This window comes from Lacinutrix undariae, from assembly GCF_052934785.1.
Genome location: NZ_CM128809.1, coordinates 880,514 through 938,184, shown reverse-complemented (window position 1 = coordinate 938,184; position 57,671 = coordinate 880,514). Strand labels below are relative to the sequence as shown.

Genomic DNA, 57,671 nt, shown 5'->3' with positions numbered 1-57,671 from the left:
ACGCTCAATACGTGCTGAGGTTTTTAAGACAATAAATATAATTAGCACGTTCATGATTACGGCAACAATAATGTTTTCTATTCTATATTCTGCACGTAATGATAATAAGGTTGTTAAACTTCCTGGTCCAGCAATTAATGGAAAAGCTAACGGAAATACCGAGGCGGTCATTGCTGTAGTTTCGTCTTCTTTATATAAGGTGATTCCTAAAATCATTTCTAAAGCAATAAAAAACAAGATAAATGAACCAGCTACTGCAAAAGAGTTCACGTCAACACCTATTACTGATAATATAGATTTTCCTAAGAAAAGAAATAAAATCATAATAATACCTGCTATGATAGATGCTTTTTCACTTTGAATATGACCTGCTTTTTGACGTAGGTCTATAATGATTGGAATACTTCCAATGATGTCTATTACAGCGAATAATACCATAAACGCGGTGAATATTTCTTTAAAGTTTAGTTGGATATCGAAAGCCATTTTTTATAGTATCTAAATTTTTTTGCAAAAATCGACAATTATATATAAACCTACGAAAAAATGCTAAAGTTTTTGATCAGATATAAAATATGAGAGAATAAAACATATCTTTGCAAAATGTTTCAATTAGGAAAAACCATAGTTTCAGAGGATATTATAGATAAAGATTTTTTGTGTAATCTTTCGGCTTGTAAGGGCGCGTGTTGCATTGATGGCGACGCGGGAGCTCCGTTAGACGAAGATGAAGCTAAAATATTAAAAGACATATATCCTAAAGTTAAACCATTTTTAAGACCAGAAGGTATTGCAGCTATTGAAGCGCAAGGTGCTTTTGTAACTACTGAAGATGGCGAATTAGAAACACCATTAATTAATGGTGCAGATTGTGCTTACGTGATTTTTGATGAAAAAAACACAGCGCTTTGTGCTATTGAGGAAGCTCATAACCAAGGTGAAGTAGATTGGAAAAAACCAGTATCTTGTCACTTATACCCAGTAAGAGTTAGTGATTACACAGAGTTTTCGGCAGTAAATTATCATAAATGGCAAATTTGTGACGACGCTTGTACGCTTGGAAAAGAATTACAAGTACCCGTTTATAAATTTGTGAAGCAAGCTTTAATTAGAAAGTTTGGTGAAGATTGGTATATGGAACTTGAAAAAGTTGCCGAAAAAAGAGATCGATAATTATAGCCCCCTTTTTTTATTTTAATATTTACAACAAACTATAATTTTGCGTTTGCAAGAATTGTTTTGTTGTAAAAAATGCACTTGTATAATTATAAGGACACAGGAAACTCTGACATACATATTTTAGAAATCCTTTTCTTGCAATTAATTTACAATAATTTATATTTTTTATCTATTTTCAGCGTTGTTTTACATGAAGGCTGAGGTGAGTTTATGTGTTTTTTGTTTTTGATGCTTTTTAGATCAAAAAAAATAAAATACTTCTTTTTAAAAATTAGTTTTAATAAAATTAATTAATTATAGTGCAAAAAAAATATTGATTTTTAGCGATATTTTTCATTTTTATTTTAATAAAATTTGATTCGGATTAACACTAGTCAGTATCGCTTGTGAGTGCCTATTTTGTTGAGTTTTTCTTGCTTTTTGATATTATTCATAAAACAGATAATTAACTGTTTTTAAGTCTCTTAAAATATTTTTTAACAAAGCTTTGTGTTTTTTGTTAAAATCAAATTGTTAAAAACTTTGTTGACAATATTTGTAATAAAAACTTTCTTTTTAAAGTACAAATGTCAATCTTTGCTATCGGCAAAAATCATGATAGATTTCCGGTGTTTTTTTCAATAGTAAACACTGCGTTTTTTAAAGAATGATGCCGCTTTTTATTCCAGATAAAAGGAAAATATATTACGTTTTACAGAATTATTAAAAATTTGAAGCCTACAACTACTTCAAATTATTAACTAGATATTTATTCAAGAAGATTATGGAGATTACAGAAATTATAAAAAGAGACTACGAAACAAGCCCTTTTGTTTTAAGTAAAATATCTCACGCCATCGAAAAAGCAATGCTTTCTGTAGGTAATGGGACCAAAGAAGATGCCAATAAAATTTCTGTAAATGTTTTACAAACGTTATTAGACAGAAAAGCAAAAGACTATAAGTACGTACCAAATGTAGAACAGGTTCAAGATCTTGTTGAAGAGAAATTAATGGAAAGCGCATTTCACGATGTTGCAAAAGCCTATATTTTATACAGAAACGAACAAGCTAGAAATAGAAAAACAAATATTTTTGAAAAACGTATCAATCTTAAGCCTTACGAATATCCAGCGCTTAATGATTATGTTGATGCGATAAGACATTCATATTGGATCCATTCAGAATTTAACTTTACAAGTGATATTCAAGATTTCAAAACAAGATTAACTGTTGTTGAGCAAAATGCTATCAAAAATACTATGCTTGCTATTTCTCAAATTGAAGTAGCCGTAAAAAGTTTTTGGGGTGAAATTTATAACAAAATGCCAAAACCAGAAATTGGTTCGGTAGGCGCAACTTTTGCTGAAAGTGAAGTACGTCATCAAGATGCATATTCTCACCTGTTAGAAATATTAGGACTTAACAACGAGTTTAAAAATATAAAGAAAAAACCAGTAATTATGCGTCGCGTAGATTATCTGGAAACGGCTTTAAAAAATTCTAAAAGCGAAAACAATAAAGAATACGCAGAGTCTATTTTATTATTCTCTCTATTTATAGAACACGTGTCTTTATTTTCTCAATTTTTAATTATAATGGCTTTCAACAAACATAAAAATATGCTTAAAGGTGTATCTAATGTTGTTGAGGCAACTTCAAAAGAAGAACAAATTCACGGTGATTTTGGAATTGATATTATAAAAATTATCAAAGAAGAAAACCCAACTTGGTTTGATGCAGCACATGCCACTTCAGTACAAAATATGTGTAAAGAAGCTTTTGCAACAGAATCTGAAATTATAGATTGGATTTTTGAAGCCGGAGAATTAGATTTCTTACCAAAAGATGTGATAAATGAGTTTATTAAAAACCGTTTTAATAATTCATTAGAAAGCATTGGGATTGAAAAAGTTTTTGAAGTAAACCAAACACTACTCGTACAAACGGAATGGTTTGATGACGAAATTATAGGAACAAAACATGGAGATTTCTTCGTGAAAAGATCTATAAACTATAGCAAAAGAACAAAAAGTATAACTAGCGACGACCTATTTTAATATGAGCCACCACACAAAAGACACCACAGAAGCAAACGTTAATAAAGAAGTAGAAACTTCAAACTATAACGAATTAATTAACGCTAGAAACGAAGCTAGAAAAGAGACTGCAAAGCAAGAACCAGAAATAAAATGGTTAACAGAAAACAGTCGTAAGTTTTTATCTTCAGGATATTTAACCGGAGATACAACACCGGAAGAACGTATTAGAGAAATTGCAGAACGCGCCGAAGATATTTTAAAAATGGACGGTTTTGCAGATAAGTTTTATGGGTACATGGCCGAAGGGTATTACTCTTTAGCATCTCCAGTATGGTCTAACTTTGGTAAAAAACGTGGCTTACCTATTAGTTGTTTTGGGTCTCATATTGATGACGACATGGGTGATATTTTATACACGCAGTCTGAGGTAGGAATGATGTCTAAATTAGGAGGTGGTACTTCTGGTTACTTCGGGAAATTACGTCACAGAGGAGCTCCTGTTAAAAATAACGGAGAATCTTCGGGTGCAGTACATATTATGCAACTGTTTGAAAAAATGGTAGATGTTGTAAGTCAAGGTTCAGTAAGAAGAGGTCGTTTTTCTCCTTACTTACCAATAGATCATACCGATATTAATGAGTTTTTAGAAATTGGTACCGAAGGAAACCCAATTCAAGAACTTACTCATGGTGTAACTGTTGGTGACCAATGGATGCAAGAAATGATTGATGGTGATGCAGATAAAAGAGCAATTTGGGCTAAAGTATTACAACGTAGAGGGGAAATAGGATATCCTTATATTTTCTTTAGAGACAATGCAAACAATAACGCTCCAGACGTTTATAAAGATAAGAATCATGAAATTTATGCAAGTAACTTGTGTACAGAAATCATGTTGCCAACTAACGATAAATGGTCGTTTGTATGTGTATTATCATCTATAAACTTATTACACTACGATAAATGGAAAGATACAGATGCTGTTGAAACCATGGTGTACTTTTTAGATGCTGTTTTAGAAGAGTTTATTACAAAATTAGAAGTATACAGAGATTCAGAGAATAGAGATGATCGCCAAACCTTCCTTTTCATGGAAAAAGCATACAACTTTGCTAAAGACAATAGAGCTTTAGGATTAGGAGCTTTAGGATGGCACTCGTTATTACAATCAAAAATGTTAGCCTTTGATAGTGCAGAAGCTTTTAGTTTGAATAGTGAAATATTTAAAACTATTAACGATAAATCTCAAGCGGCTTCAGTAGAATTAGCTAAGTTATTTGGTGAACCAGAAGTGTTAAAAGGTTACGGAAGACGTAATACTACTTTAAATGCTGTGGCACCAACAACATCATCGGCATTTATTTTAGGACAAGTTTCTCAAGGTATTGAGCCAATTTGGTCTAACAGTTATGTAAAAGATATTGCAAAGATTAAAACAACTATTAAAAATCCGTTTTTAGAAGCTCTTTTAATCGAAAAAGGAATGAATACAATTGATATTTGGAAAAGTATCCGTGATTATGACGGATCGGTACAACATTTAGAAGGACTTACAGAGCACGAAAAAGAGGTGTTTAAAACCTATTCTGAAATTGACCAAATGAGTATCATTTACCAAGCAGCAAACAGACAAAACCATATTGACCAAGGACAATCTTTAAACATTATGGTGCATCCAGATATGCCAGTTAAAGAGATTAACAAACTATATGTTACCGCTTGGAAATTAGGTGTAAAATCTCTGTACTACCAACACAGTATGAATGCCGCACAAAAATTTAAACAAAAGAAAGAATGTGCTAGTTGCGAAGGCTAATTAGTAATTACATATAAGTTATTTAAAAACCACCTCGAAAGAGGTGGTTTTTTATTGTCTTAATTTTTAAATAAAAAAAGTTTCAATAGGAACATTTAAAGCATAAGAAATTTTATATAAAGTAATTATAGTAATATTTCTTTTTCCCGACTCAATATTGTTGTAACTACTTTTGTCAAAGTGACATCTGTATGCAATTTCGTTTTGACGCAACCCCTTTTCTAACCTCACAGATTTAATCTTTTCACCCAAGGTTTTAAGTAACAGTTTTTCTTTATGTTTATCGTCAAGCACATTGCGATAATCATAAAATTTAAACCAAAAAAGTTATAATATATTTCAACTTTATAATTTTTTACTTATATTTAACAAGTAGCCCTAAATACATTGTTTTTAATTTATTAACCAATTATATATTTTATGAAACAAAAATTTAAAAATTACTTAAAATTAGGGATTCTACTTTTTGGAATTTCGGCAATTGTAACAAGTTGTGTAAAAGATGATGATTTTGAAACTACCGAAATTAGTCAAGAACAACAAGAACGTGGTATTAACGTTAGAACTATTTATAATGCTGAAATTTTTAATAATCCCAAAATAGCAACACAATTAAATAACGGAGCATTAAACTTACAGCCCAACACTATTGATAATACTTCATCTGCAAGAGTAGTGTACAACTCCAATTATCAATTTTATGTAGATACAGATAAAGCTAGTTATATAGAAAATGGTAATTACAATTCTTACACATTTGCTGTTACTAGAGATGAAGATAATGGCTTGGTTGAAAATTTATTATTAAGTTTACAGGAAGATGGGAGCTATAAAGTGGTTTTAATAAGTTATGACTTAACAGATTTAGAACGAGAAAAGATACAAAATAATGAAATAGTTGATTTAGCAAATAAAGTTACTTATCAATTAATTGAAGATGACACAATTTCTACAAATATTTTATCAAGGTCTGTAGATGATGATTGTTTTGGTTTTGATGTTAGGTATGAAATGTGTTGTGAAAATTTTCATTCATCATTAGATATTCTAAATGGAGAACAATGTATTTGTGAAACACCACCAACAGGATTCGCATATGAAATATCTATTACTGTTGGTTGTGAAAGTCAAGGTTCAGGGTTTATTAGTGATTTTAATCCAGTAGACACATCTCCTGTTCCAACAGGAAACGGTGATTATGGTTTAGTTGGTAATCCGGGAGGTGGGATACGTGATGATAATTCAGAAAGTACTATTTCTACTAATCCTGCACCAGATAACCCAAATAACCCTCAAGCACCATCTACAACTATTGGCGGGGCTTTAACAGTTGTTACATTTCCAGATATTGAAGTTGAAACACCTTGTGAAACTTTAGGGAAATTAAGTAATACCGATCCTTTAAGTCTTAACATTAAACCAATAATTACGACTCTTAAATTTAGAGCTAAAAATGCAGAAAATGAGTGGAGTATTAGTATAGAGAAAAATATAAATTACGGAGAAGAAGTTATTAAACCAGAAGAGCAAGGCTTTCGTTTAGGTTCGTCAAAAAATGAATCTAATATTTCTTTGGGTACAAGAAATATTGGAGTTTTACATTCACATCCTAAAGAAACATATAATATGTTTAGTTGGAGTGATTTAAGAGGTTTAAGAAATTTATATGAAAATATAACAGAAGATTTTAGAAATGATGTATTTTTAATGATGGTTGGGCATAATGAAGAGGTATACGCGTTAAAAATTAACGATTTTTACGCGCTTAATCAGGCTATTGAAAACGATTTAAATACAACTAGAGGGAATACGTTAAAAAAGAAGAGGAGAAGGTTGGAAAAAAAGCTGCAGGATGCTTATAAGGAAGATAGTAATATCGAAAAAACATTTTTAGAAAAATTTGAAAGTTATGGTGTTGATGTTTATGTACCAGCAACTGCCAATTTTAATAGATGGAGAAAATTAAAAGTTGCAGAAGATGATAGTGGAAATGACATTGTTAATAGAGAAGATTGTAATTAAAAAAATAAAAAATTATGAAAAATTTACAAATACTAGTAGTGCTACTCTTTGCTTATGCAAATTGTAACGCCCAAAGCCCAATATTACCATTAAAGAGTTGGAATGGAGAAGAGCAAATAGGAGCCTATTATAAAGATATTGATAACGATTTAGATGCATTTGAAGGCTCATGGTTGTACACAACAGATTCAACATCTTTAAAAATGACGTTAATAAAAAAAACAATGTCTTATGATGGTCGTATATATCAAGATTTAATAATTGGCGAATATCAATATTTTAAAAATGGAGTTGAGCTTATAAATACTTTAGCTAATTTAAACGACCCAAATATTACAGATTTTGATCATGAGATTGAGGGGAGTTCTTTTATGACGAGTTGCTATTACTTACCTGTAGATGACTGCGTAGAAGGCGAGGTAAGATTGAATGCTTCTATTGTAGATGCGATTACTCCTCACTTTGCAGATTTTATGTTGCATAAACGCATTATAAATGGCGAGGAAGCTATAAAAGCAAATATTAACTTCCAGTATGTAAGCCCTGGTGTTCCAGAAGAAACAACACCAGATCCTACCTTACCATGGCAGTTAGATGATATTGTATTTATAAAACAAGAGTAAAATTTATACAAAACCTTAAAACCCCAATACAAGCTTTTGTATTGGGGTTTTTTATTTCCAAGGTATTGTAATACATGTTTATGAAAAAAAGTGTAAATTGTACAATACGAGAGTAGTAGAGGTTTATCTATTCGAGCGGAGTGGAGAACTCCATACACCTTTCGACTCCGCTCAAGGAGACGGTTAATGTAGTTGTCTGTTCGAGCGTAGTCGAGAACTATTTTCTATAACGAGTAACTATTATGAAACATATTATATACCTATTTATTATCTTTTTTAGTGTATCATATAACACTAATGCTCAAAGCCCAATTTATGCTTTAGATGATTGGAGTGATGGACAAGCTAATGCTTATTATAAAGACTTAAATAACGATTTAGATCCCTTTATAGGAACTTGGGTGTACACACCCGAAACACAGTCACTTAATGGTGAAACATTTATAAAAATAGTTTTATATAAAAAAACGATGTATTTTGATGGCGAGTATTACGTAGATTTATTAGTTGGCGAGTACCAATATGTTAAAGATGGTGTAGAGCAAATAAATACATTAGCCAATATAGACCAAGATTTAGGGGAAAACCATCATATTTATGGATATTTTATATCTAACGATTGTCGTTATTATTCTGTTGATGATTGTGTAGATGGAGAGGTAAGTGTAAATTTAGCCCTAGAGGATCTTACAGGCGATTCTATGTACGCCTTAAAATTGTATAAGCGCATTAACAGTTTTACAGGACAAGAATACTTAAATGCGATGTTATGGAGTGATGGAGGTATGATTACATTAGCGCCGGGAGAGGAGTTAACAGTACCAACCTTGCCTTACCAACTAGATAATATTAAGTTTATGAAGCAGGAATAAAATTTATACAAAACCTTAAAACCCCAATACAAGCTTTTGTATTGGGGTTTTTTATTTCCAAGACATTGTAATGTAAAAGTTTAGAAAAAAGTGTAAATTGTACAATACGAGAGTAGTAGAGTTTTGTCTGTTCGAGCGTAGTGGAGAACTATTTTCTATAAAACAGTATTTAAATCTTGTCTTCCAATTATAGTCATAATCTCAACGACGTTATTTGTTATTCTATAGTAAATAGTATCAGATCCACAAGAACAACGTCTGTAGCCATTTTTTATACCGTTAACGGCTTCAAATGAAAATGGGTTTTTAGCAATGCTATCAAAGTATTCAAATAGCGTGTTAAAATATTTGTCAGCTTGTTGCATTCCAAATTTTTCAATTCCATATCTGTGAATTCTTATTAAATCGTCTTTAGATATATTACTTATTTTATAATTAGCCATTACATGTCAGACTTTGATTGGGCTAATATCTGTGCTTTACTAAGTTTTGTGAAGCCGCTATCTTCTGCTTGTTCTAGCTTGTGAGTTATCCAATCTATTTGCCTTTGTTGTTTTCTGGCTTGTCTAATTAAATCGTTTACAAGTTCACTTTTACTAGAGTATTCTTTGTTGTCTACTTGGTCTTTTAGCCATTCGTCATTTGGTTGTGTGAATGAAATACTTTGTCTAGCCATTTGGTTTCTTTTGGTGCAAATTTACACCAAAAGTAGTTCTGCTGCAAATTTTAATCTAATTTGAGTTTCTTTAATTTTTTTATTTCCAAGGCATTGTAAGTATATAAAACAAAAAACCATCTCTATTGAGATGGTTTTTTTATAGTATAATAAGAGTGTTCTTTTATTCTTCCTCTTTACTAGCTTGTGTATCGTTTTCTACATGAATTGTAGCCGGTTTTACAGAGCTATCATGAGCGTTATGATATTCTTCAAGCAAGTTCATCGTTGCCGTTAGTAAATCTTTGGTTTCTAATAACACGCTAAAGTATAATGTGGTGTTTTTAGGACTAGATTCTTCGGTACGTGTGCGTTCAACTTGTTTTTGAATTTTACTTGTTACCGTATCAAAAATAGCTTTTTTGTTGTTTAATATCTTTCCGATGTCTTCAAAAGATTCGGTTTCAAAAGCATTTTGAGTTTCAGAAAATAAAGTTTCAACTAAAGTATCTACTTCTTTTAATTCTTTAATCTGACTGAATTTTAATTTCTTATGGTTATTGTTAATGTGTTTATGACTCACTTTTGAGATGTACTCTAAAGATTGTGTCATGTCTTGTAAATAACTTAAAATATTAATATAAAATCCACTAGCAGCAACACTAGGATCTTCTAGGTTTTTAATAAAGTAGAAGATGTTATCTCTAAGATCATCAACCTCAAGTGATAGTTTATTAATATTCTTTTTGTTTTTACTAAGTAGTTTTAAATTCTGTGTTGCAAGTCCGTTTATTGTACCGTTATATACTTTGTGACCACGTTTTATAACATTTGCAATATTTCCGGCACTTTCTAAAATAACACCTTGTATTGAGCTGCTTTCGGCTTTATTTAAAGTGTCTTCTTCTTTTGTTTGCTGTGTTTTTTTACGGTGACTCATATAATTCTTAGAAATAAGAATAATAGCAATAGTTAATAAAGCTGTAAGCGCGTAACCTTTTCCGTAAAATAAAATTAACGCCATAATTGCCGCAGCTACAAAAGCAGTTAATGCGGTTAAAAACCAGCCACCAATTACATTTAATACTCCAGCTACACGGTACACAGCACTTTCACTTCCCCAAGCTCTATCGGCAAGCGAGGTCCCCATGGCTACCATAAACGTAACGTATGTTGTAGATAGTGGTAATTTCATTGAAGTTGCAATTGAAATTAATACACTGGCTACCATAAGGTTTACTGCAGCTCTTACTAAATCGAATGCTGGTAAATCTTCTTGTTTAGTACCATAAGCTAAAACAGGTTTTACAAATTTTTTGTCTGCTTGTATTCTATATGATTCTGGTAAAATTTTATTAATCATGTTTGATAATCCTATAGTTCCTCTCACAATACTACGTGATAAGAAATTAGGTTCAAAACGTTCTTTTCCTTCGTCTTGGCGCGATAAATCTACCGATGTTTTTACTACAGCTTTTGCTTTACTAGAAAACCAAAGCGTTAAAATCATTATCAATCCTGCAATTAATAATAAGTAAGGTTGTGTTTTTACTTTAGCAGCTAAAATTTCCATGCTAAAACTATGTGCATCTACACCACTTATAGACCAAGCTTCATACGAGTTGTATGCGGCAATTGGCACACCAATAAAGTTTACTAAATCGTTTCCTGCAAAAGCCATCGCTAAAGCGAAGGTTCCAATAATAATGATGATTTTATAGATGTTCGTTTTAAATACCGAAATCACTAACATTGATAGTAACGACCAGAATACTAAACTAACAGCTAAAAACCCTATAGTATTACTTTGAATTAATGTCATGAAATCTTCACTAATAAAAGACGCACTTTTTAATCCTTTTATTAATATGAAATAAGAAATTGACGTGACAGCAAATCCACTAAAAAGAGCACCAGTCCATTTTGGTTTTTCTTGAAATTTAAAGGTTAGCAGCATACGCGATACATATTGTATGAGCGCACCAATTGAAAAGGCAATTACCACCGAGAGGAGTATACCTATAATAATTTCAATCGCTTTTCCGTTATTAATATATTGTCCTAAATCTAAAAATGTTTGAGAGTCGTCTGCTCCAATTTTAAGTAAAGCAACACATACAGAAGCTCCTAAAAGCTCAAAAACAATAGATACCGTAGTTGAGGTTGGCATCCCAAGTGTGTTAAAAAAATCGAGTAGGAGTATATCGGTGATCATTACCGCCATAAAAATGACCATAATTTCATCAAACATAAACATGCCAGGATTAAAAATCCCTTTACGTGCTACCTCCATCATACCGCTAGAAGAGAAGGCACCAAGTGCAACTCCTAAACTGGCAATAATCATTATGGTTTTAAATGATACGGCTTTTGAGCCAATGGCAGAATTTAAAAAGTTAACAGCATCATTACTTACCCCAACTACAAGGTCTGCAATCGCTAAAAACCCTAAGGCTACCAACATGTATATATAAATATTTTCCATCAATATAGAATCAAAATTCAATTAGCAAATTTCCCCTTTTATATCCAACGACATGTTAACATAACGTTATGTTCTTTTTATAAATTTAGCTTTCATTGCTCAATATCACTTTAGTTTTGGTGAGTTAGTTGTATTGAAGAGTGTTAAATTTTTAAAAATTAATATATTTAAAGTCATTGTAATCAGCACATTAAATGTTCAATGTTAATTTAATGTTACGCGAATGTTACCTAAGTGTGTATGAATTGTAAAAAAAGTCCTATATTTGTTATGTAATCATTAATACCCTAAAATAAAACAATATGAAAAAGATAATATTAGTTGCAGCATTGTTTTTTGTAAGCTTAAGCTTTGCACAAGATAAACCGAAAGTACAAATAGAAAAACAAGGAGACTTAACACAAGCAACTTATTTTCATGATAATGGTGTTGTTGAACAACAAGGAACGTTTAATGAAGAAGGTGAATTACATGGCACATGGACGAGTTTTGATAATGCTGGTAACAAAGTAGCGGTAGGAAACTATAACGAAGGTGCAAAAGAAGGAAAATGGTTTTTCTGGACAGAAGATACGCTTAAAGAAGTTGATTATAGAGACTCTAAGGTAGCAAGTGTTAACCAATGGAAACAATCTACAGATTTAGCAATAAATAATTAAGTAGAAAATATATATTATAAAAAAAGCTCTTTTGGAATGAACCAAAAGAGCTTTTTTTTGTGCAATACTTTTAAATTGTATTAGAATTTAAAGTTATACCCTAAAGAAATTTCTGTTCCAGGATCTCTTAATGAATATATTTGATCGCTTGCTTTATAAGACTCGTAGCTACTTTCTCTTTCGCTACCTAAAATATTATTGACTTTCAATTCAACCGATGATCTTCTGTCTTCTCCAAAAGATTTATTCATTGTAAAGTTTAAAGCATGAAAAGATTGTGTGTAAACATCTGGTACAATACCAGTACCTACAACCTCTAATGTTTTTCCTTGTACGTTATAAAATAAACCAGTTTGTAAACCAGCATCACTATTGTTGTAATCTAAACCAACATTAATAAGAAAAGGTGATTGACCTTGTAAATCTCTTTCTCTTTCAATAGTTTCTCCATCTCTTGCAGATAATGATCTTGCATTAAACTCGTCATCAGACATTGTTAATTGAGATTTTATGATGGATACGTTTGCGTTAAACTTTAAGTTATCTAAGCTTTCAGAAATGAAACCTAATTTTTGTCTAAATTCAAATTCAGCTCCATAAACTTTAGCATTACCTAAGTTAGCAGGTGTAACTTGTGTTGGTGCTTGTAAGAAGAAAGTTAACTCAATAGGATCTTTAAAATCTTTGTAAAAACCACTTACAGCAAACATCTGTCCTTTTTTACCGTAACGTTCGTATCTTAAATCGAAGTTGTTAATGTAAGTAGGTACTAAATCTAAATTACCAATAAATAAACGGTTGGTAATAGGATCGTAAATTTGCGAGTTAGATTGTTCTTTAAAAGAAGGTCTTGCAGTAGTACGAGAATAAGAACCTCTAATGTTTGCATTATCAGTTACTGAGTAGATAAGATTTGCAGATGGAAATAAATCAAATACATCTTGCACTTCAAAATCTTGGTACACTACATCACCATCTTGTCCTGAATAGTAAGATTTAAAGTATTCAGTTCTTAAACCAAGTACTGTTTTAAAATTTTCAGAAACATTAAATTCATTTGAAATATATGAAGCGTAAACCATGTTCTCACCTTCGTAAGCATTATCAGGGATAAAAGTATCTCCAAAAGTAATGATTGTTCCGTTTTGAGATTCTGGTGTCCAGATATTTTCTGAAGCTAATAAGTTATTTACGTTTCCGTCTGAAATATAAGAACCATCACCTTCAATTTGGAAAGAGAAAGAATCAATATTAAAATCACGGAATTTGTATAAGTAACTTCCTCCAAATTTTACTTGAGCAGTTCTGTTGAATAATTCGTATTTCTTTTTGAAATCAAATTTTGCAGCCCAGTTTTCTTCTTGTAATGTTCTCCAAAGACGAATTGGGAATGTTGATGCACTTGGGCTAATAAAGAATCCACCATCATCAGATTGTTGTAAAGGTGTTACTCTATGATCTTTATCATGTACTTTTGAAAACGTAGGAGATAATTTCCACTCAAAGTTCCAAGCGTTTTCATCACTACTTAATCTGTGGTTTCCTGTTACTAAAAAGTTAGTTACAGCACGTTCAGTATAGGTTAAAGCATTTTTGTATAAAGGCTCTTGCGCTCCACCTGTTCCATCTTGAGAAATTTCTTGGTTGTAAACACCAGCAGAAGATTCTCCGTTTTGAATATGAAGTACATTAAATTTATACTTTGATTTTTCAGTTTTAAATACAACTCCAGCTAAGGCATTTAAGATTACGTTATTGATACCTTGAGCACCTTGAGAATATAATGTACTTTTTAATGTGTTTACTGATGCATCAGCATCTCTTAACCAACCACCATCTATTCTTTTTTCGTAAAATGTAGTTTCGTTTTTGTAAGAAAATGACGTTTGGAATCCTATTTTATTATCACCAACATTGTATTGGTTTCCTAAAGTAAATCCTAAATCATAGTTCATACCGCTACTTTGACGTTTTGCAGCCAATTCTTTAGCAAAACGATCTGTTAAAGAGGTAAGTAATGCTTTGTTTTCAAAAGTTCCAGGAATATTTTGGTAACGATTTATTGGTAAGTTTCTAGAACCATCATCAAATCCAAAAAAGTCACTATCACTTCCACCGTAACTTAAATAGTTGCTTTTAAAGTGCATATCTGGGTTGTAACCAAGACCTATTGAAATTGAAGCTTCTTTTTTAGCAGGAAAATCTTTTGTAACAATATCTACAACTCCTCCTGTAAAATCAGCAGGATATTCTGCAGCAGCAGATTTAATAACAATTACGTTATCTAAGATACTTGTTGGAAATAAATCCATTTGAATTGTATTTCTGTCAGGATCTAAACCAGGAATATCTACTCCATTTAAAGTAGATTTTGTGTAACGATCTCCAAGACCTCTTACGTAAACGTATTTACCTCCTTGTATAGAAACTCCAGGAACATTTTTTACAGCACTTGCTAGGTTACTAGCTCCGCTACTTTTTATAGATTGTGCAGAAAGCCCATCTAAAAGGGTTACCGATTTTTTTTGCATGTTTAATACAGCACTTTCGGTATTTTTTTTAGCACTTGTTGTAATTATAATTGTTTCTAAAGAGTTAGTGCTTAAAGTTACATCTATGTTTACAACTTTATTAGCTTTAACGATAACCTCGCTAATTTCTTTAGTTTCATAACCAACAAAAGAAAAGACTAGTGTGTAGGTACCAGCTTCTAGGTTTAATTCATATTTACCATCAAAATCTGATGTTGTTCCTGTGGTTGTGCCTTTAACTAAGATATTTGCAAAAGCCATTGGCTCTACAAATTCTCCATCAATAACATTTCCTACAATCTTACCTGTTTGAGCGTAAGAAAAGGAAAGTGTAAAAAAGCAAATTAAAAGTAATGAATATATTTTTTTTTCCATCGTAAAGATTTTTATGTATAAACAACTGCTCACATATAGTGAGCAGTTGTTTATTTAAGGAATTAATTAAATTACCTTTATTTTTTAGTAAGCTCCAGCTTCGTTGGCATATGTCCAGTCAAAAGAAGAAGTTGTTGCTCCTACAGTTTGAGAACCTGCAGTAACAGCAGTAGCAGTTGATCCAAAACCTGTTACAGTAACTGTAGTAGCTTTGTTAACAAAGATAGTTTCAACATCAGTAACAGCAGTTGGTAATACAATTTCCCATGTTCCAAAAGTTAAAAGACCATCGTTATAGTTTGTAGCAACACCATCATTATCAAGTTCTACATCAGAAGAATCTTTAAATCCGTAAGCGTATACATTGTTTGTTGTTCCCATTGCGTTACTTCTGTAATCAGCGTACTCACCGTTTTCAGTATTTAAGTTTCCTACAATTGTAGCGTTTTCAATAGTAAAAGATCCAGTAGCAGATCCTTCTGGTCCATCAACTTCAAAAGCGTGGTCAGATACATCTCCTAAGATTACCATTGCGTTGCTAATTGTTCCAGAGTAAGCTTGATCAATATCTAAAGCGTCATCTCCTTGACCCCATACTAAGATGTTTGAAGCATTTACTGTTCCTCCAAAAAATTCAACTCCATCATCAACATTTGCAACTACTTCTACGTTGTCAATTGTTGTTCCGTTACCAACTCCACCAAGAGTTAATCCGTTAATTTCATTTCCTTCACCAATTAAAGCACCACCATGACGGATAGATACGTATTGTATGATTCCAGAGTTATCTGCAGCAACATTTCCACCGTAAAGACCAAAAGTATCATCAGCAGGAATTCCTTCAATTTGAGCTTCAGGTACATTTCCTGAAAAAGAACAAGGTGCATTTCCTAATACAATTAATCCTCCCCAAAGACCTCTGTTGTTTTCTCCTAAGTTAGTTCCAGTAGTTTCACCACAAGAAATATTATCACTAGATGATGTAAAGATAATTGGTTGATCTGCAGTTCCAACAGCGTTAATTTGAGAACCTCTTGCAATGATTAAAGCAGAAGCTAAAGATCCTGTTCCAGCTGTTCCTTTTATAATAGTTCCTGGCTCAATAGTTAATACTGCTCCATTGTCTACAACAACTTTTTGGTTTAATACATATATGTTATCACTTGTCCATGTTGTGTTAACTGTAATTGCTCCACTAACAGATACTGTAGGGCAAACCTCTTCGCCATCACCACCACCTTGATAGATAATTGTAGTTTCTTCAATTATAATAGGAGTGTCGTCATCTTTAAAACATCCAGTTAATGATACAGATGCCAATGCTAATACGGCTAAAGTTATTTTCTTCATTTTGATAATTTTTTAATTGTGTTCAGTTATGTTATTTTGTTGTGGCAAAGAAACCGCAATACTGTAAAGTCTACGTTAAGCACAGATTAAACGTTAGTAATAAAAAAGTTATCTTAATGTTATTGGTTTGGCGTTTATTCGTATTTAAGAATACATTAATTTAACATTGAAAAAGGTATCTTGCACTTTTAATACTATTACTATGAACTGGGAACAATTACTATCATTAAAACGTTTTGGAGATCCGCATAAGCGATTAAGAAAAGAACAAGATGAAACACGTTTAGGATTTGATGTGGATTATGACCGTATTATTTTTTCTTCGGAATTTAGAAGTCTTCAAGATAAAACTCAAGTCATTCCCTTATCTAAAACCGATTTTGCGCACACCCGATTAACGCATAGTTTGGAGGTGAGTGTAGTAGGACGTTCTTTAGGTAGAAGTGTAGGACAAAGATTACTTAAAAAACATCCGCACTTAAAAAGTGTTCATGGGTATCAAATTAATGACTTCGGAACTATTGTCGCCGCAGCAGCATTAGCACATGATATTGGAAATCCCCCTTTTGGCCATTCAGGAGAAAAAGCTATTGGAGAATTTTTTAAGTCTGGTGCTGGAAAACAGTTTAAAGCAGATTTAACAGCTAAAGAATATCAAGATTTATGTGATTTTGAAGGAAATGCCAATGGGTTTAAAATATTAACCGAAAGCAGATCGGGTAGAGAAGGCGGATTAAGATTAAGTTATGCTACTTTGGGCGCTTTTACAAAATACCCAAAAGAATCATTACCTAAAAAACCAACCAAACATATTGCCGATAAAAAATATGGCTTCTTTCAGAATGATAAAGCTGCTTTTATTGATATTGCTAATGATTTAGGGTTAATAAAACGAGGTGCAGAAGGTGATATTAGTTTTTATAGACATCCTTTAGCTTACCTTGTGGAAGCCGCAGATGATATTTGTTACACAATTATTGATTTCGAAGATGGTATTAATTTAGGACTTATTCAAGAAGAATATGCTTTAGAGTATTTAATAACTCTAGTGAGAGATACCATAAATACAGATAAATATCACTCATTATTAACGACTCACGACCGTGTAAATTATTTACGAGCTTTAACAATTAATACGTTAATAAATGAAGCTGTTGATTTATTTATGGAACATGAAGAGGAAATTCTTAATGGAGAATTTTCAAAAGCATTGTTAGATAAAAGTAAATATGCCGCACAAATAAGTGATATTATTGATATTAGTATTAAAAATGTTTACCAATCTAAAGAAGTAATAGATAAAGAAATCGCAGGTTATGAGGTAATCAACGTGTTACTAGAAACTTATACCGAAGCTATTTATAAAAATTCAAAAAACCAATTAACGCATTATCAGCAATTAATATTAAAGGTGTTTCCTGAAACGGTAGCTTTAGATAATGATGATCTTTATGAGAATTTAATGGCCATTTGTAATTATATATCTAAACTGTCAGATAGTAATGCTATTTCAGCTTATAAAAGATTACAAGGTTTTCATTTATAATAAATTAATTCAAACTATTTTTAAACAACTCAGTTAATGAGTTGGCATCTATTTTGGCAAGTTGTTGTAATTCTTCAACACGTCCATGTTCAATAAATTGATCAGGTAATCCTAAAACGGTAACAGGTGTCGTGTAATTATATTTAGACTTAAATTCTAAAACAGCACTACCAAAACCACCAACTGTTGTACCGTCTTCAATAGTGAAAATTTTATGGTGTGTTTTAAAAATATGGTGAAGTAATACTTCGTCTAAAGGTTTTATAAAACGCATATCATAATGCGCTATTTTGTTGTTGTCTTCTATATTAAAAAGAGCATCAGTAACATTATTAGCTATGGTGCCAACGCTTAAAATAGCAATATCATCTCCAGATTTTAATTGACTTCCTGTACCTATTTTAATAGTCTCAAAAGGTTGTTTCCAATCAAAAATTCGTCCGCGTCCTCTAGGATATCTAATAGCGATAGGTTGTTTTAGGTTTTGAGCTGTAAACATAATGTTACGTAATTCAATCTCATTTCTAGGAGCAAAAACAATAAGATTAGGGATACATCTTAAAAATGATAAGTCGTATACGCCATGATGAGTTGCGCCATCTTCACCAACTAATCCTGCACGATCTAAACAAAATACAACTGGTAAATTTTGTAAAGCGACATCATGTATAATTTGATCATACGCACGTTGTAAAAATGTAGAATAAATATTGCAAAATACGGTAAGACCTTGTGTAGCCAATCCTGCCGAAAGTGTTACCGCATGTTGTTCGGCAATACCAACATCAAAAGCACGCTCCGGAAACTTTTGCATCATATATTTTAAAGAACTTCCTGTTGGCATTGCAGGTGTAATTCCTACAATATCTTTATTTTGAGTAGCGAGTTCTACAAGCGTTTTTCCAAAAACATCCTGAAACTTTGGCGGCTCATTTTCAATGATAACTTTAGGAAGTAATTCGCCAGTTTTAGCATTAAACTTTCCTGGTGCGTGATATTTTACTTGATCGTTCTCAGCTTGTAGTAACCCTTTTCCTTTAGTCGTTATAATATGGAGAAACTTAGGACCGCTAATTGTTTTTAAGCGTTTTAGCTCTTCAACGACTGCAAAAATATCATGACCATCAATTGGTCCTGAATAATTAAAATTTAAAGCTTCAAAAATATTATCTTGTTGAGGTGTGCCTTTTTTAACATGAGTTAAATACTGTTTTAAAGCACCAACACTTGGGTCAATTCCTATGGCATTATCATTTAAAATTACCAATATGTTGGCATTGGTAACTCCAGCGTGGTTTAAACCTTCAAAAGCCATTCCGCTTGCAATTGATGCGTCACCAATAACTGCGATATGATGTTTGTGTTCTCCTTTTAATTTTGAAGCAATTGCCATTCCTAAAGCCGCAGAAATTGAGGTAGATGAATGTCCAACCCCAAAAGCATCATAAATACTCTCACTACGTTTTGGGAAACCACTAATACCGTTTAATTGTCTGTTGGTATGAAAATTTTCGCGCCTTCCGGTAAGTAATTTATGCCCATAAGCTTGATGCCCTACATCCCAAATTAATAAATCTTCGGGCGTGTTAAAAACATAATGCAAAGCAATAGTAAGTTCAACAACACCTAAACTTGCGCCTAAATGACCTTCTTTTGTGGCCACAATATTAATAATGCGTTCACGTAACTCTTTGGCGAGTTGTGGTAAATCGTTCACCTTTAATTGGCGTAAATCTTCAGGAAGATGAATGTGGTTTAATAGTTTGCTCATGAACTACAAATGTAATATTATTTACACTGAAATTTTAATATTGAAATCGTATTTTTGATGTTATGGAAAACCCGTTCGACGCTACTTATTTTATGAAAAAAGCTTTGCAGGAAGCAGAAATTGCTTTTGATAAAGGCGAAATACCTGTAGGTGCTGTAATTGTTATTGAAGATAGGATTATTGCCAGAGCGCATAACCTCACCGAACTTCTTAATGATGTAACGGCTCATGCCGAAATGCAAGCAATAACTGCCGCTGCTAATTTTTTAGGTGGAAAGTATTTAATAAACTGTACACTTTATGTGACTTTAGAGCCTTGCCAAATGTGTGCTGGTGCTTTGTATTGGAGTCAGATTTCTAAAATTGTTTATGGTGCAAGAGATGAACATAGGGGGTGTATTGCTATGAATACAAAGTTACATCCTAAAACGAAATTAGAAGGTGGTGTTATGGCTGAAGAAGCTGCGGCATTAATGACGCGCTTTTTTGCTGAGCGTAGAAATTTAAAATAAGGCAACAAAAAACGCCTAACTTTCGTTAGACGTTTGAAACTGTAATAAAGTATATCTCCTTAGATTACTTGCACGTTAGCAGCAACTAATCCTTTTCTTCCTTCTTCTTCTGTGTACTCTACACTATCGCCTTCGCGTAATTCAACTCCATTAAGATTTGATACGTGTACGAAAATGTCATTCCCTGTTTCGTCGTTGGTAATGAATCCAAATCCTTTTGAATCATTAAAAAATTTAACTGTTCCAGTCATTATAAAAAATATATTAATTAAGTTGCAAAGGTATAACTTATAACAATGCCATGTGTTAAGAAATTGTTTTTTTATTAAAAAATTGATAATCAGGCATCTTTTTCGTGATTTTTCATTTTATCAAGGTTTTCTTGAGTAATCATATAATCTTTAATGTCTTTGTCTTTCCAGCGGTAATAAGAAAATACAGGAAACACAACAATAAAGAGTCCTACAACACCAAATCCTATGAGTTTTTGGCTGTAATTTACATCTAAAATTAAGCCTGAAGCAATACTTCCAAGGCATAAAATTGTAGCAATTATTATAAAATATTTCATGAGTTTTAATTTGAGATGTTTATTAGTTTTCGTCTGTAAACAGTTAATAATTTTGATTTTGAGATAAAACCAACATAAGATCCATGTTCTATAACCGGTAAATTCCACGCATTACTATCCTGAAATTTCTTCATAATAACGGTCATTTTATCTGTTTCAATATTTATAGTTTCTGGCGGATCTTGCATAATTTCTTTAGCTAAAACGTCGTCATAAAGTGTTTGATCAAACATTATAGGACGAATATCATCTAAGAGGATAATTCCTAATAACACGCCAGAACCTTTATCTACCACAGGGAAAATATTTCGATTAGATTTTATTACTGCTTTATGAACAATCTCACCAAGTGTCATATTGGGAGTAATGGTAATAAAGTTGGTTTCTACAACGGTGTTGATATCCATTAAAGTTAATACAGCGTGATCTTTATCGTGTGTGATGAGATCTCCTTTTCGGCCTAATTCCATCGTGTAAACAGAATGTGGGTAAAAGTATTTTGTAATACCAAAAGCAATAGTTGATGTTAACATTAGCGGGATGAATAAATCATAACCACCAGTAAGTTCTGCAATTAAAAATATGGCTGTTAATGGTGCTTGTAATACACCAGCCATTACACCAGCCATTCCAACAAGTGTGAAATTACTTTCAGATACTGTGGTACTAAAAAGTCCGCAATGGTTAATCACTTTAGCAATACAGTTTCCCATGATGCTTCCCATAAATAGAGTAGGGGCAAAAATACCACCAACACCACCAGCTCCAAAAGTTACCGCACTAGCTATAATTTTGAAGAAAACTAAGCCTGCAAGAAGTGCGATTACCATCCAAATATTATCTAAATCTAAATGTAAAAAATTGGTTGTTAATGCTTTTTCAGGGTTACCTGCAATAAGGTTATTCATTACATCAAATCCCTCACCATAAAGTGGCGGAATAAAATACACGAGAATACCAATGGCTGTACCACCAACTAAAAAGCGTTTTACAGGGGATTTTATTTTATCGAAAAAGGTTTGTATGCGTTCGTATATTTCAGTAAAATAAATAGAAGTTAATGCAGCAAAAACACCTAAAACGGCATAAAAAGGAACATCTGAAACTACAAATTTATCTTCAATATCAAAAGGTAAAAGTACGTCACTTCCAAAGAAAAAATAAGAAGTTAAAATCGCAGATAAAGATGCTAGTAGTAATGGTAACATTGAGGCGATAGTAAGATCTAAACTAAACACTTCAATAGCAAAAATAATAGCTGCAATTGGGGCTTTAAATATAGAAGATAACGCTCCTGCTGCTGCACAACCAATTAATAAGTTTTTGGTTCTTTGATTCATATGAAACATCTTAGCGATGTTTGAACTTATTGCTGCTCCTGTGGCTACAGTTGGTCCTTCCAATCCTATCGAACCTCCAAAACCTACAGTGATTGGTGCTAATAAAACAGATCCAAACATTTGATAACGCTTCATAATACCTTTGCGTTTAGCAATAGCATATAAGGTTGAAGGAATCCCATGGCTTACCTTATTACGAATAATATAAGTTGAAATAAGATACACCAAAGCAAATCCTATAATTGGAAACAAAAAGTAGAAAGCCTGATGGTAGTATTGTACCAATTTACCTTCTAATAAATGTTGAATAAAGTGTGTTAGGTTCTTTAAAACTACCGCACCAACACCTGAAGTAAATCCAACAAGAATACTTAATATATATACAAACTGCTTATGAGAGATATATTTGGCTCTCCATATTAATAAGCGTTTAAAAAGTGTTTTTTTAGGCATTTGTATTTGTTAATGCTGTTTGTGAATTTTGAGGCATTTTTAGGTTTCGAAATTAAAGCTACAAAAAAATCCTGCACAAAGCAGGATTTTTAATTTATGATTTTAAGTTAAGTTTTAAGCTTAGCTCAGTGAGTTGTTCATCGTCAATAGGAGCAGGAGCATCAATCATTACATCGCGGCCTGAATTATTTTTAGGGAAAGCAATAAAATCTCTAATTGTTTCTTGTCCTCCTAAAATAGCAACTAATCTATCTAAACCAAAAGCAAGTCCTCCGTGTGGTGGTGCTCCATATTCAAAAGCATCCATAAGAAAACCAAATTGTGCTTTAGCATCTTCTTCAGAAAAACCTAAATGCTTCAACATGGTTGCTTGCATTTGTTTATCGTGAATTCTTATAGAACCTCCACCAATTTCATTACCATTTAATACTAAATCGTAAGCATTGGCTTTTACTGCACCTGGATCTGTGTCGAGTAATTCCATTTGTCCTGGTTTAGGAGAGGTGAACGGATGATGCATCGCGTGGTAGTGACCAGTTTCTTCATCTAATTCTAATAATGGAAAATCAATAACCCATAATGGTGCAAATACTTTAGGGTCTCTTAAGCCTAAGCGAGTTGCTAATTCCATACGTAAAGCAGATAATTGCGCACGTACTTTATTAGTATCTCCCGAAAGAATACAAATTAGATCTCCTGCTTTAGCACCGGTTACTTCTGCCCATTTTGCTAAATCGTCTTGATCGTAAAATTTATCTACTGAAGATTTAAATGTACCATCGTCATTACAACGTGAGTATACCATACCTAAAGCACCAACTTGTGGACGTTTTACCCAGCTAATTAATTTGTCTATTTCTTTTCTTGTATAACTATTTCCTCCCGGAACAGCGATACCAACAACTAATTCGGCATCATTAAATACTTTGAAATCTTTATGTTGTGCAACTGCATTAAGTTCTCCAAATTCCATTCCAAATCTAATATCTGGTTTGTCGTTACCGTATAAACGCATAGCGTCGTCGTATAACATACGTGGGAATTTTTCAATCTCAACACCGTTTACTTCTTTTAATAAGTGACGTGTTAAACCTTCAAAAACGTTTAAGATATCTTCTTGCTCTACAAAAGCCATTTCACAGTCAATTTGTGTGAATTCTGGCTGACGGTCTGCACGTAAATCTTCATCTCTAAAACACTTTACAATTTGAAAGTATTTATCCATTCCACCAACCATAAGCAATTGCTTAAAAGTTTGAGGTGATTGTGGTAAAGCGTAAAACTCACCTTCATTCATACGAGAAGGTACTACAAAATCACGTGCTCCTTCTGGAGTCGATTTGATTAAGTATGGTGTTTCAACTTCAATAAAACCATCGGTAGATAAAAAGTTTCTTACTTCTTGAGCTACTTTAGCTCTAAAAATTAAGCTGTTTTTTACAGGATTACGACGAATATCTAAATAACGATATTTCATACGGATATCCTCACCACCATCGGTAGTATCTTCAATAGTAAAAGGAGGTGTTTTTGAAGCATTAAGAACGGTTAGTTCTTTTACTAAAATTTCAATATCACCAGTTTCAATATTTGGATTTTTTGAAGCACGTTCAATAACTGTTCCTGTAATTTGAATAACAAACTCACGACCCAGTTTTTGGGCTTGCTCCATTAGGTCTTTTGATGTGCGTTCTTCATCAAAAATAAGTTGAGTAATTCCGTAACGATCACGTAAATCTACCCAAACCATAAATCCTTTATCACGAACTTTCTGAACCCAACCAGAAAGTGTTACTTCGTTATTAATATGTGATGCTCTTAGTTCACCACAGTTATTACTTCTGTACATACTATAAATTTTGAGGTGCAAATTTAAGGAAGTTATACCATATTCTTGCTTTAAAACGATTGTTTTATTAGTACTGTTTTTGAGGTTATAATGATGCCTGATTGTTATAAAATGAAAAAGTCCCAACGTAATGTTGAGACTTTTTCGGCTATTAATCGGACTCTAAAATTAGAGTTCTAATTAATCTTTAATAGTACTGTTTGGTGCAGTAACTACGGGTTGTTCATTTCTGTAATGTAACCACATTTTTAATTTCATGGTTAAAAAGAATAAAATTGGTACTACAATTAATGTTAAGAAGGTAGCTATAAATAATCCGTAAATAACGGTCCATGCTAATGGTCCCCAAAACACTACATTATCTCCACCCATGTATATATGAGGGTTTAATTCTGAAAATAATGTAAAAAAGTTAATGTTTAAACCAATAGCTAATGGTACTAAACCTAATATAGTAGTGATTGCTGTAAGTAATACTGGACGTAAACGTGCTTTTCCGGCGGTAACAATACTTTCATATAAATCTTCGCTAGTTAAGTAATCATCTTTACCAAGATCTAAATCATTCTTTTTTCGGTCTATTAATAATTGTGCGTAATCTAAAAGTACTACACCATTATTTACTACAATTCCCGCAAGGGATATAATTCCAACCATGGTCATCATAATTACAAAGGCACTTCCTGTAAGTACAATTCCACCAAATACTCCAATGAAACTTAAGAAAATAGCCAACATAATGATTGTTGGTTTTGAAATAGAATTAAATTGAAAGATTAAGATGAAGAAAATTAAACCTAAACCAGTAAAGAACGCACCCATTAAGAATAACATTTGCTTGTTTTGTTCTTCAATCTGACCTGTGTAATCTACTTTAATATTTTCTGGTAGACCTTCATAATTTTTCATTTCATTTTGCACTTGAGCAACAATTGCTCCTGCATCTGTATATCCTGGAGATAATGCAGAGTACACTGTTACTACACGGCGTGTATCTTTGTGTTTAATAGCGCTAAAACCTGAATTGTTTTCATGTTTTGCTATCGCAGAAACTGGAACACTTTTTAACTGCCCTAATTGGTTTCTAAACGTAATGTTTTGATTAAATAAGGCGCTTGTGTTATATCTGTTTTCTTCATTAAAACGAATGTAAATATCGTAATCATCACCGTCTTCTTTATAAATACCAGCTTTAGATCCAAATATTGAACTACGTAATTGTTGTCCAACTTGTGAGGCGCTAATACCTAATTCTCCAGCTTTTTTACGATCAACCACCACACGCATGCTTGGTTTATCTTTATTTACATCAATTTTAAGCTCGTCAATACCTTGTATATCTTTAGCATTGATAAACTCACGCATGTTTTCGGCAGTAGCAATAAGCTCATCATAATCATCACCTTCAATTTCTATATTAATTGGAGGTCCTACAGGAGGTCCGTTAACATCTTTTTCAACTGAGATTAAAACTCCAGGAAAAACTCCAACAAGATCTTCTTGTACTTTTTGACGTAGCAATTCACTGTCTTCCCCTTTACGATATTTATACTCGCGCATTGAAGCTGTAATTTTTGCTTTATGAGGCATTTCGGCGGAAGAACCACTATCTGTTTGTGGATTTCCGGCACCTTCACCAACTTGAGCTACGGCACTTTCAACTAAAAAGTTGTAATCACCATCTTTATATTGATCATTATCTAATACTTTAAATACGCGTTCTTCAATACGTTTGGTTATGGTATTGGTTTTTTCAATTGCGGTACCTTGAGGGTATTCGATATAAACAATAATTTGATTTGGTTTATTGTCTGGGAAAAATTCAACTTTTGTTCTTTTGGTGCTTAACGAAATTCCAAAAGCAACAAAAGCAGCAATTAATAGTAAGAAGGTTCCTATAGTTAATATATAAGGTCTTTTTCCTGAAAGAGAACTACGTAATTGACGTTCGTACCAGTTTTCTAATTTCACTAAGGTTTTAGTTTGGAAACTATTAGCCCATTTACGTAAAAATAAACGGTAAGCCCAAAGTAAAATGACTGTAAAAATCATGATGGTTCCAAGACCTCGGTAAGTACCACCTACAAATAGGATAAGCAACCCAAGAACTAACATAATTACAGAGATTTTTATAATCTGTTTTATTGGCATGTCTTTATCTTCAATAGTCATGTATTTTGATACTAATACTGAATTGAAAAAGATGGCTACAAATAATGAAGATCCTAAAACTACAGATAGTGTAATAGGTAAGATTTTCATGAATTCACCCATAATTCCTGGCCATAAACCTAACGGAATAAATGCAGCAACAGTTGTAGCTGTTGATATAATAATAGGAAAAGCAATTTCTCCAATTCCTACTTTAGCAGCCTCAATACGGCTCATGCCTTCGTCTTGCATTAAACGGTATACGTTTTCAACGACTACAATACCATTATCTACAAGCATTCCAAGCCCCATAATAAGACCAAAAAGTACCATAGTATTTAAACTCTGTCCTAATAATTGTAATATCATTAGTGACATAAACATAGACATTGGTATGGCAAACCCTACAAATAAGGCGTTTTTAAATCCTAAGAAGAACATTAAAACGGTAACCACTAAAATAACACCAAAAATAATGTTGTTTACTAAATCATCAACTTGACCAATGGTTTTTGATGATTGATCGTTAGTTACAGTGATATTTAGGTCTTTAGGGAATACGTTTTCAATAGCATCTTTTACAATAACTTGAATTTGTTCGGCGGCAGCCACCATATTTTTTCCTGCACGTTTTTTAACATCCAACATTACAACAGGATATCCAAACTCACGCGCATAAGTGGTTTTGTCTTCTTCCTTAAATTTTACAACTGCAATATCTTTAAGGTAAATTGGGTGTTCATTTTCTGCTTTTACTACAAAGTCTTCTAATTCTGAAGGTGTATTTATTTCTCCAAGAATACGAATAGTACGACGTTGCCCACTTGCAATTAAATTACCTGCCGACATGGTAACGTTTCCGTTATTTATAGTATTAATAATGTCACTGAAAGTTACATTAGCAGCCATCATTTTATAAATATCTACTGCAACTTCAACTTCTTTTTCTTGAGCTCCACGAATATCAACTTTCTTGATTTCTTGTAAGTCTTCAATTTCATCTTGAAGGTATTCACCATATTCCTTTAATTTTTCAATCGGGTAATCTCCCGAAATATTAATATTAAGGATAGGCATTTCTTCAGACATACTCAATTCAAAAACGTCTGGTTCTACTTTAGCACCATTAAAACTTGGCCAATCTTCTCCAGAAGTTTTAGTATCTATTTCGTCTTTTACTTTTTGTTTGGCTTGATCAACAGAAATTCCGTCGTCAAACTCAATGACTAACATTCCGTAATCTTCTTGAGATGTTGAGGTGATTTCTACAACATTACTAACGGTTTTTAACTCGTCTTCAAGAGGATCGGTAATTAGTTTTTCAATGTCTTCGGCAGTATTTCCAGGGAAAATAGCACTAACGTATATTTTTGTTTCGTTTACTTCAGGGAAATTTTCTCTTGGCATGTCAAAAAATGCCTTAATACCCAAGTAAAAGAACAAGAGAATAAGAACGTACATAGTGGTTTTGTTGTTAATTGCCCACGATGATGCTCCAAACTCATTTTCGACTTGCTTTTTATTTTTTTTAGTCATCAGTTTCTTGTTACTCGTTAATTACTTCAACAGTTTGTTTGTCTTTCACGCTACGTGCACCTTCTTTTACAACTTCAGCTCCATCTTTAATACCGTCTAAAACTTCAATAACGTCACCTTGTGTTTTTCCGGTTTTAATAATTACCTTGTTAGCTACACCTTGATTTTTATCGTTTTTGTCTGTAATCACATAAACGTACTGTTCACCTTCTGCATTTTCTGAAACTATACTTTGCGGAATTAATAACGCTTTCTCATTAGTGTAATCATTAATTTTAAGTTTAGCTGTTAAGTTAGGTTTAATGTCTTTTGCTTTGTTAGGAATACCAACTTCTACTTTAAATGTACGGTTTGCAGGATTGATAAAATCTCCAGCTTGACGAATAGTTGTTTGTACTGTTTTTCCTAATACCGGAATTAATACTTCTACATTTTTACCTTTTACAATATTAGAAATATAGCTTTCTGGTACATCAGTTTCAATGTACATATCGTTTAGGTTTATAATACGCATTAATTGTGTCTGTCCGGCAGCAACTACATTTCCTTTTTCTGTAATAACATCATCAATTGTTCCTGTAAAAGGTGCTCTAACTATTGTTTTTGCAACTTGTTGTTGTAATTGACTTACGGCTTTACTTTGTGCTTGGTAAGTAGATTTTGCTTGTAAAAACTGAATTTCGCTACCAATATTTTGGTTCCATAAACGTTGTTGACGTTCATAAGTTGTTTTTGCTAATTCTGTTTGAATTTGTAATTGTGCTAACTGTTGTCCTAATCCTCCATCGTCAATACGTGCTAAAATTTGACCTTTAGTTACTTTTTGACCTTCGGTTACATTTACAGCTGTAAGAATCCCACTATACTCAGGGGTAATTACTAATAAGTTTTTGGTAGTTACGTTTCCTTGAATTTCTAAAACGTGATTAAAAACTTCTTCTTTAGCTGTAATAGTTGTGATTAATGGTACATGTTTTACGGTATCAATCTCCGCAATTTTTTGATCTAATAATTTTATTTTTCCGTGAATTGCATCTTGTTCTCCTACAAGTTCAGCACGTTTTGTTCTTATGGTATTAAGATCGTTGCTTTCTAAGATTTTTTCTACGGAATTTCTTTTCTTTTCGCCTCCACAAGAGACTAGTAATATAGTGACGATAAAAAGTGAAAATATATGTTTCATGGTTGAGAGATTGTTTTTGATTGAGTTTAGTTAAGTTCTACGGTGTTTAAAGCTGTTTCTAAAGCTGCTTTAGTGTTTATAACATCTAGCATAGCTTGTAAAAATTCTTGTTGCGCAGTATATAGTTGGGTTTGTGCTTGACGAAGCTCAAAACTAGAGGCAATACCTTCAAAAAATTTGGTTTGGTTTTTTTGCTCTATACGTTCGGCTAGGTTTAAGTTTTGTTTTTTGTTGTTGTAATCTTCAATAGCAAATTGGTAATCACTTTTTGCAGATGTAATTTGAAACTTTAATTGTTGTTCAGTTTCATTTAAATCTTCTTGAGATTTTTCTAAGTTTATTTTTGCGCGTTGTGTGGCTGCACTTCGCATTCCTGAACTAAATATTGGAATACTCATACTTACTCCAAATGCTGAAGAACCGTACCATTTTTGACTGTTTTCAGTAAAAGTAAATGTGTCGCTGTTTCCTGTGTAAGCGCCATTTATAAAAGCGTTTAAGGTTGGTAAAGCTTTGCTTCTTTCAAGTTTTACAAGTAATTCTTTTGATGTTTTATTGTTTTCAGCAATAAGGTAATCTATCGTGTTTTCAACTGCTTCATCGCTTTCTAATAATTCTAAGCTAATATTTTTTGCGGTTAAAGTTTCTAGATTATCTGTAAGTGTTGTTGGTGTGTTTAAATCTATACCTATAGTAATGTTTAGCATTTGATAGGCTAATTTTTTTAATCTGTTGGTATTGTTTAACTGACTTTTTACACCCGATAATGTAATTTGAAGTTGCTCTACGCTTTCTTCTTCTTCTAATCCGTTTTCAAAAATTTTAGTAGTTTCATCTAAGTTTTTCTGAAGCACTTCAATATTTTTATTTAGAATGGCGATGCTTTCTTCTGCTAAAAGTACATTTCCGTAGGCATTAATAACAGAAGTTCTAATGCTTAAATCGGTTTTAGTTTTAGCATTTTTTGAAATTTCTAAAAATACTTTTGCAGATTGTAATCCTACAAGATAAGAGCCGTCAAATAGTTTTTGAGTTAAAGTTGCAGTCGCGCTTAAAGATTGTGGTTGTCCTAACACAAACTCTTCATTGGTGCCATCGCCATCTAAATCGACAGGTGTAATTTGTTGTTTTAGCCAGTTATTATAATCTACGCTAGCATTAATTTGAGGTAAACCACTTGCGGTTGTTTCCCATTTTTGTTGCTCGGCAGCTTCAATATCTTTACCTGCATTTATTACGGTGCGATTGTGCTCCAAAGCATAATCTATAGCTTCTTGTAAACTGTAGCTTTGTGTATCTTGCTGTGCAAATCCAGTGAGGGATAATAAGACACTAAAAACAAATATAAATTTGTGTTTCATTTTATGATTGATTTGATGTTATAAATTTATTTAAAATTATCATTCCATTGTTGGTAACAATGGCTCTTAAGTGGTATTCTAGATAGCTCTCTATTAAATATTCCATATTAAATTGTTCTTGTGGAAAAATGGTTTCTTCTTTAATTCCAATCATTCCGCTAAAATACATTCTCGAAATAAATTCCACATCAATATTTGGCCTGAATAAACCGGTGTCAATTCCGTTTTGAAGACTATGTTTTACAGATTTGTGCATTTTGTCAAACTGTTTTAAATGCAATCTGTTGTGAATTTGTGGGTAATATTTTTTAAGCTGATACCTAGGTGAAGTTTTTTCATTCTTTAGGTGCGTCATTACAAACATTTTTATGTCGTATAACTCTTCAATTGGATTTTTTGAAGCACCACAAATACAATCAATACCTGTGCATATAGACTCAAAAAGTTCAAAAGTAACCGCTTCTACAAGTTTTGTTTTGTTAGCAAAATGTACATAAATTGTTTTTTTAGATATTCCTATTTTATGAGCAATATCATCCATCGTAACGCTTTTAAAGCCTAACGATAAAAATAATTCTGCTGCTGTGTTAATAATTTGTGTTCTCATAATTGAGTGCAAAAATACATTAGGAAACTTTAAAAACCTAAAAAGTTTCCTAAGTTTTATTGATTTTTTAATATTCGTTAAAGATGTTGCATTAGTTATTTCATTTGCATTATTTTTGCGGCATGCAAAACGTACCATTTTACCAAGACGCATTTACGTCGTATTTAAAAAAGTTTACAGTTGATAGAGAACCAGCTTCTTTATATAGTCCTATCAATTATATTTTAACCTTAGGCGGAAAGCGTTTACGCCCGGTGTTAACTTTAATGACTGCCGAAATTTTTAACAGTGATCATAAAGTAGCTTTAAATGCAGCTTTAAGTATTGAAGTGTTTCATAATTTTTCATTAGTGCATGATGATATTATGGATGATGCGCCTTTACGTAGAGGAAAAGAAACGGTACACGAAAAATGGGATCTTAATACTGGTATTTTATCTGGAGATGCGATGCTAATTATGGCATATCAACTTTTTGAAAATTACGAACCACATACGTTTTTAGCACTTGCAAAATTATTTAGCAAAACAGCTTTAGAAGTTTGTGAAGGACAACAATATGATGTTGATTTTGAAGAAAGAGATGACGTAACCGTTGCTGAGTATTTAAAAATGATTGAATACAAAACGGCTGTTTTAGTTGGAGCAGCAATGCAAATGGGAGCAATTGTAGCTGGTGCATCTAGCGAAGATCAAAAAGGAATTTACGAATTTGGTAGAAATTTAGGAATAGCATTTCAACTTCAAGATGATTATCTAGATGCGTTTGGAGATCCTAAAACTTTTGGAAAACAAGTAGGGGGAGACATTATTGAAAATAAAAAAACCTTCCTATATATTAAAGCGGTAGAATTCTCTTCGGAAGAAGATAAACAAGAGTTACAACATTTATTTAGTGTAAACCCAACAGATACTTCAGATAAAATAGAAACTACAAAACAGATTTTTAAATCTAGTGGTGCTGCCGAAGCAACCAAGAAAGAAATTGAACGTTTTACCAATATTGCTTTTCAAGTTTTAGATGGTTTAGCAATTTCTGAAAACCATAAAGCAGGATTAATGCAGTTTGGTACGCAATTAATGAATAGAGAAGTGTAATGCAATTACCAGAAAATTTTGAGGGACTTATAAGTGAAGCAACAACTAATAATTTGTACGCAAAACTTATAAAACAATTAAATAAAGATTTCCTGTATGCGAATATAGATTTAGATTTTGAAGAAAATATATCTCCTTCAAATTTAAAACTGAGTTTACATGAAACAGTATATAAGTTAATTCAAGATAAATTTGCCGAATATCTTAACCTATTATATATAGTTGATGTTTCCGAAGAAAAAATAAAACAACTTGATGGTAGCGATACGTTAATCCTATCCCAACAAGTTGCTTTTTTAATTTTAAAACGTGAATGGCAAAAAGTGTGGTTTAAACAACAATATTCTTAAAAATAAATTCTCGCAAAAGGCATCCAAGCTGTAGCATAAATACTGTCACTTTCATTATACAATACATCGTATCTAATTCCTATTGTAAAATTATCAGTACGATAACCCGCACCTAAAAATAGCGCTGGATACCAATAATTTTCATTCTCAATGGCAGAATTGTCCCACTTTCTACTCACGTTAAGTTCTTCAAATTCTGCTGATAATTGAATGTCATTAATAGGATTAAAGAATCCTATTAAACTACCTCCAATAATAGTAGATTTATAAACGTTTTTTCTTGAGTTATAAGTACCATTTAAGCCTACTCCTAAAGAAAAATAGTCGTTAAAATCATAAATAGCACTCGGGGCAATAGTAATACTGAAAAAATCGTTAGTAAAACCTGCGCCGGCGCTTCCACCAAATCTTACATTTTTCCAAAATTCATTAGGGGGTGAACTGCTATTTTGAGCAGATAATCCGGCTGTAATTGTAAGAAGAAAAGCTATTAAAAACTTAACTTTTGAAGATGTGTAATACATATAATTTTGAGTTTTTATACGGTTTTTGAAAATTTTAGTTAATAATCTCTTATAAATATACTAAAAGCTTACCTATTTTTACTAAAAGTTGTATTTTTGATTGAAATTTTGATTGAACGATTCAGTTTTAAATTATATATGGATAAATATTCCTTTTTAAACGCAGCACACACAGCATACTTTGCTGAACTTTACGACCAGTATTTACAAAACCCAGACTCTATTGAACCTAGTTGGAGAGCCTTTTTTCAAGGTTACGACTTTGGTACTGAAACTTACAATGATACCGTTGAGGTGTCAGAAAAGATTTCAGCCGAAGTTCCAGAACATGTTCAAAAAGAATTTCAAGTTGTAAATCTTATCGATGGTTACAGAACACGCGGACACTTGTTTACAAAAACAAACCCAGTTCGCGAACGTAGAAAATATGAACCTACACTAGAACTTCAACATTTTGGTTTGTCACAAGCCGATTTAGATACCGTTTTTAGTGCCGGTGAAATCATAAAGATTGGAGCACAATCTTTACGAGAAATCATTAAACATCTTGAAAGCATTTACTGCGACTCCATTGGAGTAGAGTATATGTATATAAGGAATCCAGAATTAAGAAAATGGATTCAAGGGCGATTACATGTAAATGATAATCACTCTAACTTCTCTTCAGATCAGAAAAAAGGTATCCTAAAGAAACTTAACGAAGCAGTGTCTTTTGAAAGTTTTTTACATACAAAGTATGTAGGACAAAAACGTTTTTCTCTTGAAGGAGGTGAATCTTTAATACCAGGATTAGATGCACTTATTGAAAGCGCAGCAGACCAAGGTGTTAAAGAATTTGTTATGGGGATGGCTCACCGTGGGCGTTTAAGTACGCTTACCAACATCTTTGGCAAATCGGCAAAAGATATCTTTAGTGAATTTGACGGAAAAGATTACGAAGAGAAAGTTTTTGATGGTGATGTAAAATACCATTTAGGATGGACTAGTGATCGTGTTACTAATTCTGGAAAGAAAATAAACCTTAATATTGCTCCAAATCCATCTCACTTAGAGACCGTTGGTGCAGTTGTTGAAGGAATTACAAGAGCAAAACAAGACGATAAATACGTAGATAACCCATCGCAAGTATTACCAATAGTAGTACATGGTGATGCGGCAATTGCTGGACAAGGTTTAGTATACGAAATTGTGCAAATGGCACAGTTAGATGGATACAAAACAGGAGGAACTATACATATTGTGGTGAATAACCAAATTGGGTTTACTACAAATTACTTAGATGCAAGATCAAGTACTTACTGTACAGATATTGCAAAAGTAACATTGTCGCCAGTATTACACGTAAATGCAGATGATGCAGAAGCAGTAGTACACGCTATGTTATTTGCTTTAGATTTTAGAATGACATTTAAACGTGATGTTTTTATTGATTTATTAGGATATAGAAAATACGGGCATAACGAAGGTGATGAACCACGTTTTACGCAACCAAAACTATACAAAGCAATTTCTAAGCATAGCAACCCAAGAGATCTTTACGCACAAAAGCTAATCGCTGAAGGTGTAATTACTAAAGATCACGTGGCACAATTAGAAAAAGACTATAAAGATTCTTTAGAAGTGAAACTTGAAGATTCACGTAAAGAAGACAAAACAGTAATCACTCCGTTTATGCAAAATGAATGGGTAGATTATGTGACTGTTGAAGAAGATAAAATGCTTAAAACTGTTGATACAACGTATTCTAAAGAAGGGTTGACTAAAATAGCTAAAGTGATTTCTAACTTACCAGAAAACAAGAAATTTATCCGAAAAATAGAACGTTTAGTGCAATCTAGACAAACGATGTTTGATGGTGATAAATTAGATTGGGCTATGGCCGAACATTTAGCATACGGCTCTTTATTAGAAGAAGGACACGATGTAAGAATGTCTGGACAAGATGTAGAAAGAGGAACATTCTCTCACCGTCACGCTGTTGTAAAAGTTGAAGACAGTGAAGAAGAAATTGTATTACTTAATAAATTAAGTGACAAACAAGGGAAATTCTTTATATATAATTCATTATTATCAGAATACGGAGTAGTAGGTTTTGATTATGGATACGCTATGGCAAGTCCAAAAACATTAACCATTTGGGAAGCACAATTTGGAGATTTCAGTAATGGAGCTCAAATTATGTTAGATCAATATATATCGGCAGCCGAAGATAAGTGGAAACTTCAAAACGGATTAGTGATGTTGTTACCTCACGGTTACGAAGGTCAAGGAGCAGAACACTCTTCAGCTCGTATGGAACGTTACCTACAACTATGTGCAAAAGACAATATGTTTATTGCAGATTGTACAACACCAGCCAACTTTTTTCACTTATTGCGTAAACAAGTAAAAGCGAAATTTAGAAAACCATTAATAGTATTTACTCCAAAAAGTTTACTAAGAAATCCAAAAGTGGTATCTTCCGTTGAAGAATTTGCTAATGGAAGTTTCCAAATGTTAATTGACGATGCTAAAGCAAAAGCTGAAGCCGTAAAAACATTAGTATTTGTAACAGGTAAATTCTATTACGATTTATTAGAACAACAAGAAAAACTAGAACGCACAGATATCGCTTTAGTGAGAATAGAACAATTATTCCCATTACCAGAAGCAGAAATTAAAGCTGTTTTAGCAAAATATACAAATGCAGACGATATTGTTTGGGCACAAGAAGAGCCAAGAAACATGGGGGCTTATAGTCACATGCTAATGAATCTTGATGAAGCAAAAACATTTAGAGCAGCAACAAGACGACCATACGGTGCACCAGCAGCAGGTAGTTCAACACGTTCTAAAAAACGTCATCAAGAAGTTATAGACTTTGTTTTTGACAAAACAAAAAATAATCAGAGATAATTAAACAATACAAAACATAAAATTATACAACAATGATTTTAGAAATGAAAGTTCCTTCACCGGGAGAATCTATTACAGAAGTAGAAATTGCAGAATGGTTAGTTGCCGATGGTGATTACGTTGAAAAAGACCAAGCCATAGCAGAAGTAGATAGTGATAAAGCAACACTAGAACTTCCAGCAGAAGCTAGTGGAATAATAACACTTAAAGCCGAAGAAGGTGATGCCGTAGCAGTTGGTGAGGTTGTTTGTTTAATTGATACAAGCGCAGCAAAACCAGATGGTGATGCTCCAGTTAAAGAAGAAACAAAAGCCGAAGCTCCAAAAGCCGAAGCACCTAAAGCAACTCCAGTTGCAGCAGAAACAAAAACTTACGCAACAGGTACAGCAAGTCCTGCAGCTAAGAAAATTTTATCTGAAAAAGGAATGCAAGCATCTCAGATTTCAGGATCAGGTAAAGATGGTCGTGTAACTAAAGATGATGCTGTAAATGCAAAACCATCTATGGGAACTCCTACAGGAGGATCTCGTGGAGAGTCGCGTTCAAAATTATCAATGTTACGTCGTAAAGTTGCAGAACGTTTAGTTGAGGTTAAAAACACAACCGCAATGTTAACAACGTTTAACGAGGTAGATATGTCTCCAATTTTTGCGTTACGTTCAGAATATAAAGAAGCTTTCAAAGCAAAGCATGGCGTAGGTTTAGGATTTATGAGTTTCTTTACACTAGCAGTAGTTAGAGCTTTAGAAATGTATCCAGCTGTAAACTCAATGATGGCAGGAAAAGAAATGATTTCTTACGATTTTTGTGATATTAGTATTGCTGTATCAGGACCTAAAGGTTTAATGGTGCCAGTAATCAGAAATGCAGAAAATTTATCATTTAGAGGGGTTGAATCTGAAGTAAAACGTTTAGCACTTCGTGCAAGAGACGGTCAAATTACTGTTGATGAAATGACAGGTGGTACATTTACAATCACTAATGGTGGTGTATTTGGAAGTATGTTATCTACACCTATTATTAACCCACCACAAAGTGGAATTTTAGGAATGCATAATATTATTGAAAGACCAATTGCTGTTAACGGACAAGTGGTAATTCACCCAATGATGTATGTTGCATTATCTTATGATCATAGAATTATTGATGGTAAAGAAAGTGTAGGATTTTTAGTAGCAGTAAAAGAAGCTCTTGAAAACCCAACAGAATTATTAATGAATAGTGATATTAAAAAAGCTTTAGAGTTATAGAGCATACTTTTTAATAACTAAATAAAAAGCGCAAATCAGAAATGATTTGCGCTTTTCTTTTTTTATAATAAAGACTAACTATAAAAAATTAACAAGAATATTTATTGAGATAACTAAAATTGCTGTGATGATTAAGCCTATAATTAAATATTTATTTAGAAAGCTAGGTTGTTTACTCATTTAAGTAGATTTAAAAAATAAGAATTAGGATCTTTTTTTAAAATTAAAAGCTCTGAATCATTACAATTCAGAGCTTTCAAAAATTCTCCCTAAGAACTAATTAATAGCATTGTAAATATCAGAAATGTTTAGCTGTTATACAATACGTAGTTATACGTATATTTTGAGGTATTTTGGATATTTATACATCTTTTTATAAGAAAAGTACCCGTATTCTATTTTTGTTACTGTTTTATCTGCCAATTTCTAACAAAAAAAACACAAAACATAATGTTTTGTGTTTTCTCTTTCTTGATAAGTAGGTTAAGATTATCTAAGGCAGACTATAATATTCATAAATATTACCAAAATAGCACTTAATACTAAAGTAATAATAAACGGGGCGTCCAAAAGTGAAAACTTGTTTTTCATGATTTTATGATTGAATACCTTTTAAGAAAACTCCTTAATGCCTTTTTTTGAAATTAAGGAGTTGTCTTCTTAAAAAATGATTAATAGCACTGTAAAGGTCACTATTATTTACGTGTTGTACAATACGTAGAACTACGTAATTTTCAATTTAAGAAAGATTCGTTCTCCTTTGCAAATAGCGAAAGGCTAGTGTGCTTGGGCTCTAAGCCTACTTTTTTTATAATATTGCTTTTGTGCTTTTCTACCGTTCTACTCGAAATAAACATGATTTCTCCAATTTCTTTTGCTGTGTTGTTTTTAGCAATAAGTTTTAATACGTTTTTTTCGGTAGGTGTTAAATTGAGCAAGTCTGCAGGGATCTTTTCAGTCTCTAAGTAAGATAATAATTCTGGACTAAAATAAGGGGTATTATTTAATACAGATGCAATGCAGGTTTCAATTTCTGCTAAAGCAAATTCTTTTAATACGTAACCATATATATTAAGCACTTTGGCTTGGTTGTATATAGATTCGTCTTTTTCAAAAGTGATGAGTATTATTTTGGTACTATAGTTTAAGTCTTTGCATTTTTTTGCAATATCTAAACCTGTAAGAAAAGGCATTTGTATATCTAAAATGGCAATTTCAGGCTTAAGTTCTTCGATAAGGTTAAAAGCTTCTTTTCCGTTTTTTGCACTCGCTAGAACATTGTATTTATATTCTAACAAAAAATCATTAAGTCCTTTAAGTATTAGGGGGTGATCGTCGGCTATTATTATTGACGTTTGCATGTACTATTATTTTAGGGGTATCTTAGGTAGTAGTAAATATAAGTACTATTCGGTATATATTACTATATATGACTAAGGTTTAAGGTAGAGATATTTTTTCTCGTAATCTATAATTCCTTTACACTGTTTTAAAATGTCAGCACCTATAATTCCGTCTACAGGTTTAGAGTCTCTACTTATTAAAGCTGTATTTACATGCGTAAGATCAAATAAAATTAAAGCTACTTTTTCTTTTTTCCACTTTCCTATTTTAAGCTTGTTTTTCTTTGCTATTTGCGTAACCATGTCTGTTGCACCTGCTCCAGCTGCTTTTATAGACGATTCTTTTGCTTTTAATTTAAATTTAGTAATAGCTTCAAAACCTACACAAGAACTCGATGCACCTGTATCTAAAATAAAAAAACCTTTTACACCATTTATAGAGGCTTTAATTTCAATATGATTAGTTTTTGTAAGATGCAATTTAATTTTTGTGTATCCTTTGCTTAAAAGAAAGTGTTGCAAGCTGTTTTCCATACCTTTGTTTTTTTTAAGCAAATATAATCCTAATAAAAGATTTATTTTTACAAAATGATTATTACAGATACCCATACCCATTTATATAGTGATGCTTTTGATGGCGATAGAACCGAAATGATTGAGCGTGCTATTGCAGCTAATGTATCTCGTTTTTTTATTCCTGCTATCGATTCGTCTCACACCGAAGCAATGTTACAGTTAGAAGCCGATTTTCCGAAACATGTGTTTTTAATGTCAGGTTTGCATCCAACTTCCGTGAAGGAAAATTATAAAGAAGAATTAGCACATGTTGAAGAGTTATTAGCAAAGCGTTCGTTTTATGCTATAGGCGAAATAGGCATCGATTTATATTGGGATACTTCAACATTAAAAATTCAGCAAGATGCTTTCAGAAAGCAAATTCAATTAGCAAAACACTATAAATTACCTATAGTAATTCATTGTAGAGAGGCTTTTAATGAAGTGTTTGAAATTTTAGAAGAAGAAAAAGGCGATGATCTTTTTGGGGTTTTTCACTGTTTTACAGGAACATTAGCACAAGCGCAACAAGCCATTTCTTATAATATGAAATTAGGAATTGGTGGAGTAGTGACGTTTAAAAATGGAAAAATTGATAAATTTTTAAAAGAAATAGATTTAAAACACATTGTGTTAGAAACCGATGCACCTTATTTAGCACCAACACCATATAGAGGTAAGCGAAATGAAAGTGCCTATGTTGTGAATGTATTGGATAAACTTTCGGATATTTACCAACGTCCCCAAGCAGAAATAGCCAACATTACCACACAAAATTCAAAAGACATTTTTAAAGTATAAATTATATGGAGCAGCATCACCCAAATATTCTTTTAATATATACCGGCGGAACCATTGGTATGATTAAAGATCCAGATACTGGCGCTTTAAAAGCTTTCGATTTTAATAATTTACTAAATCGCATCCCTGAGTTAAAGCTATTAGAATGTAATATTAATACGGTATCTTTTGATGAACCTATTGATTCTTCTAATATGAACCCAGAATATTGGGTGCAAATGGCCGAACTTATTGAAGATAATTACCACCAATTTGATGGTTTTGTAGTATTACACGGCAGCGATACCATGAGTTATACCACTTCAGCATTAAGTTTTATGTTAGAAAACTTAGCAAAACCAGTTATTTTAACAGGATCTCAATTGCCAATAGGAGATTTACGTACCGATGCCAAAGAAAATTTAATCACTTCTATACAAATGGCTTCTTTACAAAAACAAGGAAAACCAATAATAAGAGAAGTAGGATTGTATTTTGAATACAAATTATACCGTGGTAATCGTACAACAAAGTTAAATGCTGAACACTTTGAAGCCTTCGAGTCGCTTAATTATCCACATTTAGCAGAATCAGGTGTACATCTTACTATTAATTATGCCAATTTATTTAAGCCTAACGCAAGAAAAAAACTAGTAGTTAGGAAAATATTTGATACCAATATTGCGTTAATAAAATTATATCCAGGAATTAGTGAGACCATATTATATAGTATTATTAATACCGAAGGATTAAAAGGAGTTATTATTGAAACCTATGGTGCAGGAAATGCAACTACCGAAGATTGGTTTATAGATTTACTAAAAACCACCATAAAAAAAGGCATTAAAGTGATCAATGTGACACAATGTTCGGGCGGAAGTGTCAGTATGGGGCAATATGAAACTAGTTCGCAGCTCAAAAATGTAGGAATTATCTCAGGAAAAGACATCACTACAGAGGCTGCAATAGCAAAATTGATGTATTTGTTAGGTCAGAATATATCTGCTAAAACGTTCAAAACCATCTTTGAAACTTCATTAAGAGGAGAATTGTCTTAAAATTAACTTACAAAATTTTAGCATTCAAAGATTTTTTTGTTATTTGACCCACTAATTGAAGAACTAAAATTAAAGAGAGGTGGCCGAGTGGTCGAAGGCGCACGCCTGGAAAGTGTGTATACCTCAAAAGGGTATCGAGGGTTCGAATCCCTTCCTCTCTGCTGTTTTTTATTTTTTAATTGCAAATTTTTTATATCTTTAACACTTTAACTAATAAAATTAAGATTCAGAACAATGAAAAGATTATTTTCTATCCTAGCCATAGCTGGAACAATGGCTTTCGGAACTGTTAATGCAAATGCATACACGACAACAACAGCAACAACAACAGTTGCTACAGTAACACAAGACGATGACGCAGCTCCTGCTGAAGAACTTGGGTTTCATCAAGAATTAAAGAAACGTTTTATTGAAGGTGGACCAGGATTTATGGGAATTGTATTGCTTTGTTTAATCTTAGGATTAGCAATTGCAATTGAAAGAATTATCTTTTTAAACTTATCTACAACAAACAGTAAAAAGTTAACTCAAAACGTAGAAGACGCATTAGCATCTGGAGGTTTAGATGCAGCTAAAGAAGTTTGTAGAAACACTAAAGGGCCTGTTGCCTCTATCTTTTACCAAGGTTTAGACAGAGCAGATGGAGACATCGATGCTGCTGAAAAAGCTGTAGTAGCTTATGGTGGAGTACAAATGGGACAATTAGAGAAAAACGTATCATGGATTTCTTTATTTATCGCTTTAGCACCAATGTTAGGGTTCATGGGAACTGTAATTGGTATGATCCAAGCCTTCGATAAAATTGAAGCAGCTGGAGATATGCAACCATCATTAGTAGCTGGAGGTATTAAAGTTGCCTTATTAACAACTGTATTTGGTCTTGTAGTGGCTATTATACTTCAAATTTTCTACAATTACATTATTGCAAAAATTGACAGTATTGTAAATGATATGGAAGATGCTTCTATCACATTGATAGATATGTTAGTAAAACACAAAAAATAATAAACAACTATGAGTTTACATAAAATTTTAAAAATAGTAGCTGCGCTACTAGGACTAGCAGGAGTTATCTTCTTGGTTAGAGTTCTCTCTGTAGGAGATGAAGCTATCAAAGGAGGAGATAATGGATCTGTTGATGCAATCGTGTATTTAGCTCGTTATATGTTATATGCTACAGTTGCAATAGTTGCTGTATTTGTAATTAAAAATTTATTTACAAATACTTCAGGACTAAAAAATACTTTAATAGGAATTGGAGCTTTCGCTGCCGTACTAGTAATCTCTTATGCATTATCTAGTGGTGCTGATGGACAAACTTATACGTACAACGGACAAATAGCTACAGAAGGAGAATCTCACTTAGTAGGAGCTGGATTAATGGCTTTTTACGTACTAATGGTAGTTGCTGCAGGAGCATTGTTATTATCAGGAGTTAAAAAAATGATTAAGTAATTATGGCAAAAAGATCAGCACCCGAAGTTAATGCAGGATCAATGGCTGATATTGCATTCTTACTTCTTATTTTCTTCTTGGTGACAACAACTATTGAAACCGATACAGGTTTAAATAGAAAATTGCCTCCAATTGAAGATGTTACCGACCCACCTGTTATTAAACAGAAGAACATTTTTACGGTATTAATCAATAAAAATGATCAATTACTTGTTGAAGACGACATTATGGATCTTAAAGATTTACGTCAAGCAGCAGTAGAGTTTTTAGATAATGGTGGAGGAGTAGGTGAAGTTGCCTGTGATTACTGTAATGGGAAAAAAGATCCTAAGTCATCAGATAATCCAGACAAGGCAATTATCTCTTTAAAAAATGAAAGAGAAACAACCTATGGAACATATATTTCTGTACAAAACGAACTTGTAGCAGCGTATAACGAATTAAGAAACAAAAGAGCTTTAAAGCTTTATGGAAAAACTTTTATCGAATTACAAGCTGATTACGACGACGTAAATTATAGAGGTAATAAAACCAAGTTAAAAGAACAAATTGAAAAGATAAAACTTGAGTATCCTCAAAAATTATCTGAAGTTCAATAATAATTTAGAAACCTAAGATTTATGTCTAAATTTAACAAGAAAAAATCAGGCGAATTACCAGCGATTTCAACAGCATCTTTACCGGATATTGTATTTATGTTATTGTTCTTTTTCATGGTAGCGACTGTAATGCGTGATAATAGCTTAAAGATTAAAAACGAATTACCAAGTGCAGATCAAGTTGAAAAACTAGATAAAAAAGATTTGGTAATGTACATATATGTAGGGCAACCTTCAGAACGTTTTGAAGCTCAATTTGGTAAAGAAGCACGTATTCAATTAAATGACAAATTTGCAGATGTAAGTGAAGTAAAAGCATTTATAGCAGCAGAAAGAGCCTCGAAAAGAGAAGAATTAGTTCCATATCTTACTACTGCTTTAAAAGTAGATAAAGATGCAAACATGGGGATTGTAGGTGATATTAAACAAGTTCTTAGAGAAGAGAATGCGTTAAAAATTAACTATACAACCAGAAATGGAGATATTTCTCAAAACGAGAAGCGATAATTTTATTATTTAAAATTTATATTAAGCATCCTGATTTTTATAATCAGGATGCTTTTTTTTGTATCTTGAATTAAATATTTTTGCAAAATGAAATCAGTTTTAGTTTTTTTTATAACCTGTTTTATTACTGGATTTAGTGTTGCTCAAAGCGCTATCGATACCACTGAGATAGATAGTCGCTATCGCGAAGATCAATTTTATGCATCAATAACTTATAATATTTTATCTAATAAACCAAAAGGATTATCTCAAAGCGGTTTTTCTAGTGGATTTAGTTTAGGGTTTATTAGAGATATGCCTATCAATAAACAGCGTAATAAAGCTATAGGTCTTGGCCTTGGATTGTCTTATAGCTCATACAATCAAAACTTACTTATTCGAGATGTTAGCGATAATTACACCTATACTGTTTTAAGTGGTGATGATGATCAAGCTTATACCAAAAACAAATTTTCTACCTATGCTATTGAAGTTCCTTTGGAATATAGATGGCGAACTTCTACAGCCGAGAGTTATAAGTTTTGGCGTATCTATCCTGGGTTTAAATTTAGTTACCTTTTAGGAAATCAATCTAAACATACTGGCGATTTAGGAGAATTTGTACATACTTCCAATAAGGATTTCAATAACTTACAGTATGGTTTTACCATGAGCGCAGGTTATGATAATTGGAATTTTAATGCCTATTACGGATTAAATGGTATCTTTAATAATGATGCGACTATTGATGGTGAGAAAATAGACCTTAGTGTGATTAAAATAGGTTTAATTTTCTACATTTTATAACCAATAATTTAAGAGTATTAATTGTGGTGATAAACCAACAATAAACCCAATAATAAGCTCAATTGGTGTATGCGCTTTAATATGTAATCGTGAAGTTGCAATACCTCCCAAAATAATACACATTAAGGCAATTGTCCCGTTTATATTTATTTTAAAATGAATAGCTAAAGCTATGGCAAACATAAAAAAACCTGCCGACCCAATCATATGAATACTCGCTTTAAACTTAAATAAAGCTAAAATTAAACAGGTTAGGGTAGAAAAAAATATACCTAAGAAAAAGAAATACAGTTCTGGGATTTCTTCAAAAGTAAATACACGTGTTAAAATCAGTAAAATAATACCAATGTTTATAGCAAGTGGTACAAGGCGTTCTTTGGTGGTTTTTAGGTAAAATGAATCTACTCTATTTAAAGTTTTAAGTAGATAATATAGTAAAATAGGTAAGGCGATTGTGAGTATGGTTATTGAAAATACTTTAGCCTTTACAATTGGTTCTGGAATAAAACGCGGTGTTTTTGAAAAATAAAATACCACCCCAAGAAGTGGCATTAAAATAGGATGAAAAATAAACGATAGCGCTCTTAAGAGTTGATTCATCATATCTTTTTACGTAATCGTGCGACCGGAATATCTAATTGTTCTCTGTATTTTGCAACAGTTCGTCTTGCAATAGGATAGCCTTTTTCTTTTAAAATAGTAGCTAATTTTTCGTCTGTAAGTGGTTTTTTCTTATTCTCTTCTTCAATAACAGTTTCAAGAATTTTTTTAATTTCTCGAGTAGAAACTTCTTCACCTTGATCATTTGTCATTGATTCTGAAAAGAATTCTTTTATCAATTTTGTTCCGTAAGGCGTGTCTACATATTTACTATTTGCAACACGAGATACGGTTGAAACATCCATTTCTATCTCGTCGGCGATATCTTTAAGAATCATAGGTCTTAATTTACGCTCATCACCGCTTAAGAAGTATTCTTTTTGATAATGCATAATAGTACTCATCGTTACAAAAAGCGTCTGCTGACGTTGCTTAATGGCTTCAATAAACCATTTGGCTGCATCTAGTTTTTGTTTAATAAATAAAACCGCATCTTTTTGTGATTTAGATTTGTCTTTAGCTTCCTTATAGCCTTTCATCATATTGCTATATTCTCGCGATACATGAAGCTCTGGGGCGTTTCTTCCGTTAAGGGTTAAATCTAATTCCCCATCTATAATTTTTATAGCAAAATCTGGTACAATATGTTCTACAATACGATTATTACCGGCGTACGAACCTCCTGGTTTTGGATTAAGATGTTCTATTTCTGTAATAGCATCTTTAAGTTGCTCTTCTGTAATATCGAATTTTTGAAGTAATTTCTTATAATGTTTCTTAGTGAATTGCTCAAAAGCTTTGTCTATAATTGCTATGGCTAATTCTACATCTGGCTGTTTTTCTTTTCGGTGTAATTGAATACTCAAACACTCTTGAAGGTTTCTAGCGCCAACTCCTGCGGGATCTAACTGATGTACTTTATGTAATACTTTTTCTATACTTTCTTCATCGGTATAAACACCTTGAGTAAAAGCTAAATCGTCAACAATATCAATTAACGAGCGGCGTATGTAACCACTTTCGTCTACACTTCCTACTAAAAATTCGGCAATTTCATGTTCGTCATCTGTAAGACGAAATGTGTTTAATTGATTGGTAAGGTGTTGTGTAAATGAAGTTCCTGCAGCGTAAGGCACGTTTTTTTCTTCGTCATCTGCACTGTAATTATTGGCTTGTGTACGGTATTCTGGAACCGCATCATCGCTTAAATACTCATCAACATTTATATCTTCGGCATTGATGCTATCATTATCGTTGTAGTCATCTTCCGAATTGTCAAACTCATCAAACTTATCTTCAAATTCATCAGTAGATTCTTTCCCACTTTCAAGCGCTGGATTTTCTTCCATTTCTTGCTTTAAGCGTTGCTCGAAAGCTTGTGTTGGCAACTGTATCAATTTCATTAATTGAATTTGTTGCGGCGACAACTTTTGAGATAATTTAAACTGTAAAAATTGTTTAAGCATGAATGTGTTTTTGTCTTTATGTTATAAAAGTAATAAAAAAAAACCTGTGTCGTTTTAAAACTACACAGGTTATATTTTTTTAATTAAAATTCAGCATTCTGTGGTGTTCTAGGATAAGGTATTACATCTCTAATATTACCCATTCCGGTTGCAAACATAACTAAACGTTCAAAACCTAATCCAAATCCTGAGTGTACTGCTGTACCATATTTACGAAGGTCTAAATACCACCATAATTCTTTCTCATCAATATTTAAGGCTTTCATTTTTTCTTTTAAAACATCTAAACGTTCTTCACGTTGCGATCCTCCAACCATTTCTCCAATTCCAGGGAATAAAATATCCATGGCTCTAACGGTTTTTCCATCTTCATTCAAACGCATGTAAAACGCTTTAATATTTGCTGGGTAATCAAATAAAATTACCGGACATTTAAAGTGTTTTTCAACTAAATAACGTTCGTGTTCACTTTGTAAATCTGCTCCCCATTCTTCAATGATATAATTGAATTTTTTCTTCTTGTTAGGTTTACAGTTACGTAAAATATCTATGGCCTCTGTGTAGCTTACACGTTTGAAGTTATTATCAACAACAAATCTTAATTTTTCAACTAAGCTCATTTCGCTACGTTCGGCTTGTGGTTTTGTTTTTTCTTCGTCTAATAATCTGCTTTCTAAAAAGGTAAGATCATCTATATTGTGTTCTAATATATAGCCTAAAACAGATTTCATAAAGTCTTCTGCTAAGTCCATATTTCCGGCAAGATCCATAAAGGCAACTTCAGGTTCTATCATCCAGAATTCAGACAGGTGACGAGATGTGTTTGAGTTTTCGGCTCTAAATGTTGGTCCAAAAGTATATACTTTACCAAGAGACATGGCGTAAGTTTCAGCCTCTAATTGTCCTGAAACAGTAAGATTAGTCTCTTTTCCAAAGAAATCTTCTTTATAATCAACAGATTTATCGTCGTTTAATGGTGGGTTTTTAGCATCTAAGCTAGTCACTTTAAATATTTCACCAGCACCTTCTGCATCACTTCCTGTAATGATTGGTGTGTGCATATAGTAAAATCCACTTTCATTAAAATACTTGTGAATTGCAAAAGATAATGACGAACGTAAACGCATTACTGCGCTAAATGTATTGGTTCGTGTACGTAAGTGTGCATTTTCACGTAAAAATTCAAAACTGTGTTTTTTAGGTTGAATAGGGTAGGTTTCAGGGTCTGAATCTCCAAGAATTTCAATGCTACTCACTTTAATTTCTACAGATTGTCCTTTTCCTTGACTTTCTACTAATTCACCTTTAATATGAACTGCAGCTCCCGTAGTAATACGTTTTAGAGTGTCTTCATCTGTGTTTTCAAAGTCTACAACACATTGTATATTATGTAGTGTAGATCCGTCATTTAAGGCAATAAAGCGATTAGCTCTAAAAGTTCTTACCCAACCTTTAATGTTAATTTCTTGTAGTGTAATGTCTTTAGACAGTAATTTGGCAACAGTATTTGTGTTCATTTTTTTTATTTTTTACGATGCAAAGATAAAAAAGGATTTATGTTTTACTTCGCTATGAAGATAAAAAAGATGTGGATTAGAAATAAAATGTTGCTTTAAACATAATATAGCGTTCTATGAGGTTATAAGAAGAACGTGATGTTGAATAATCATTAACGTTTAGAGTTTTAAACTCTTTTTCGTTCATGAGGTTTTTTGCCAAAATTGTGTATGATAAATTACTGTTTTTGGGTTTGTAACTTGCTTGGGCTTCAATGAAATTATAATTAATTTGTTGTGATACATCTGGTAAAATATAAATGTATAAAGCATTAATGTTTATTGCATCATTTATTTTTATGATTGTTTTTAATTGGTTTGTAATGCTATTGGCAGTGTATGATACGTCTGTTTTGTAGGTGACATTGTTGTATGTGAATTTGTTTTCAAAATTGATAAGGGTTTTAAATTTTGTTCTATTTACATATTCTAATTGTAAATCATTAATTAAGATATTTCTAAAATTTGAGTTGTTTAAAACACTTATATTTTGAGAAATGCCATAACTTGTATTTATTTGAATGGTTGAGTTTAAAAAAATAGAATACGTTTCGGCATTTAAATATAGGTTGTAACTGTTTAAATTTATAGTTTTTAAAAATGTGTTTGTTATAGATGTGATGTTGTTAATTTCGTTATCATAAAAATAATTATTCTGATTTCTGGTATAAAAACCGCCTATGTTTAGTATGTGTTTATTATAAAAATCATAATATTTTAGGTTGATATTTGCGTTGTGAGATTTTAAGTTATCTAATGAAATAGTATTGGTCTTAAAACTTCTGTAATCTGTTTGTACAAAATTTGTAAATAAGTAGTCGTTTTTGGGCAGGTTTTCGTTGTAATTGTAAGCGAGTTGTAAGCTCATTTTTCTCGAAAAAGAATAATGATGTTTCATATATGGCAAAGCAATCAGTTTTTTTTCTGCTGTATAATTTGCCGATGACTCATCTTTTAAAGTTAAGTTATTGTATTGCAATTTTGTTCCTACATCTATGGTATATCTGTGAAATTTAAGGCGGTATCCAGAGTTTAAAAAATAGCGTTCTATATGATATGTATTTCTATTTGTAAACGTGTTTTCTGTGGTATTTTGTGTCTGTGAGTTTTGTAATAATGAATTAAAGTTATTATGTGTTAACTGGTAACCTGCTTCAATTTTATATTGGTTTTTGTTGTGTAAACCAACTAAATCTGTTTTAAATGAAATATTGTTTTTTTTGTAGGTGCTAGTTTGTTGGTTAAGAGGTGTTATTGCGTTGTTGTTAATAAGTTCTGTATTCGGTGAGATGTTTAAAACTTGCGGTGCTTCACTATAACTGTAGTTTAAAACACTTTCTAATGCTGTATTTTGGTTTAACCTATAGGTTAGGTTTAACTGGTTTTCTATTAAAGTGCTTTTGCTATCTAAATTTGAATTTTGTAAAAAACTGTTGTTATCACTAAAGTCTGTAGTGTTTATATTTTTATAGTTATAATTACCTGTGTAGTTCCAATGTAGGCTATCTGTTTCTTTATTTTCAAAGTTGATGTTTGCATTAAAGAATAGTGGCTTTTTACGAAGCTTATCGCTTGTTTCAATTAGTACACCATTATCAGTATCACTATTTAATGTTGTGCTGCTATAATTGGTTCGTTTTAAAGCATCTATTTGTCCATTAAGGTTGAGTCTTAAATTCGATTTTTTAAAAAGCTTAAAAAGAATATTACTGTTATTGGTAATGTTATTATTAAAATTATGGTAAGATTCGTCTAATAGTGAGTAAATATTACCTTCGTTAATAAGTTTTGTAGCGGCTTTATCAATGTTTTCTTTAAAGGTGTAACTTTCGGAATTCCCTATATTATTTGCTGAAATAACATTTAATAGTTTTGCTTTTTTATTTATAACTATACCTACTAAGTGAGCGTCATAGTATTCTTTATAGGCGTATCCTAAGCTGGCATTTCCTGATAAATCTATTTTCCCTTCTTTTAGTATCAAATTAAGTGCTACATCTTCGGTATCTCTTAATCCTTTTTTTAGCTCATTATCGTCATAGTTGTCTATGCCTTCTATTTTATCTATGATATCAATATTTATGTTTTTTGAGCCAACAGTATAGTTTGCTCCAAACAAATCATCGCCATCTAAAAGTAATTTTTTTATAGATTTTCCTTTGTATGAAATTGTACCATCATTACTCACTTTAATTCCTGGGAGTTTTTTTAGTAAATCTTCTACTGTTTTTTCTGTGCCGTCTTTATGTTTTTCAACATTATAAACGGTAGTGTCTTTTTTTACAGTTATTCTTTTTTCAGTTCTAATGACAACGTTATCAAGAATATTAACTTGTTCTTTTAATGTAACATCAACTTTTATACTATCATTTTTAATAGTGAAATTAGCGAGTTGCTTTTTTTGAGATTGGTATAAAAAACTATTAAATTCTACAAATAGACTGTCTTTAGAATGATTTAATTTTAAAGTGTATTTACCATTATTATCTGTAGATGTGTATTGTAAAATTTCAGATGTGTTGTGCCGCTTTATTAATATGGTGATGTTAGGTAAAACATGAGTGCTATCTTTTACAATTCCTGTTAGGGTTTGTGAAAAACTAATATATGTGGTACCAAAAAACAGATACAATAAAAAGAGATGTATATATTTTTTATGAGAGGAATTGTTGGTGTAACTCATACATTAAGAATCTTTTATATAAAAAAGGCTAAAACATAATAACTGTTTTAGCCTTTATCTGTACTAAGCTATTTTTTAATTAATCATTTACTACATACTCAATATAGCGTTTAGGTACAAACATTTCTGTATCTAAATCTGGCTGGTAGCCTGCTATTTTCTTAAAATATTTGGTGTATATTTTCTTATAGTCTTTAAAAGATATATAGAGATTTACATCTAAATCTAGATAAGGATTAATAGCTACATCTTGATAAGTATATGTAATTTGAGTAGCTTTCATTTTTACAACACCATCTAGTGAATTAATTTCTAAGATTACCCCAGGTAAGCCACTAAATTTAAAAGGCCCATCACTATACGGTATTTCTTTGCTATAAAAAGCTTCGTAGTTTCTACCTCTAAAAGTACATAGTGCCTTATAACATAAGTTGCCATTTACAATCTTGGTTTGGTTGGTATATGCCCAATCAATTTTAAACTTATCTTTTATAAGTTTGTAGTTTTTAACACCCCTACCTTCTTTGTAATAGACTTCGGGTTTATGCAAATTGTTTTTGTACATCGCTTTATAAAAAAGAGGCGAATAATTATCCATTGTACCATACATTTCAGAATCAAAAACGGTGTCTTTAGTTTTAAGTACAAACTCACTCTGTACTCCATTAGTGGTCAATACAGTATTATAAAAAACAATATCGCCATAATCATCATTAGCATCATAAACAGATACATCATAATTAATTATCATTGTTTCTTTTGTTGTGTCCTGTGCATAGGAAGCAAAAAAGAGTGATGTGACTAAAAAACAGAAAAGATGTTTCATGCTTCAAATTTAAAATTAGTTGAGCTTTTTATTAAATGTGTATAATTATACTCCTGTTCCAATCTCTTTTTTCGCTTCTTCAGCAGCTTTTACTCCTGCTCTTGAAGCTTTTATGGCATCAGCGCAAGCTTCACCCATTACAACATCTGGATCATCTCCAGATCTACAAACCCTAGAACTTATTATTATAGTTCTGTCAAGATTTGTAGATGTTCTCCTACAGCATTTTGTATATGTTGAGGCTTCTTCGGACAAGTTTACTTCAATAATAGCTGTTTCGTCTAATGTTACGTTTTCTTTAGGTGTGTTAAAAGCAAAAGTTGTACAAATAAATACTAAAGTTAAAAAATAAAATCCAATTTTTTTCATAATAAATAATATTAAATTATTGTATTCTCGGTTTTTGTAAAAAAAAGAATACTATCAAAACATTTGATAACCAAATATATATATATAATAAATTCCTATTGAATTTTTATTTTTTCTATAAAAAAAATAAAATAAGGTATTGCCATAAAGAGAGGAAGGGAAGTAGCAAAAAATTACTTGCCAGTTATAGATCTTGCAAAGAATATAAATAAGGAGTAGAGAAAGCTAATAGTTAAGTAAAGTATTGTTTTAAATTATCTAAACAAGAAGATTTTGCTATAAGCGATACAAAAACACAATTTGCTCTTGTATTTATAGAATACCTGTTTTTCTAATAATTGATAGTTCAGTATAAGTGAGTATCCAATTAAAAGATAATAGTATTACAAGTTTTTAAACTAGTTGAATTTGATACAAATGTATCTATTTCTTAGGTTTTTCATCTTCTTCAGGAATAATATTTATTGCAGGTTTTTTTAAGACTTCTTTGTTAGCAATGCTTCTTTCTAAAGATAATAATAAAGAAGGCAATAATAATAAATTAGAAAGCATTGCAAATAATAATGTGATAGATACTAAAGCTCCAAGCGCAACAGTACCACCAAAACTAGAGATTATAAATACCGAAAATCCAAAGAACAACACGATAGATGTGTAAAACATACTTACACCTGTTTCGCGTAAGGCTCCAAATACAGATTTGCGTATTTTCCAGTGATTGGCTTGTAATTCTTGTCGGTATTTTGCCAAAAAGTGAATGGTATCATCTACCGATATTCCAAAGGCAATACTAAATACTAATATGGTTGATGGTTTTATTGGTACACCTAAATACCCCATTAATCCTGCTGTAATAATTAACGGTAATAAATTTGGGATAAGTGACACCACAATCATTTTGAATGATCTAAACATATAGGCCATAAATAATGAGATCAATAAAATGGCTAACGATAATGAAATGGCTAAATTTTTAACCAAATACGTGGTTCCTTTTTGAAACACTAAAGCTTTTCCGGTAATAGTAACATCGTATTGTTCTTTAGGGAATACTTTGTCTATTTTAGTTTGTAGGTTTTCTTCAATACGTTCCATCCTGTCCGTACCAATATCTTTCATAAAGGTAGTGATACGCGCATATTGTCCTGTACTGTCTACAAAATCTTTAAGTAAATTGGTTTCGGTTGACGACGAATTTTTAGCATACGTCATTATAAAACTATTTTCCTGACTTGTTGGAAGCTGGTAATATTTAGGATTTCCGTTATAGTAAGCCTGTTTAGAGTATTTTACCAAACCAACTACAGATATAGGTTTTGAAAGTTCTGGAGTTTCAATAATAAGTTCTTCCAACTCATTCATACGTTTTAAGGTGCTCAATTTCATCACACCTTTTTTACGTTTGGTATCTACCATAATTTCTAATGGCATAATCCCGTTAAATTCACTTTCAAAAAATCTAATATCTTTAAAAAACTGTTCTTGTTTAGGCATGTCTTCAATAAGACTTCCAGATATTTTTATTTGATAAATTCCAATAATACTTACTACTAATAATACTAAAGAAGTACAGTAAATGGCAATTTTATTTTCTTTTACCATGCGTTCCATCCAATTGACAAACGAGCCAATCCAACGTTTGTTAAGATGCTCTAAATGGCGTTCTTTTGGGTAAGGTAAAAAGGTATATAGAATAGGAATAATTAGCAGGCATAAGATAAAAATAGCCACAATACTCAATGAGGCTACAATACCAAATTCCTTTAATAATTTACTTTCTGTTAAAATAAATGTTGCAAAACCCGATGCTGTTGTAATGTTGGTCATCAAAGTAGCATTCCCAATTTTAGTAATGACACGTTGTAGTGATCTTACTTTATTACCATGCGCTTTTACTTCATTTTGATATTTGTGAATTAAGAAAATACAATTGGGTATTCCTATCACAATTATTAATGGCGGAATTAATGCCGTAAGTACTGTAATTTCATAACGTAGTAATCCTAAGATTCCTAAAGTCCACATTACACCAAAGCAAACCACTACCAGTGAAATTAAGGTGGCTCTAAGCGATCGGAAGAATAAAAAGAAGATAAATGAGGTAACAAATAAAGCTGCACCAACAAACCAACCAATTTCGTCTACAATTATTTGAGCGTTTAAAGTACGTATATATGGCATTCCAGATACACGAACATCAAGATCGTAAGCTTCCTCAAAAGCTTTAATTTTTTTATTGAGTTTATTAACTACAAAATCTTTTCTGGCAGGCGTATTTACAATATCTTTTTTAATGTATAAAGCCGTCCTAATGGTTTTAGTTTCGGTATTAAATAAAAAATTATCGTAAAAAGGATATTTCTTAAAAAGCTCTTCTTGAAGCGTATTTATTTCAGCTATCGAATGAATAGAATCTGTAATAAAAGGTTTTAAATCGAATTTTTCCTCTTTCGAATTTTTTACAAGCTTCTGTAAATCTTTGATAGATACCACAGCTTCAACTTCTTCATCAGCTTTAAAATCATCAGAAAGTTTATTCCAAGCATTTAGTTTTTCAACAGTAAAAAGTGTAGAATCCTTTACCCCAAGAATAATAAGATTTCCTTCTTCTCCAAAAATATTAAGAAACTCATTGTAGGTTACATTTACCTCATGATCATCGGGTAAAAGATTGGCTTCAGTATAAGTGAAACGCATGTATTTCCATTGCGTACTTAAAAAAAGCGTAATTAATGCGATACCTATAAGTATCACAATCTTGTTACGCAAAATGAGTCGCGCAACTATTTCCCAAAAACTGGATGTAAAAAGTTTAGACATAACGAAATAAAACAGCTGTAAAGGTAGAAAAAAGCTAAGGATTACTTAACTTATTTTAGGGATATTATTTTTTTATAACGAAACGTTAAAGGTGAATTTTAGAGCCATATTATCTGTCTGTTTAGGAAGATGATAAGCGCCATAACGATAAGCGAAACTTAAACCAAAGCCAAAAAATAGTTTGTTAATTTCTAGTCCAGATTCTGTGTAACCTTTGTCTAATGTGTCAAAAGTTACATTTTCATGACGCTCAATATTACTCATTTGACCCACTGCATATCTTGTTATTAAAACCAATTGTGGCTTAAAACGGTTGGTAATATTAAAAGGTTTAAAGTAATGCTTAAGTTGTACTGTTGAAAATTTATCAGAAAAGAACTCATTAAAATACATGGTTTCAAAACTGTTGATACCTGCTACCGAAAAACGTTGGAAAATGGTTTCCTTAGTAATATTATTAGGATAGGCATGATATAAGTGCGTTAGTGGAGTGTTACCATTTGCAAGTCCTGAAACTATTGTAGCTTCTGTGTAAGATTCTGGATTATATTGAAAGCGATGCACAAGTCTGAAATCAACTTTTGAGAAACTTAAATTACTACTTAAAACATTATCAATCGCTTTGGTGTACTGAAGTGAAAGCTTTGGATACCCATTCTTTGTTTCTTTTACAACGTTATTTTTTGTTGTGATAAATTTACTAAACGGACTCCATTGTAGTGCAACTTTTGCAGTTGTTAAATGAAACTGATTATATGATTTTCCATCAAAAACATAATTGTAACTATAGGTGGTATTTATATTTCTTACAGCAAATTCTGTTTCCGATAATAAATAATTAGATAGCTGATGCTCTAACGTAATCGCTGTAGTGATGTGTTTATGAAACAAATCGATATTTAATAAGCGAGGTTCAAAAAATTGAAAAAAGCGCTTATCAGTTAAAAATGCTGAACTTCCTGTTTCTTCCAAGTCATTGGTGTAAGATACATTTAGCCACGTATTTGTTTTTTTAGCAATCCTAAAACCACCTCCAAAACTATATTTAAAACGATCGTCTCTAAAACCATAAACAACATAAGAGTTTAAACGGTAACGATCAGAAAATAACTCATTTGTTGAGCCTCCTAAACCTGTTCTTAAACCTTCGTATTGATTATATTTAACTAAGTAGCGTAAATCTAAATTAATGTACTTTGAAGGGAAATAACCATTCCCTAATTGTTTTAAAAAATACGTTTTCTTTATAGAGTCTCTACTTACCGTCGTTGAATCTTCGGTAGGCGATGGCGTTTGCGATTGTGCAAAAGTGACATAAAATATAAAAAAAACAATAAAACCGTATTTTTGCATGTAAGGGAAACCAATTTTAATTTAAGAGGTAAAAAAAGCGACATAAGAGTCGCTTTATTTTTATACTGTCATAATTTCTTTTTCCTTGACGTCTAAAATCTCTTCAATTTTTTTAACGTACTTATCGGTCATATGTTGTATATCAATCTCTGCATTTTTTTGAAGATCTTCTGAAACGTCTTCTAATTTTTTAATATCAGAATTCCCTTCTTTACGTGCACTTCTAATTCCAACCTTACCATCTTCAGCTTCGCCTTTAGCTTGTTTTACTAAATCACGACGACGCTCTTCAGTTAATGGTGGTACGTTAATAATAATTGTGTCACCATTGTTCATTGGGTTAAATCCAATATTTGCAATCATAATACCACGCTCAATTTCATGAAGCATGTTTTTTTCCCAAGGTTGCACAGTAATTGTTCTACCATCTGGGGTGTTAACATTGGCAACTTGTGATAATGGGGTTTGTGAGCCGTAATAATCTACCATAACACTTCCTAACATTGCAGGACTAGCTTTTCCTGCTCTAATGTTTTTAAATTGGTGTTCCATGTGCCTAATAGCATTATCCATGGATTCTTTAGTAGAGTCTAATATAAATTTAATGTCTTCGTTCATCGTCAATTTTTTAAGTATTTACACGTATAAAAAATAAGCCAAATAGCTATTAAAGGTTAACTTTTGTACCAATGTTTTCTCCCGAAAGCACTTTTAATAAGTTCCCTCTGGTGTTCATATCAAAAACAATAATTGGTAATTCATTTTCTTGACTTAAAGTGAATGCTGTTGTATCCATCACTTTTAAGCCTTTACGTAAAACATCATCAAAAGTGATGTCGTCAAATTTTACTGCTGTTTTATCTTTTTCTGGATCCGTATTATATATTCCATCCACACGAGTTCCTTTTAAGATCACATCGGCTTCAATTTCTATGGCACGTAATACAGCAGCAGAATCTGTAGTAAAATAAGGATTACCTGTTCCTCCTCCAAAAATAACGACACGACCTTTTTCTAGGTGACGCATTGCTTTTCTTCTAATAAAAGGTTCGGCAACTTCATTTATTTTAATAGCAGATTGTAAGCGTGTTGGTACACCAGCATCTTCAAGAGCACTTTGTAATGCTAATCCGTTAATTACAGTAGCAAGCATTCCCATGTGGTCTCCTTGTACACGATCCATACCGTTGCTAGCTCCAGCAACTCCTCTAAAAATATTTCCTCCGCCAATTACTATGGCCATTTCAACACCTTTATCGACTATTGTTTTTATATCTTCAGCATATTCAGCTAATCTAATAGGGTCTATACCATATTGGCGTTCTCCCATAA

Annotated in this window: 49 protein-coding genes and 1 tRNA gene (2 of these 50 running past the window's edge); 21 read left to right on the top strand and 29 right to left on the bottom strand. The window is 32.1% G+C overall.

Annotated elements, in window-relative coordinates; all coding sequences use genetic code 11:
• Nucleotides 1-474 carry the 5' portion of a MarC family protein gene (locus ACU4C5_RS04200; RefSeq protein ID WP_446846422.1) on the bottom strand. The gene continues 114 nt to the left of window position 1, outside the view, so 474 of the gene's 588 nt are visible here — the first part of the coding sequence; it begins with the start codon at nt 472-474; the stop codon falls past the left edge of the window.
• A 129-nt stretch (nt 475-603) separates the two neighbouring features.
• Here ACU4C5_RS04200 and ACU4C5_RS04195 point away from each other — a divergent pair, with 129 nt between their 5' ends.
• The 3 genes from ACU4C5_RS04195 (at nt 604) to ACU4C5_RS04185 (ending at nt 5,015) form a co-directional block, all read left to right on the top strand.
• On the top strand, nt 604-1,173 hold the full coding sequence (locus ACU4C5_RS04195) for a DUF3109 family protein (RefSeq protein WP_446845809.1): 570 nt from the start codon (nt 604-606) through the stop codon (nt 1,171-1,173).
• A gap of 769 nt (nt 1,174-1,942) precedes the next feature.
• Nucleotides 1,943-3,217 (top strand): ribonucleotide-diphosphate reductase subunit beta, encoded by a 1,275-nt coding sequence (locus tag ACU4C5_RS04190; protein ID WP_446845808.1) that lies wholly within the window; start codon nt 1,943-1,945, stop codon nt 3,215-3,217.
• A 1-nt stretch (nt 3,218) separates the two neighbouring features.
• A complete protein-coding gene (locus ACU4C5_RS04185) occupies nt 3,219-5,015 on the top strand; it encodes a ribonucleoside-diphosphate reductase subunit alpha (RefSeq protein ID WP_446845807.1) in 1,797 nt (598 codons plus the stop codon).
• 66 nt (nt 5,016-5,081) lie between these two features.
• On the opposite strand, the gene ACU4C5_RS04180 is transcribed toward ACU4C5_RS04185, so the two are convergent.
• On the bottom strand, nt 5,082-5,309 hold the full coding sequence (locus ACU4C5_RS04180) for a helix-turn-helix domain-containing protein (RefSeq protein ID WP_446845806.1): 228 nt from the start codon (nt 5,307-5,309) through the stop codon (nt 5,082-5,084).
• Nucleotides 5,310-5,435: 126 nt separating this feature from the next.
• Between ACU4C5_RS04180 and ACU4C5_RS04175 the strand changes: the two genes are divergently transcribed.
• The 3 genes from ACU4C5_RS04175 to ACU4C5_RS04165 all read left to right on the top strand — a co-directional run bounded on the left by ACU4C5_RS04175 (nt 5,436) and on the right by ACU4C5_RS04165 (nt 8,532).
• Complete coding sequence (locus tag ACU4C5_RS04175) at nt 5,436-7,037, top strand: hypothetical protein (RefSeq protein WP_446845805.1); 1,602 nt, start codon at nt 5,436-5,438, stop codon at nt 7,035-7,037.
• Nucleotides 7,038-7,051: 14 nt separating this feature from the next.
• The gene (locus ACU4C5_RS04170) at nt 7,052-7,660 is read left to right on the top strand and encodes a DUF6705 family protein (RefSeq protein ID WP_446845804.1); all 609 of its coding nucleotides are present in this window, start codon (nt 7,052-7,054) and stop codon (nt 7,658-7,660) included.
• A 242-nt stretch (nt 7,661-7,902) separates the two neighbouring features.
• Nucleotides 7,903-8,532 carry a DUF6705 family protein gene (locus ACU4C5_RS04165; protein ID WP_446845803.1) on the top strand — a complete coding sequence of 210 codons (630 nt, stop codon included), beginning with the start codon at nt 7,903-7,905 and terminating at the stop codon, nt 8,530-8,532.
• A gap of 155 nt (nt 8,533-8,687) precedes the next feature.
• On the opposite strand, the gene ACU4C5_RS04160 is transcribed toward ACU4C5_RS04165, so the two are convergent.
• From ACU4C5_RS04160 to ACU4C5_RS04150, 3 genes are all read right to left on the bottom strand, one after another.
• A complete protein-coding gene (locus ACU4C5_RS04160; RefSeq protein WP_446845802.1) occupies nt 8,688-8,975 on the bottom strand; it encodes a type II toxin-antitoxin system RelE/ParE family toxin in 288 nt (95 codons plus the stop codon).
• Nucleotides 8,975-9,208: a ribbon-helix-helix domain-containing protein gene (locus tag ACU4C5_RS04155; protein WP_446845801.1), complete on the bottom strand. Its 234-nt coding sequence runs from the start codon at nt 9,206-9,208 to the stop codon at nt 8,975-8,977. Before ACU4C5_RS04155 ends, ACU4C5_RS04160 begins: the two co-directional genes overlap by 1 nt.
• Nucleotides 9,209-9,371: 163 nt before the next feature.
• Entirely contained in the window at nt 9,372-11,672 is a 2,301-nt protein-coding gene (locus ACU4C5_RS04150; RefSeq protein ID WP_446845799.1) for an inorganic phosphate transporter, read from the bottom strand.
• A 302-nt stretch (nt 11,673-11,974) separates the two neighbouring features.
• On the opposite strand from ACU4C5_RS04150, the gene ACU4C5_RS04145 reads away from it, so the two are divergent.
• The gene (locus tag ACU4C5_RS04145; RefSeq protein WP_446845798.1) at nt 11,975-12,331 is read left to right on the top strand and encodes a toxin-antitoxin system YwqK family antitoxin; all 357 of its coding nucleotides are present in this window, start codon (nt 11,975-11,977) and stop codon (nt 12,329-12,331) included.
• Between the two features lie 80 nt (nt 12,332-12,411).
• Here the strand turns inward: ACU4C5_RS04145 and ACU4C5_RS04140 are convergent, their stop codons facing one another.
• Together ACU4C5_RS04140 and ACU4C5_RS04135 are read right to left on the bottom strand one after the other, a co-directional pair.
• A complete protein-coding gene (locus tag ACU4C5_RS04140; RefSeq protein ID WP_446845797.1) occupies nt 12,412-15,237 on the bottom strand; it encodes a TonB-dependent receptor in 2,826 nt (941 codons plus the stop codon).
• Between the two features lie 84 nt (nt 15,238-15,321).
• On the bottom strand, nt 15,322-16,587 hold the full coding sequence (locus ACU4C5_RS04135; RefSeq protein ID WP_446845796.1) for a beta-helix domain-containing protein: 1,266 nt from the start codon (nt 16,585-16,587) through the stop codon (nt 15,322-15,324).
• A 202-nt stretch (nt 16,588-16,789) separates the two neighbouring features.
• Between ACU4C5_RS04135 and ACU4C5_RS04130 the strand changes: the two genes are divergently transcribed.
• Nucleotides 16,790-18,133 carry a deoxyguanosinetriphosphate triphosphohydrolase gene (locus ACU4C5_RS04130; protein ID WP_446845795.1) on the top strand — a complete coding sequence of 448 codons (1,344 nt, stop codon included), beginning with the start codon at nt 16,790-16,792 and terminating at the stop codon, nt 18,131-18,133.
• A gap of 4 nt (nt 18,134-18,137) precedes the next feature.
• Here the strand turns inward: ACU4C5_RS04130 and ACU4C5_RS04125 are convergent, their stop codons facing one another.
• Nucleotides 18,138-19,904: a 1-deoxy-D-xylulose-5-phosphate synthase gene (locus ACU4C5_RS04125; protein WP_446845794.1), complete on the bottom strand. Its 1,767-nt coding sequence runs from the start codon at nt 19,902-19,904 to the stop codon at nt 18,138-18,140.
• Between the two features lie 62 nt (nt 19,905-19,966).
• Between ACU4C5_RS04125 and ACU4C5_RS04120 the strand changes: the two genes are divergently transcribed.
• Nucleotides 19,967-20,416 (top strand): nucleoside deaminase, encoded by a 450-nt coding sequence (locus ACU4C5_RS04120; protein ID WP_446845793.1) that lies wholly within the window; start codon nt 19,967-19,969, stop codon nt 20,414-20,416.
• Between the two features lie 59 nt (nt 20,417-20,475).
• On the opposite strand, the gene ACU4C5_RS04115 is transcribed toward ACU4C5_RS04120, so the two are convergent.
• From ACU4C5_RS04115 to ACU4C5_RS04080, 8 genes are all read right to left on the bottom strand, one after another.
• On the bottom strand, nt 20,476-20,667 hold the full coding sequence (locus tag ACU4C5_RS04115; RefSeq protein ID WP_446845792.1) for a cold-shock protein: 192 nt from the start codon (nt 20,665-20,667) through the stop codon (nt 20,476-20,478).
• Between the two features lie 89 nt (nt 20,668-20,756).
• Nucleotides 20,757-20,987: a hypothetical protein gene (locus ACU4C5_RS04110; RefSeq protein ID WP_446845791.1), complete on the bottom strand. Its 231-nt coding sequence runs from the start codon at nt 20,985-20,987 to the stop codon at nt 20,757-20,759.
• Nucleotides 20,988-20,992: 5 nt separating this feature from the next.
• Nucleotides 20,993-22,780, bottom strand: coding sequence for a chloride channel protein (locus ACU4C5_RS04105; protein WP_446845790.1), 1,788 nt, complete (start codon nt 22,778-22,780; stop codon nt 20,993-20,995).
• A gap of 94 nt (nt 22,781-22,874) precedes the next feature.
• Entirely contained in the window at nt 22,875-24,629 is a 1,755-nt protein-coding gene (gene aspS, locus ACU4C5_RS04100) for an aspartate--tRNA ligase (protein WP_446845789.1), read from the bottom strand.
• 180 nt (nt 24,630-24,809) lie between these two features.
• Nucleotides 24,810-28,316: an efflux RND transporter permease subunit gene (locus ACU4C5_RS04095; protein WP_446845788.1), complete on the bottom strand. Its 3,507-nt coding sequence runs from the start codon at nt 28,314-28,316 to the stop codon at nt 24,810-24,812.
• Nucleotides 28,317-28,326: 10 nt separating this feature from the next.
• Nucleotides 28,327-29,499, bottom strand: a complete 1,173-nt coding sequence (locus ACU4C5_RS04090) for an efflux RND transporter periplasmic adaptor subunit (protein WP_446845787.1) — start codon at nt 29,497-29,499, stop codon at nt 28,327-28,329.
• Nucleotides 29,500-29,525: 26 nt separating this feature from the next.
• On the bottom strand, nt 29,526-30,860 hold the full coding sequence (locus ACU4C5_RS04085) for a TolC family protein (RefSeq protein WP_446845786.1): 1,335 nt from the start codon (nt 30,858-30,860) through the stop codon (nt 29,526-29,528).
• Nucleotide 30,861: 1 nt separating this feature from the next.
• Nucleotides 30,862-31,467, bottom strand: coding sequence for a TetR/AcrR family transcriptional regulator (locus ACU4C5_RS04080; protein ID WP_446845784.1), 606 nt, complete (start codon nt 31,465-31,467; stop codon nt 30,862-30,864).
• A gap of 122 nt (nt 31,468-31,589) precedes the next feature.
• Here ACU4C5_RS04080 and ACU4C5_RS04075 point away from each other — a divergent pair, with 122 nt between their 5' ends.
• Nucleotides 31,590-32,564 (top strand): polyprenyl synthetase family protein, encoded by a 975-nt coding sequence (locus tag ACU4C5_RS04075; RefSeq protein ID WP_446845783.1) that lies wholly within the window; start codon nt 31,590-31,592, stop codon nt 32,562-32,564.
• Nucleotides 32,564-32,914, top strand: coding sequence for a hypothetical protein (locus ACU4C5_RS04070; RefSeq protein ID WP_446845782.1), 351 nt, complete (start codon nt 32,564-32,566; stop codon nt 32,912-32,914). The genes ACU4C5_RS04075 and ACU4C5_RS04070 overlap by 1 nt, the downstream gene beginning before the upstream one ends.
• On the opposite strand, the gene ACU4C5_RS04065 is transcribed toward ACU4C5_RS04070, so the two are convergent.
• Nucleotides 32,911-33,438 (bottom strand): alpha-ketoglutarate decarboxylase, encoded by a 528-nt coding sequence (locus ACU4C5_RS04065; RefSeq protein ID WP_446845781.1) that lies wholly within the window; start codon nt 33,436-33,438, stop codon nt 32,911-32,913. The genes ACU4C5_RS04070 and ACU4C5_RS04065 overlap by 4 nt on opposite strands.
• Before the next feature lie 138 nt (nt 33,439-33,576).
• Between ACU4C5_RS04065 and ACU4C5_RS04060 the strand changes: the two genes are divergently transcribed.
• Nucleotides 33,577-36,333, top strand: coding sequence for a 2-oxoglutarate dehydrogenase E1 component (locus tag ACU4C5_RS04060; protein ID WP_446845780.1), 2,757 nt, complete (start codon nt 33,577-33,579; stop codon nt 36,331-36,333).
• 32 nt (nt 36,334-36,365) lie between these two features.
• Complete coding sequence (gene odhB, locus ACU4C5_RS04055; protein WP_446845779.1) at nt 36,366-37,583, top strand: 2-oxoglutarate dehydrogenase complex dihydrolipoyllysine-residue succinyltransferase; 1,218 nt, start codon at nt 36,366-36,368, stop codon at nt 37,581-37,583.
• Nucleotides 37,584-38,317: 734 nt separating this feature from the next.
• Here odhB and ACU4C5_RS04050 read toward each other — a convergent pair.
• Both ACU4C5_RS04050 and ACU4C5_RS04045 read right to left on the bottom strand, forming a co-directional pair.
• Nucleotides 38,318-38,944, bottom strand: coding sequence for a response regulator (locus ACU4C5_RS04050; protein WP_446845777.1), 627 nt, complete (start codon nt 38,942-38,944; stop codon nt 38,318-38,320).
• A gap of 72 nt (nt 38,945-39,016) precedes the next feature.
• Entirely contained in the window at nt 39,017-39,460 is a 444-nt protein-coding gene (locus tag ACU4C5_RS04045; protein WP_446845776.1) for a retropepsin-like aspartic protease, read from the bottom strand.
• A 54-nt stretch (nt 39,461-39,514) separates the two neighbouring features.
• On the opposite strand from ACU4C5_RS04045, the gene ACU4C5_RS04040 reads away from it, so the two are divergent.
• The 8 genes from ACU4C5_RS04040 to ACU4C5_RS04005 all read left to right on the top strand — a co-directional run bounded on the left by ACU4C5_RS04040 (nt 39,515) and on the right by ACU4C5_RS04005 (nt 44,666).
• Nucleotides 39,515-40,282 (top strand): TatD family hydrolase, encoded by a 768-nt coding sequence (locus tag ACU4C5_RS04040; protein WP_446845775.1) that lies wholly within the window; start codon nt 39,515-39,517, stop codon nt 40,280-40,282.
• A gap of 5 nt (nt 40,283-40,287) precedes the next feature.
• Nucleotides 40,288-41,319 (top strand): asparaginase, encoded by a 1,032-nt coding sequence (locus ACU4C5_RS04035; RefSeq protein ID WP_446845774.1) that lies wholly within the window; start codon nt 40,288-40,290, stop codon nt 41,317-41,319.
• 73 nt (nt 41,320-41,392) lie between these two features.
• Nucleotides 41,393-41,480: transfer RNA gene (locus ACU4C5_RS04030), tRNA-Ser, on the top strand.
• A gap of 73 nt (nt 41,481-41,553) precedes the next feature.
• The gene (locus ACU4C5_RS04025; RefSeq protein ID WP_446845773.1) at nt 41,554-42,324 is read left to right on the top strand and encodes a MotA/TolQ/ExbB proton channel family protein; all 771 of its coding nucleotides are present in this window, start codon (nt 41,554-41,556) and stop codon (nt 42,322-42,324) included.
• A 9-nt stretch (nt 42,325-42,333) separates the two neighbouring features.
• The gene (locus tag ACU4C5_RS04020; RefSeq protein ID WP_446845772.1) at nt 42,334-42,774 is read left to right on the top strand and encodes a hypothetical protein; all 441 of its coding nucleotides are present in this window, start codon (nt 42,334-42,336) and stop codon (nt 42,772-42,774) included.
• Nucleotides 42,775-42,776: 2 nt separating this feature from the next.
• Complete coding sequence (locus ACU4C5_RS04015) at nt 42,777-43,373, top strand: ExbD/TolR family protein (RefSeq protein ID WP_446845771.1); 597 nt, start codon at nt 42,777-42,779, stop codon at nt 43,371-43,373.
• Between the two features lie 21 nt (nt 43,374-43,394).
• Nucleotides 43,395-43,880 carry an ExbD/TolR family protein gene (locus ACU4C5_RS04010; RefSeq protein WP_446845770.1) on the top strand — a complete coding sequence of 162 codons (486 nt, stop codon included), beginning with the start codon at nt 43,395-43,397 and terminating at the stop codon, nt 43,878-43,880.
• Nucleotides 43,881-43,967: 87 nt separating this feature from the next.
• Nucleotides 43,968-44,666 (top strand): porin family protein, encoded by a 699-nt coding sequence (locus ACU4C5_RS04005; RefSeq protein ID WP_446845769.1) that lies wholly within the window; start codon nt 43,968-43,970, stop codon nt 44,664-44,666.
• On the opposite strand, the gene ACU4C5_RS04000 is transcribed toward ACU4C5_RS04005, so the two are convergent.
• From ACU4C5_RS04000 to pyrH, 10 genes are all read right to left on the bottom strand, one after another.
• Nucleotides 44,661-45,269: a hypothetical protein gene (locus ACU4C5_RS04000; RefSeq protein WP_446845768.1), complete on the bottom strand. Its 609-nt coding sequence runs from the start codon at nt 45,267-45,269 to the stop codon at nt 44,661-44,663. The two genes, ACU4C5_RS04005 and ACU4C5_RS04000, sit on opposite strands and share 6 nt — an antisense overlap.
• Nucleotides 45,266-46,732, bottom strand: a complete 1,467-nt coding sequence (gene rpoN, locus ACU4C5_RS03995; RefSeq protein ID WP_446845767.1) for an RNA polymerase factor sigma-54 — start codon at nt 46,730-46,732, stop codon at nt 45,266-45,268. The genes ACU4C5_RS04000 and rpoN overlap by 4 nt, the downstream gene beginning before the upstream one ends.
• Before the next feature lie 83 nt (nt 46,733-46,815).
• Nucleotides 46,816-48,249, bottom strand: coding sequence for an asparagine--tRNA ligase (gene asnS / locus ACU4C5_RS03990; RefSeq protein WP_446845766.1), 1,434 nt, complete (start codon nt 48,247-48,249; stop codon nt 46,816-46,818).
• 76 nt (nt 48,250-48,325) lie between these two features.
• Nucleotides 48,326-50,971, bottom strand: coding sequence for a hypothetical protein (locus tag ACU4C5_RS03985; RefSeq protein WP_446845765.1), 2,646 nt, complete (start codon nt 50,969-50,971; stop codon nt 48,326-48,328).
• Nucleotides 50,972-51,050: 79 nt separating this feature from the next.
• The gene (locus tag ACU4C5_RS03980; RefSeq protein WP_446845764.1) at nt 51,051-51,797 is read right to left on the bottom strand and encodes a GLPGLI family protein; all 747 of its coding nucleotides are present in this window, start codon (nt 51,795-51,797) and stop codon (nt 51,051-51,053) included.
• Between the two features lie 45 nt (nt 51,798-51,842).
• Nucleotides 51,843-52,166, bottom strand: a complete 324-nt coding sequence (locus ACU4C5_RS03975; protein ID WP_446845763.1) for a hypothetical protein — start codon at nt 52,164-52,166, stop codon at nt 51,843-51,845.
• A gap of 423 nt (nt 52,167-52,589) precedes the next feature.
• On the bottom strand, nt 52,590-54,986 hold the full coding sequence (locus tag ACU4C5_RS03970) for an efflux RND transporter permease subunit (protein WP_446845762.1): 2,397 nt from the start codon (nt 54,984-54,986) through the stop codon (nt 52,590-52,592).
• A 72-nt stretch (nt 54,987-55,058) separates the two neighbouring features.
• Nucleotides 55,059-56,339 carry a DUF5686 family C-terminal domain-containing protein gene (locus ACU4C5_RS03965; RefSeq protein WP_446845761.1) on the bottom strand — a complete coding sequence of 427 codons (1,281 nt, stop codon included), beginning with the start codon at nt 56,337-56,339 and terminating at the stop codon, nt 55,059-55,061.
• Between the two features lie 60 nt (nt 56,340-56,399).
• Entirely contained in the window at nt 56,400-56,957 is a 558-nt protein-coding gene (gene frr / locus ACU4C5_RS03960; RefSeq protein ID WP_446845760.1) for a ribosome recycling factor, read from the bottom strand.
• 49 nt (nt 56,958-57,006) lie between these two features.
• A protein-coding gene (gene pyrH, locus ACU4C5_RS03955; protein ID WP_446845759.1) for a UMP kinase crosses the window boundary here: on the bottom strand, nt 57,007-57,671 show its 3' portion. It continues 43 nt past the right edge of the window; only the last 665 of its 708 coding nucleotides appear in the window; its start codon lies off the right edge, out of view — the gene reads right to left on this strand; its stop codon occupies nt 57,007-57,009.

What these genes read in the sequence shown, in the direction of transcription:
- rpoN (WP_446845767.1), bottom strand. Translation starts at nt 46,732, where the DNA reads ATGCTTAAACAATTTTTACAGTTTAAATTATCTCAAAAGTTGTCGCCG.
- ACU4C5_RS03985 (WP_446845765.1), bottom strand. Translation starts at nt 50,971, where the DNA reads ATGAGTTACACCAACAATTCCTCTCATAAAAAATATATACATCTCTTT.
- ACU4C5_RS04005 (WP_446845769.1), top strand. Translation starts at nt 43,968, where the DNA reads ATGAAATCAGTTTTAGTTTTTTTTATAACCTGTTTTATTACTGGATTT.
- ACU4C5_RS04125 (WP_446845794.1), bottom strand. Translation starts at nt 19,904, where the DNA reads ATGAGCAAACTATTAAACCACATTCATCTTCCTGAAGATTTACGCCAA.
- ACU4C5_RS04015 (WP_446845771.1), top strand. Translation starts at nt 42,777, where the DNA reads ATGGCAAAAAGATCAGCACCCGAAGTTAATGCAGGATCAATGGCTGAT.
- ACU4C5_RS04110 (WP_446845791.1), bottom strand. Translation starts at nt 20,987, where the DNA reads ATGAAATATTTTATAATAATTGCTACAATTTTATGCCTTGGAAGTATT.
- ACU4C5_RS04010 (WP_446845770.1), top strand. Translation starts at nt 43,395, where the DNA reads ATGTCTAAATTTAACAAGAAAAAATCAGGCGAATTACCAGCGATTTCA.
- ACU4C5_RS04190 (WP_446845808.1), top strand. Translation starts at nt 1,943, where the DNA reads ATGGAGATTACAGAAATTATAAAAAGAGACTACGAAACAAGCCCTTTT.
- aspS (WP_446845789.1), bottom strand. Translation starts at nt 24,629, where the DNA reads ATGTACAGAAGTAATAACTGTGGTGAACTAAGAGCATCACATATTAAT.
- ACU4C5_RS04060 (WP_446845780.1), top strand. Translation starts at nt 33,577, where the DNA reads ATGGATAAATATTCCTTTTTAAACGCAGCACACACAGCATACTTTGCT.
- ACU4C5_RS04020 (WP_446845772.1), top strand. Translation starts at nt 42,334, where the DNA reads ATGAGTTTACATAAAATTTTAAAAATAGTAGCTGCGCTACTAGGACTA.
- ACU4C5_RS04080 (WP_446845784.1), bottom strand. Translation starts at nt 31,467, where the DNA reads ATGAGAACACAAATTATTAACACAGCAGCAGAATTATTTTTATCGTTA.
- ACU4C5_RS04105 (WP_446845790.1), bottom strand. Translation starts at nt 22,780, where the DNA reads ATGCCTAAAAAAACACTTTTTAAACGCTTATTAATATGGAGAGCCAAA.
- ACU4C5_RS04135 (WP_446845796.1), bottom strand. Translation starts at nt 16,587, where the DNA reads ATGAAGAAAATAACTTTAGCCGTATTAGCATTGGCATCTGTATCATTA.
- ACU4C5_RS04025 (WP_446845773.1), top strand. Translation starts at nt 41,554, where the DNA reads ATGAAAAGATTATTTTCTATCCTAGCCATAGCTGGAACAATGGCTTTC.
- ACU4C5_RS04040 (WP_446845775.1), top strand. Translation starts at nt 39,515, where the DNA reads ATGATTATTACAGATACCCATACCCATTTATATAGTGATGCTTTTGAT.
- ACU4C5_RS04000 (WP_446845768.1), bottom strand. Translation starts at nt 45,269, where the DNA reads ATGATGAATCAACTCTTAAGAGCGCTATCGTTTATTTTTCATCCTATT.
- ACU4C5_RS04170 (WP_446845804.1), top strand. Translation starts at nt 7,052, where the DNA reads ATGAAAAATTTACAAATACTAGTAGTGCTACTCTTTGCTTATGCAAAT.
- ACU4C5_RS04035 (WP_446845774.1), top strand. Translation starts at nt 40,288, where the DNA reads ATGGAGCAGCATCACCCAAATATTCTTTTAATATATACCGGCGGAACC.
- ACU4C5_RS04195 (WP_446845809.1), top strand. Translation starts at nt 604, where the DNA reads ATGTTTCAATTAGGAAAAACCATAGTTTCAGAGGATATTATAGATAAA.
- ACU4C5_RS04185 (WP_446845807.1), top strand. Translation starts at nt 3,219, where the DNA reads ATGAGCCACCACACAAAAGACACCACAGAAGCAAACGTTAATAAAGAA.
- ACU4C5_RS04145 (WP_446845798.1), top strand. Translation starts at nt 11,975, where the DNA reads ATGAAAAAGATAATATTAGTTGCAGCATTGTTTTTTGTAAGCTTAAGC.
- ACU4C5_RS04150 (WP_446845799.1), bottom strand. Translation starts at nt 11,672, where the DNA reads ATGGAAAATATTTATATATACATGTTGGTAGCCTTAGGGTTTTTAGCG.
- ACU4C5_RS04120 (WP_446845793.1), top strand. Translation starts at nt 19,967, where the DNA reads ATGGAAAACCCGTTCGACGCTACTTATTTTATGAAAAAAGCTTTGCAG.
- ACU4C5_RS04090 (WP_446845787.1), bottom strand. Translation starts at nt 29,499, where the DNA reads ATGAAACATATATTTTCACTTTTTATCGTCACTATATTACTAGTCTCT.
- ACU4C5_RS04130 (WP_446845795.1), top strand. Translation starts at nt 16,790, where the DNA reads ATGAACTGGGAACAATTACTATCATTAAAACGTTTTGGAGATCCGCAT.
- ACU4C5_RS04095 (WP_446845788.1), bottom strand. Translation starts at nt 28,316, where the DNA reads ATGACTAAAAAAAATAAAAAGCAAGTCGAAAATGAGTTTGGAGCATCA.
- ACU4C5_RS03965 (WP_446845761.1), bottom strand. Translation starts at nt 56,339, where the DNA reads ATGCAAAAATACGGTTTTATTGTTTTTTTTATATTTTATGTCACTTTT.
- ACU4C5_RS03975 (WP_446845763.1), bottom strand. Translation starts at nt 52,166, where the DNA reads ATGAAAAAAATTGGATTTTATTTTTTAACTTTAGTATTTATTTGTACA.
- ACU4C5_RS04075 (WP_446845783.1), top strand. Translation starts at nt 31,590, where the DNA reads ATGCAAAACGTACCATTTTACCAAGACGCATTTACGTCGTATTTAAAA.
- ACU4C5_RS04140 (WP_446845797.1), bottom strand. Translation starts at nt 15,237, where the DNA reads ATGGAAAAAAAAATATATTCATTACTTTTAATTTGCTTTTTTACACTT.
- ACU4C5_RS04050 (WP_446845777.1), bottom strand. Translation starts at nt 38,944, where the DNA reads ATGCAAACGTCAATAATAATAGCCGACGATCACCCCCTAATACTTAAA.
- asnS (WP_446845766.1), bottom strand. Translation starts at nt 48,249, where the DNA reads ATGAACACAAATACTGTTGCCAAATTACTGTCTAAAGACATTACACTA.
- odhB (WP_446845779.1), top strand. Translation starts at nt 36,366, where the DNA reads ATGATTTTAGAAATGAAAGTTCCTTCACCGGGAGAATCTATTACAGAA.
- ACU4C5_RS04175 (WP_446845805.1), top strand. Translation starts at nt 5,436, where the DNA reads ATGAAACAAAAATTTAAAAATTACTTAAAATTAGGGATTCTACTTTTT.
- ACU4C5_RS04070 (WP_446845782.1), top strand. Translation starts at nt 32,564, where the DNA reads ATGCAATTACCAGAAAATTTTGAGGGACTTATAAGTGAAGCAACAACT.
- ACU4C5_RS04115 (WP_446845792.1), bottom strand. Translation starts at nt 20,667, where the DNA reads ATGACTGGAACAGTTAAATTTTTTAATGATTCAAAAGGATTTGGATTC.
- ACU4C5_RS03980 (WP_446845764.1), bottom strand. Translation starts at nt 51,797, where the DNA reads ATGAAACATCTTTTCTGTTTTTTAGTCACATCACTCTTTTTTGCTTCC.
- ACU4C5_RS03970 (WP_446845762.1), bottom strand. Translation starts at nt 54,986, where the DNA reads ATGTCTAAACTTTTTACATCCAGTTTTTGGGAAATAGTTGCGCGACTC.
- ACU4C5_RS04165 (WP_446845803.1), top strand. Translation starts at nt 7,903, where the DNA reads ATGAAACATATTATATACCTATTTATTATCTTTTTTAGTGTATCATAT.
- ACU4C5_RS04085 (WP_446845786.1), bottom strand. Translation starts at nt 30,860, where the DNA reads ATGAAACACAAATTTATATTTGTTTTTAGTGTCTTATTATCCCTCACT.
- ACU4C5_RS04065 (WP_446845781.1), bottom strand. Translation starts at nt 33,438, where the DNA reads ATGTATTACACATCTTCAAAAGTTAAGTTTTTAATAGCTTTTCTTCTT.
- frr (WP_446845760.1), bottom strand. Translation starts at nt 56,957, where the DNA reads ATGAACGAAGACATTAAATTTATATTAGACTCTACTAAAGAATCCATG.
- ACU4C5_RS04045 (WP_446845776.1), bottom strand. Translation starts at nt 39,460, where the DNA reads ATGGAAAACAGCTTGCAACACTTTCTTTTAAGCAAAGGATACACAAAA.
- ACU4C5_RS04160 (WP_446845802.1), bottom strand. Translation starts at nt 8,975, where the DNA reads ATGGCTAATTATAAAATAAGTAATATATCTAAAGACGATTTAATAAGA.
- ACU4C5_RS04155 (WP_446845801.1), bottom strand. Translation starts at nt 9,208, where the DNA reads ATGGCTAGACAAAGTATTTCATTCACACAACCAAATGACGAATGGCTA.